Consider the following 55,817-nt stretch of genomic DNA (forward strand, 5'->3'; position numbering starts at 1 on the left):
CGCACCGCGCTGCAGGATGCCGCCTCCGTTGCCGGCCTGCTGGTGACGACGGAAGCGATGATCGCCGAGAAGCCGAAGAAGGAAGCCGCTCCGGCAATGCCGGCCGGCGCCGGCATGGACTTCTAAACGATTGCTCGGCCCGCCCCGCCTTCGGGCGGGCCACCCCACATACTCTCTTATGAACCAAGTTCCATCAGTCGACACAATGGAGCCAAGCCATGAGAAAGGAAAACACAAGCAACTTCTCCCAGCAGCAAGCCGCCGCGGCGATCAGCGCGGCGCACCTGCTGCATCCGGCAAAACACTTCAGTCATCCCCGCGACGTGCTGGCCGCCACCAACATCAGCGTTGAGGAAAAGCGGGCCATTCTCGCCTCCTGGGCATCCGATTGCTTTGCGATCGAATCGGTACCTGCATTGCGACTCTATCCCGGGACAGAAAGAGCCGTTTCCTATGATGAGATCCTTGAGGCCCTCAAGGCGTTGGACAAAGGGGATCGGCAATCCGGCGGGCCAGGCTCATCGGCCCTCTCACATGGCGGGAGGCCCCGTCGCGGCTCCGCCGGTCAACACTTGGGGTTGGGAAGGAGAATATGATGAAGCCCGATATGTTCAGACAGCCTGTCTCCGTTCTTGTTGGTCTTGGGTTTCCAGTTGAGGTCCGCAGCGTGATGGACGCCTATCGGCATCTCACCGAGTGGCCGGCGTCGTTACGGGATAGCGCGCATTCCATCGCGCTCAAGGCGTGCGGTGCCGCGCTCCGCGGCGAGATCGAGCCGGAGACGGCACGCGGTCTGTATGTTGCCTTCGCCGAAAAACACGATCTGCTGGCACCGGAAGACCAAGTTATTGCTGTCTCTCAGATGTCGCGGGACAGGGATCCTCGGCCATACTGAGATACAGCCGGTTACGACAGCACCTCGGGCGCCCGGTCACGAGCGTATGGTCGCTTGGAGGCAGATGCAAATGCGCAAGCTTGCGAGGCAGGCAGCGGCGAGAATGAGCCGCTGCCGATGCGATACCATCGGCTGTTTTGAACCTGATTTTATCTTGGCTTGCCAGCGTTCGCTCCGGTCCTGCGAATTGTCTGGCTACGCGTGCTCCCGCAAAAGTCCCTGGCGTTTCAGCCGGTCTGCTTCGCGTTCATGTCGAAGACTGCCGCATTGTCCTGGACCTCGCGCAGGCCCTTGTAGGATGGGTGACGCAAGCTGCCGTCCTCCGTCCATCCGGTGAACTCTACCTCTGCGATCAATGTCGGCTGAGCAAAGATCAGGTTCTTGCCCTTGAGCGGGACCGCCGGTCGCGCAATTCGGAGTTTGTCGAGCGTGCTGCGCAGATATTCGGCGTCCTTCGCGTTGAACCCGGTTCCAACCGAGCCGACATCGATCCATTGGTGCCCCTTGCGAGCGGCAAGAAGCAGGCTGCCCAAGCCGCTGCGGGCAGATGCCGATCGCTCGTAGCCGACGATCATGAAGCTTTCGCGCTGGACGCATTTGATCTTCAGCCAGTCGCCGGTGCGACCGGAGCGATAGGGCTGATCCTGATGCTTGGCGATGATGCCTTCGAGACCCATCGAGCAGGCATTCGCCAGAAGCTCTGCACCATCGCCGTAGACTTCTTCCGACAGCTGAATTGCGCCGGTGGCGCCGTCGAGAAAATCCTCCAGCAGGGCCCGGCGCACCGAGAGTTCGGTCCTCGTCAGATCATGGCCGTCGAAATACAGAAGGTCGAACGCCAGAAAAACTGACTCCGTCGACGTGCGCTTGCCGCCACGTCCGCCAAGCGATCGCTGCAGCGCACCAAAGTCAGAGCGCCCCTGCTTGTCGAGCACAACGGCCTCGCCATCAAGGATCGCAGTCCCGACGCCGAGCGCCCTAGCGGCCTCGGCGATCGTCGGGAACCGGTGCGTCCAATCGTGGCCGCCGCGGGTGATGATCCTGACTCGTTTGGGCTCGATGTGAATGGCCAGGCGATAGCCGTCCCATTTCACCTCGAATAACCAATCCGGACCTTTCGGCGGGACTTTCTTCAGCAGCGCCAGGCACGGCTCGACACGGTCGGGCATCGGATCGAACGGAAGACGCGGTTGCGCCGGATCGCGTGGGCGGGCCGGCTTCGACTTGGCGATCTGATCATCCTGCAGCAGAGGTTTGGCGCGGCGGCTCATTTGCCGGCCCGCTTTTCGGCCGCGACCGACTTCTTCAAAGCGTCCATAATGTTGACCACGTTGTTCGCCGGAGCCGGCGCGGCGGGTTTGCCCTTGACTTTGGCAGGCTTCTTCAAGGCCTTTTTCTTGGCTGCGATGATATCGAGCAGGCGCGCCTGGACCGGATCGGCGACCATTTTCGGGCCCCAATCATTGGTCTGCTTCTTGATCAGCTGTCGGACCAGCGGCATCATCTCCGAGTCCGCCGTTTCCTCACCGATCGCCTCGAAATAACTGTCTTCATCGCGGACCTCATCTCCATAACGCAGCGTCCAGAGGACGATACCCTTGCCGCGTGGCTCGAGCATGACGGCGCGCTCGCGGCGCGAAATCACCAGCCGGGAAATGCCGACCATATCTTGCGCTTCCATGGCATCGCGAATGACGGAAAACGCCTCCTGTCCGACCGGGTCGTTCGGTGAGAGATAATAGGGCGTGTCGAGCCAGATCCAATCGATGCTGTCGCGCGGCGTGAAGGTGGAAATGTCGATCGTCTTGGTGCTCTCAAGCGCCACGTTCTCGAGCTCGTCCTCCTCCAGCATCACATATTCGTTCTCGCCGCGCTGATAGCCTTTGACCTCGTCTTCTTCCCTGACGGCCTTGCCGGTGACGGAGTCGACATAGTGGCTGACGACGCGGTTCCGGGTCTGGCGATTGAGCGTGTGAAAGCGAACCTTCTCGCTCTCGGAGGTCGCCGGCATCATCTGCACGGGGCAGGTAACGAGCGAGAGTTTGAGATAGCCCCTCCAATAGGGACGCAGGGCCATGGCGCCTTCCTCCTATCAGCTGGCGCGGCGCGTCGGCGCCGTCTCCGGCTTGGATTTTGCGGCGGGCTTGGCTGCTTTTGGACGGCCGCCGGTCCGGTTGGCATTCGCCGCGGTGCGCTTTGGCTTCATCTCCTGCGCGCCGAGACCGGCGCTCTCGCGCAGGGCCTGAAGCAGTTCACTCGGCTTGGACGCCACCGGTGCCTTCTTCTTCGGCAGGGTACGGCCCTCGATCTTGGCTTTGACGAGCTCGGCGACGGCGGCTTCATATCGGTCATCGAAGGTGCTGGCGTCGAAGCTGCCCTTCTTGGTGCCGATGATGTGTTCGGCGAGCTCGAGCATTTCGCCTTCGATCTTCAGGTCCGGCATCTCTTCGAACGCCGTGTCCGACGAGCGGACCTCATAATCGAAGTTCAGCGTCGAGGCGATCAGGCCTTTGCCATGCGGCCGAATGAGCACCGTGCGCAATCGGCGGAAAAGCACCGTCCGTGCTATGCCGGCGACCTTCTCCTGTTTCATGCCGTCACGCAGCAGCAGGAAGGCATCCGTGCCCATCTTGTCGGGCGCCAGATAATAAGGCTTGTCGAAATAAGTGGTGTCGATCTGCGAGCACGGAATGAATGCGTCGATCTTCAGCGTCTTGTCGCTGTCCGGCACGGCGGCTGCGACCTCCTCAGGCTCGAGCACCACATACTGACCGTTCTCGACTTCATAGCCCTTGACCTGGTCCTCGCGCTCGACCGGATCACCGGTTTCGCTGTCGATGAACTCACGCTTGACCCGATTGCCGGTTTTTCGATTGAGGGTATTGAAGGCGATGCGCTCCGACGAGGAGGCCGCTGTATAAAGCGCCACGGGGCAGGAGACTTCCCCGAACTTGATGTAGCCCTTCCAATTGGCTCTTGGACCCGCCATGACTTGGGACCCTCCGCACACAACTCAAGCGATTCAAGTGATTCGGCAGCGAATCGTTCCGAGTCGAAACGAATCATTTTTCAATGACTTAGTTCGAATTGGCTGCGCGTATGACGAGTCCTGTCTAGCCCATGATTCCATGCATCTTTTAGCGGCGGCGAGCGTTTTCTGGGTGGAACAACCCCAGGGGAGTCCTGCCATGAGCAAGCGTGAACTCTACCAGGATCGATAGACTCCCTGTCCGCCATCGGCGTCCGAATTTACTCGCTGTTTTGACTGCGTGCCGCACCCCTCCCTTCGCCCCACATTCTCTTGGGCCGTTGCACCAGCGAGCCATGAGCTTGCGCCCGTCGGCCATGGAAGTTGCCCGAACAAAATGCCCCGCTAGGGGCGGTGCGCGGGGCATTCTGTACTACATGCTCCGCAAACCAAGGAGCGGGGCCCTAGAAGGGTGACACTACTGCAAAATTACTTCAATTAGCCTGTTCTTACACCTAAAGGCTATGTGGGCTGATCGGACTAAAGTCCGTTTTGGGCTGCCTACAGCAAAGCTACAGTGCAACGCGACTGTCTGCTTTGCGATGTATACGTCCGTCGCACTTCCGCTGGGAGGATTGAGGTTTCAGCGCTCGGAAATGCACTCGGTGAATCAACAAGATACTGCCTGATATACATCGTTCTTTGATTAACGCGAGACCCAAAATGCTTTCCTCTTCAGACAAGGATCGGAGGGAAGCTCGACAGTCCATTCGGCCGTTGGTTTCGGTCGTCATACCGGCCTTCAATGCTTATCCCTATATCGAACGCACACTTCGATCCGCTGGGCGCCAAACCTACCAGAATTTGGAGATTATCGTCATCAATGACGGTTCTACCGACGATACAGCCAAGGTCGTCGAACGCGTAGCGCTTGGAGATTCGCGGATTCGTCTGCTGTCCACTTCTAACCGCGGTGTTGCCGCAGCGAGGAACACTGGTCTCCAAGAAGCAGCCGGGCAGTTTGTGGCATTTCTTGACGCAGACGATCTTTGGCATCGAACAAAAATTGAAAAGCAGGTTAACGCTCTCAGTGGTCTATCCCCGGAGTGGGGTGCAGTTTATGTGCTACATTATATCATCAACCATGATGACGAGATCATTCGCTCGGGCGGCCATGCCGTCGCGAGAGGATATATCTACGCGCGGCACCTGACGTTCAAATATATTGGCAACGGGAGCTCCCTCCTTGTCCGCAGGGATGTTGCTCTCCAGATTGGCGGATTTGATAGCTCATACGCCGCATTGGGAATTGGCGGGTGCGAAGACCTCGATTTCGAACTCAAGCTTGCCGCCCGCTGTCGTATCGAAGCTATCCGCGAGCGTCTGGTTGGATACAGGGAGTATCCGGGCAACATGTCGTCCAATCACCTCCAGATGGGCCAAAGCGCCCTTGAAGTTGTCAGGCGCGCGTTGGCCGGAAATCCTCAGCTTCCGAGATACGCCATGCGAAGCGCGATGCTTGCTACTCAGAAATATGCATTCTGGGAATTCCGCCGAGCCAGAAACACATATCTGTCACTTGTGACGCTTTGCTCAATAGCGCGACACGAACCCAGCTTCATTGCCCAGCTTGCCTTCATGAAGGTCCTGCGCGCGATCAAACGCTGCGTTATGGAGTCTACAACAGCCAACGGTGAGGATTCACCGCCAGCGACTGGGTCGAAGTTCGATCAGGGAAATGACCCTCCCTATGTGGAACAGCAGGATGAGACAGCTGAATTTCATCGTCATCTGATGCGGTTGACCGCTGTGGATGCCAAGCTGAGTTCAAACCTTGGGCCCATAACGAACGGGTTCATCCCGACGGCTAATGGTCTTCAGTCTCGAGCGATGGAGAGTGTACGTTGGCAGAAATCACGATAGCTGTTGTGGACGACCACCCTCTTTTCGAGAAGGAGTGGGACGCAGTCTGGCTGAAATTGAAGTTTTTGTCGTCGTAGGCGAAGGGGCAAGCGCCGGTGAAGCGATCAAACTGGCGGCATCCCACAAACCCGATGTCATTCTCCTTGATGTGTTCATGCCCGGAGGAGGCATCGATGCGATTTCCGGTATCCGGGCGAAAAGCCCACGAACAAAAATTCTGATGTTGACTGCCTCAGAGCAAGCCGATGCGCTTGCCGCTGATCGCATCGCAGACGTTCCGCGCCCTGAGCTGCAAATTCTGCTTCGTCGCTCTGCACTGAGACTGCGCAATGCTGCCGGTGTTTCAATGGAAGAAGACGTTGAGGAGGCGTTGCGAGATTTAGCGGGTGAACTGGGCCTGACACGCAATGACACGATCGGGTTTATTCTTCGAGAATGGATGGAGAAGAACACCTATCTGCCTGTCCACATGCTCGATGAGGAGGGCGACGTGGATGGAACTGCTTGATCTTGGCATCAGGAGAAGACCGCGCTCGCCGAGGCGTCGCAATAGCATGTGTCATTGGTTCCAGGCCAAGTAGCCGCCCAGCGCACAGGAGACACATTGCTTGGGGTAAGCAAATAATCGCCGGGCGGCATTAAATGCATAATAGGCGATAATATTTCGCTTTCTAGTCGGCTTCCGATCTTTGGTTCGAAAACGTACAACACCTTACTTTACAGATCGTAGTATAATCTCAAAGAGTAAAATACTACTTATTGCCATCTCATAAGAATGTCTTGAAATGATCGTTCGCTCTTAGGCGCGCTATCTTGACAAAACAACCCCACCTACTGATCCCCGCTAAATGCGGGGCTTTTTCTGGCATCGTACGGGAACTGCGGACGGACAAACAAGTTAGCTCCTTGGATCGGGGGAGAAAGCCAGCACGTTTCACGTCGAAGTGTACTGATGGCAGTTGCCAAGAGGTTAGAATGTTCTGACTAGGCATTCATCAGCTCAGGCGTGCCACGCGCAAAATTTCTTCATCAATCCTTCGGATGCAGCCCTCGTTACATTCCCCCGCTGGATCGTTCATTTCATTCGTCATCTCGATCGGGCGGAAATTCCAGCATTTCCAGCTCGTATTCGAGGCTGCCGATCTTATCGAACAGCGCCTGTTCGTAATTGGAAAGAACGCTGCCAAGATGCGCAAGGGCCTCCGCCTGTGGTCTCGCGCCGTCATTCGGCGTGTAGACGATTTCTCCGCCATAGGCGAGATCGATATAGCTTTGAACAAGCGCCAGTTCATTTCTGGCAAACTCGATGTTCGAGCGGATTGCTGCCAGATTCCGTTCTTCGGCCGTCGTTCCGAAGATCGTACCAGACAGCGTCTCAAGGCGCTTTTCCTCGAACGATACGACGTTTTCCGTCATGGGGTATCCTCCTTGCTGATTGAAAGGCCATTTTCGGTGAGACAGGGGAAGCGGGTCTGGCAGCGGTCGACGCCATCTTCCGAAATCAGACGAGGGCAGCCGAGGCTCAGCCGCCGGCGAAGCTGTTGGAACGTGAAACTCGCGCCGTACTGCTTGACCAGGGTCTTTCGGTCGAGCTCCGTGTTCCGATCACAGGCAATGCACTCGACAAAGACGACCGATCCACGGAAGTCGCGGAGTGTTGCCGGCTCACAGCTATTTTTTCTTATCGATGACATTTTTAGAGCCTGTCGGCCGACCATCGGTAGGCGATTGAATTCACTGGTTCTTCCGGTGGCGCAGCAAATGGGCCGGTTGCAGCCTGGAGACCACTCGCTTGCATATGCACATTGACTCACATGCCACGTCGGAACAAATAGAGAACATACCCGCTTTCGGGCGAGATGAAAACCTATTTTGACGAAGGCTTCCGAATGGCGCAGATCAGCGCGAATCCGATCATCTCCGATCTTCGAGATCGCATCCAGCATCTCGAAGGGGCTGCAGCGCGACGAACATCCGTCCTTCCGTTCGGGGTGGCCGAGATTGACGCGCAGCTGCCGGGTGGCGGCCTTGCCTTTGGTGCGCTGCACGAAGTCGCCGGCGGCGGAAACGGCGCGATCGACGGCGCGGCCGCGGCGCTCTTCATCGGCGGTATCGCGGCCCGCACCACCGGCAAGGTGGTCTGGTGCCTCACCCGCTTCGATCTGTTCTTTCCAGCACTTGCCCAGGTCGGACTTCACCCCGATCGCGTCATCTTCGTCGAATGCGACAAGGAAGAGACGGTGCTCGCAAGCTTCGAAGAGGCTTTGCGCTATGGCGGCCTCGGCGCCGTGGTCGCCGAGCTGGTGCGCCTGCCGATGACGGCCTCGCGCCGGCTGCAGCTTGCGGCGGAAAAGTCCGGCACATTGGGCCTGGTGATCCGCCGATGGCGGCGCCAGACGGAAGCCTCCGATTTCGGAATGCCGACGGCAGCTGTGACCCGCTGGCGGATCTCGGTGCTGCCGTCCGAGCCGCTGCCCGTGCCGGGCGTCGGGCGGGCGCGGTGGCTGGCCGAGCTCATGCGGGTCAGGGCAGGCGAGGGAGGACAATTCATTATCGGAGCATGTGATGGCAAGGGTCGTATCTGTCTTTCTTCCGACGCTGCCGACCGACCGGATCAGGCGCGCCGATCCTTCGCTCAATCCTGACACGCCGCTAGTGGTGATCGCCAGGAGCGGGTCCAAGCGATGGGTGGCGGCGGCCGATCAGGCAGCTGCCAAACTGGGCTTGCGGGTTGGTATGCCGGCCGCCAACGCGCAGGCGCTGGTTCAGGGATTGACGATGGTGGATGCCGACCCAGTGGCCGACTTCGCCACACTTGAACGGCTGACGCTTTGGGTCTTGTCGCAATATTCTCCCGTTGTTGCCATGGATCCCCCTGATGGCATCATCATGGATACCGACGGCGCCGACCATCTGCAGGGGGGCGAGGACCTGATGCTCTCCGGTCTCGTCAACCGCTTCCGCGGCCGGGGTCTTGTGGCGCGCGCGGCAATCGCCGACACCTGGGGTGCGGCACATGCGCTCGCCCGTTCGACGGATCGCGAGACAGTCATCATCCCGCGCGGCGACACCGCCAAGGCGGTCAACCGTCTGCCACTATCCTCACTGCGGCTGCCGGCCGAGATCGTCGGGAGCCTCCGAACCCTCGGCTTCGCTACCGTCGGTGATCTGGCAGTGACGCCGCGGGCGCCGCTGACGCTGCGTTTCGGGCCGGAGGTCGGCCGCCGCCTCGATCAGATGTTCGACCGGCTCGCCGAGCCCATCGACCCGATCCGGCCGGCGGATCTCGTCGAGGTCCAAAAATCCTTTGCCGAACCGATCGGGGCTGCGGAGACCATCGAGAAATATGTGGGCCGCCTGGTGCGGCAGCTCTGTCTGGAGCTCGAGAAGAAAGGACTTGGCGTGCGGCGCGCCGATCTGATCGTCCACCGCGTCGACAACACAATCCAGTCGCTTCGGGCCGGCACGGCCAAGCCGGTTCGTGACATCGGCTGGCTGACGAAACTCTTCCGCGACCGGATCGAGAAGATCGAGCCCGGCTTCGGCATCGAGAAGCTGGGCCTCGCAGCCATCATCGCCGAACCGCTCGTCGAGGCGCAGTCGGCTTCCTCCCTGATCGAAGAGCAGATTACCGATGTGACGCCGCTGATCGACGTGCTGGGAAACCGCGGCGGCCAGCGGATTTTCCGTGTCGCACCGGTGGCGAGCGACGTGCCGGAGCGCAGCGTTCAACGGATCGCACCGACGGCGGGCGAGGTCGGCGCCACCTGGTCGCTCCATTGGCCGAGGCCGTCGCGGCTCTTGCCACACCCGGAAGTGATCGAGGTGATTGCGCTCTTGCCCGATCATCCGCCGGTCTCGTTCACCTGGCGCGGCAAGCGCCGCCGGGTGAAGCGCGCCGACGGCCCCGAGAGAATATTTGGAGAGTGGTGGCAGCGCAGTTCGGAATGGGTTGCTGTGCGCGACTATTTCGTCGTCGAGGATGATGCCGGCGAGCGCTTCTGGATTTTCCGATCCGGCGATGGCGTCGACGCCGACACCGGATCGCGCAAATGGTTCCTGCATGGGGTGTTTGCCTGATGCGCTACGCCGAACTGCAGGTCACCACCCATTTCTCGTTCCTTCGCGGCGCAAGCTCGGCGGAGGAACTCTTTGCCACCGCCAAGCTCATGGGCATCGAGGCGCTCGGTATCGTCGACCGCAACAGCCTGGCGGGCATTGTTCGGGCGCTCGAAGCTTCCCGCGCCACCGGCCTACGGCTCGTCGTCGGTTGCCGGCTCGATCTACAGGACGGCACGTCGATCCTCGTTTATCCCACCGATCGCGCCGCCTATTCCCGCCTGACGCGACTTTTGACCTTGGGCAAGGGCCGGGGCGGCAAAGCCAACTGCATCCTGCATCTCGAGGATGTGATGCTCTATTCCGAAGGCCTGATTGGCATCCTGGTCCCGGATATGCCGGACGATGCCTGCGCCGTGCAGCTCAGGAAGATGGCCAAGATTTTCGGCGACCGCGCCTACGTCTCGCTCTGTCTGCGCCGGCGGCCGAACGATCAGCTGCGGCTGCACGAGCTGGCGAACCTGGCGGCGCAGCACCGGGTGAAGACGGTCGTCACCAATGACGTGCTGTTTCACGAGCCCGGCCGGCGGCAGCTGCAGGATGTCGTCACCTGCATTCGCACTGGCACCACCATCGACGACGTCGGCTTCGAGCGCGAGCGGCATGCCGACCGCTTCATCAAACCGCCGGAAGAAATGGCGCGGCTGTTTCTCCGCTACCCGGAGGCGCTGGCACGCACGGTGGAGATCGTCGAGCGCTGCCGGTTCAGTCTGGAGGAGCTCGTCTATCAATATCCCGAGGAAGCGCTGATCCCCGGCATGACGGCGCAGCAGTCGCTGGAGCACTACACCTGGGAAGGCGTGAAGACGCGTTATCCCGAAGGCCTGCCGGCGCATGTCGAAAAGACGATCCGCCATGAACTCGCTCTCATCGAGACAATGAAATACGCCCCCTATTTTTTGACGGTCTTCTCGATCGTCCGCTATGCCCGATCGCAGGACATTCTCTGCCAGGGCAGGGGATCGGCCGCGAATTCCGCAGTCTGCTATGTGCTCGGCATCACCTCGATCGATCCTGATACCAATGATCTCCTCTTCGAGCGCTTCGTCAGCCAGGAGCGCGACGAGCCGCCCGACATCGACGTCGACTTCGAGCACGAGCGGCGGGAGGAGGTGATCCAGTGGATCTACAAAACCTACGGCCATGACAAGGCGGCCCTCTGCTCCACCGTGACCCGCTATCGCGCCAAGGGCGCCATTCGCGACGTGGGTAAGGCGTTGGGTCTTCCCGAGGATCTGATCAAGGCGCTTTCCTCCGGCATCTGGTCCTGGTCGGAAACGGTCGGCGAGAACCAAGTGCGTGATCTCGGCCTCAATCCCGACGACCGCCGTCTCGCCGTGACCCTGCGGCTCGCCCAGCAGCTGATGGGTGCGCCGCGGCATCTTGGCCAGCATCCGGGTGGTTTTGTCCTGACCCATGACAGGCTCGATCATCTCGTGCCGATCGAGCCGGCGGCGATGGCCGACCGCCAGGTGATCGAATGGGACAAGGATGACGTCGAGGCGCTGAAAATGATGAAGGTCGATGTCTTAGCATTGGGCATGTTGACCTGCATGGCCAAGGCCTTCGCCCTCATCGGCGAGCACAAGCACCAGGATCTCGACCTCGCCACCATCCCGCAGGAAGACCCGGCCACCTATGCGATGATTTGCAAGGCCGACACCCTCGGCACTTTCCAGATCGAGAGCCGGGCACAGATGTCGATGCTCCCACGGATGAAGCCGGAGACCTTCTATGACCTCGTCATCCAGGTGGCAATTGTCCGGCCCGGGCCGATCCAGGGTGACATGGTCCATCCGTATTTGCGCCGCCGCGAGGGCAAGGAAAAGGTGGAATATCCGACGCCCGAACTGGAGGCGGTCTTGCACAGGACGCTGGGCGTGCCTCTGTTTCAGGAGTCGGCGATGAAGATCGCGATGGTCTGTGCCGGTTTCACGGGCGGCGAAGCCGACCAGCTTCGGAAATCCATGGCGACGTTCAAGTTCACCGGCGGCGTCAGCAGGTTTGAGGACAAGCTGGTTGCCGGCATGATCCGCAACGGCTATTCACCAGAGTTTGCCAAGCGCACTTTCGGCCAATTGGAAGGCTTCGGCTCTTATGGTTTCCCCGAAAGTCATGCTGCCAGTTTCGCGCTGATCGCCTATGCCAGCAGCTACATCAAATGCCATTTCCCGGATGTCTTCTGCGCGGCTCTCCTGAACTCGCAGCCGATGGGTTTTTATGCCCCGGCCCAGATCGTCATCGATGCGAGGAGACACGGTGTCGACGTGCGCCCGGTCTGCGTCAACCGGTCGCGCTGGGATTGCACGCTCGAGGAGGTGGAGGGCACAAGCCGGCATGCGGTGCGGCTTGGCATGCGCCTGGTGCGCGGCTTGGCAACGGCCGACGCCGCGCGCATTGTCGCCGCCCGCGCCGATGAACCCTTCGCGTCGGTGGATGACACGTGGCGCCGGTCTGGTGTGCCGGTCGCCTCACTTGTCGAGCTTGCCGAAGCCGACGCCTTCCTGCCGTCATTGCGGCTCGAACGGCGCGATGCGCTCTGGGCGATCAAGGCGCTGCGGGACGAGCCGCTGCCTCTGTTCACAGCCGCGGCCGAACGCGAGGCGCGGGCGATTGCCGAGCAGCAAGAGCCGAACGTCGAACTCAGGCAGATGACCGACGGACATAACGTCGTCGAGGATTACAGTCACGTCGGGTTGACTCTCCGGGAGCACCCCTTGAGGTTCCTGCGGGCCGATCTCAATAAGCGGCGGATCGTCACCTGTGCGCAGGCGATGACGGCGCGCGACGGAAAGTGGCTTATGGCGGCCGGGCTGGTGCTGGTGCGCCAGCGCCCGGGTTCGGCCAAGGGCGTGATGTTCATCACCATCGAGGACGAGACCGGCATTGCCAATGTCGTCGTCTGGCCGAAGCTGTTCGAGCGCTCACGCCGGGTGGTGCTCGGCGCCAGCATGATGGCGATCAATGGCAGGATCCAGCGCGAAGGCGAGGTGGTTCACCTAGTCGCCCAGCAGCTCTTCGAGCTGTCGGCCGATCTGTCAAGGCTTGCCGGGCGCGACGGTGCATTCCGTGCCACCACCGGCCGCGGTGACGAGTTTGCCCACGGGTCGCCGGGCAGCCCGGATTCTCGCGAAAAAGCGCCTCCGGGAGTCCGGGCGAGGGATATGTTCACGCCGGATCTTCATATCGATACGCTGAAGGTGAAGAGCCGGAATTTTCACTAGCCGGGTGGTTACTGCTAAATCGCGGGGCACCGGTTCGTTTCCGCTCAAGTCGCGCAACCTACACGGTCCCAGGCCGGGACGAGCTGCTCTCAATAGGGTTGAGTAGCGAGGCGACGGCAAGTGGCTCGCGTATAGTCGGAGACATAATAGCTGCCATACGCTCATCCATGGTCTAATCTTGGCAGCGTCTCTCGACTGATCCCGTCAATGACGTTATTGACGAGGACAAAGCCACTGTGCCGCTGCTCAGCGTCACCTTCTCCGGTAAGTTCAAGGCTCTGACAATATGAGAAAGCCGCAACGAAATTTCGTTGTTGAATTAAAGTCCAGCCGTCGGCGGCAGACTTCGAAACCGGTCTCAATTTGGGGTAACCTGGATCTCAAAGCTGTTTCGGCTGCGGTACGCGCTCACGGTCGTTGGACTGACGAGACGACATGGCAAGGATAATAAAGCGCTGTCATCGAGGACACGTCCGAGACGCCGGTACCCAAAGAGACGCGCGAGCCGGCGCAGCTACAACCACCGACTGCGCCGGCGTTGCCAGGTGACATTGCGCAGGACGCCGCTGATCAGGTCGATGCAGTTTCGATGGTCTTTGACGATGTTCCCAGTGGTGGGAAGGTCGTCGAAGGACCGGCCGGTCCGGACGAACGCGGCTTGCGGCAGGTCGATGGTTTGGCGACAACGAAGCCGCGCAAGCGGCGCGTGTTTCGAAAGAAAAACGTGCCTGCCGCGATCCAGTCGGCACCATTGGCCGCTCCTGTCGTTTCGAACAATTTCCAGGACCTCGATGACGAGATCCGGCAGCTGCGCAGCCAGTTGGCAAAGAAGCTTCAACTCCAAAACGCCCAGCTGAGAAAGATGCTGGAGCGATTTGACCGATAGACAACGAGGATTTCTCCCTCCCTCTACTGACGGCGGCGATGTGGGAGCTGGCGAGCGCACTTCAGGAGGAGGCTGGGAACAGCGAGACCTTTGCTGGGCGCGGGCGGTGAGGAGGAGAAAAGAGGAAGAGGAGGGAAGGGGGAGGCCGTGACGGATTGAGAGGATTGGAGAGAGGCTCCAGCCGGTCCGTCATGGAGAAATGACATGGCCAAAGCCATTCAGAAAATCACCCTCAACCGATCGGAAGACATTGCTTTCGACAAGCTTGTGCTCTCGCAGAAGAACGTTCGTAACATCAAGACGGGCGTGTCAATCGAAGATCTTGCCGAAGATATCGCCCGTCGCAAACTCCTCCAGAGCCTGAGCGTCCGCCCGGTTCTCGCCGAGGGCGGAGAGGAGACCGGCACCTATGAAGTTCCCGCCGGGGGCCGCCGGTTTCGGGCGCTCGAACTGCTCGTGAAGCAAAAGCGCATGGCGAAGGATGAGCCGATCCCGTGTGTCGTCAAGCGAGGCGACGAAACGTCGGCCGAAGAAGATTCTCTTGCCGAAAACGTCCAGCGCGTCAGCCTGCATCCGCTCGACCAGTTCCGCGCCTTCCAGACGCTACGGGAGCAGGGGCTCGGCGAGGAAGAAATCGCCGCGCGCTTCTTCGTCTCGGTCGCCACGGTGAGGCAGCGCCTGCGGCTTGCATCCGTCTCGCCGCGACTTCTCGATTTCTATGCCGAAGACGAGATGAAGCTCGAGCAGATCATGGCGTTCTCGATCACCAACGATCATGTCCGCCAGGAGCAGGTCTGGGATACGATCTCGCGGTCGCATAGCCGCGAGCCATACTATATCCGCCGCCTACTGACGGAAACCGCCATCCGCGCCAGCGACCGCCGCGCCGTCTATGTCGGCATCGACGTCTACGAGGCCGCCGGTGGCGTGGTGATGCGCGATCTCTTCGAGCAGGATCAGGGCGGATGGCTGCAGGATCCGGCGGTGCTGGAGCAGCTCGCGCTCGAAAAGCTCAAGGTCGACGCCGACGCGATCCAAGAGGCCGAGGGCTGGAAATGGATCGAGGTCGCCTTCGATTTCCCCTATGGCCATACACCAGGGCTGCGTCGCTTCTATGGCGAACAGGCCGAGATGACTGAGGAGGAGCTCGCTCGCTATGATGCCACAAGGGCCGAGTACGATAAGCTCGATGGGGACTATGCCGCGGCGAGCGAACACTCGGAGGCGACGGAACAGAAGCTCGAAGAACTCGGTGCGGAGCTCGACCGGCTCAATGATCGGCCGTATGTCTTCGATGCCGAGGAGGTTGCTCGCGGCGGCGTTTTTGTTTCGCTGGGCGCCGGCGGCGAGCTCAAGATCGAACGGGGTTTCGTACGGCCAGAAGACGAGCAGCAAGCCGAGGTCGATACCCCCGATGCTGACGGCGCGGGAAGCGTCGATTTTGACGGCGGTCCATTGGTCACCGACGGATCGGCCAGCAGCGGCGATCAGCTGGAAGACGAGGACGAGATGATTAAGCCCCTCCCTGATCGCCTGGTTCTCGATCTGACGGCCGTGCGGACCATCGCGCTGCGTAACGCTCTCGCCAATGATCCGGTCATGGCCTTCATTGCCGTGCTGCACGCTTTCGTGCTGAAGACCTTCTATCTCTACGGTTCGGATTCATGCCTGGAGGTGACCCTGCAGAGCGCCAAGTTCAGCCAGACCGACGGACTTGGTGACACGGTATGGGCAAAGGAAATCGACCAGCGGCAGGAAGCCTGGGGTCAGGATCTTCCCAAGGACCCGAACGAGCTCTGGGCGTTCCTGATCGCACTCGATGAGGTCAGCCGCCAGGCATTGTTTGCCCATTGCGCCTCGCTGGCGGTCAATGCGGTGATCGAGCCGTGGAACAAGCGGACCCGCGCAGTCGCACATGCCGATCAACTAGCCCGATCGATCGGCTTCGGGATGGTCGAGGCAGGATGGACGCCGACCGCCAACAACTACCTTGGCCGCGTCACCAAGGCCCGCATCCTGCAGGCGGTCCGCGAGGCGAAGGGCGATCAGTCGGCAGAGCTGATCGGCCATCTCAAGAAGGCCGACATGGCGCGCGAGGCAGAGCGGCTGATGACCGATAGCGATTGGCTGCCGGAACCGCTCCGGCTTGTCACGGACAGCGCGTCGGTCGGGCCGGCGACTGTCGAAGCCGGGGAGATCGCCGATGGCGGGACGGTCGATGCACCGGCCCGCGACCTGCCGGCTTTCCTCACCGACGATATCGATGATGTCTCTACGTCCACCGACGAGATCGGCGAACGCCAGCATCTCGACGCGGCCGAATAATCCCATTCACCAGACTCAACCGACGGCCCGGCTCCGCAAGGAGACTGGGCCGCATCTGTTTTCAGGAGAGTTCAATGCCCGATTTTACGATCGAAACCACCTATCACTTGCCGGTGTTCCGGCATCGCACCTATGCCGCCGAAACGCTGGAGGCGGCTTGCCGTGCTGCAATCGAAGACGACAATTGGGAGATCTCCGAGAAGGACCAGGATTCCTCCCGCGAAGTCCACGTCACCGGCGTCTGGAAGGGAACGCACGCTGCCTATACCGGCGCTTCGATCCCGGTGCCGCCGCAATTCGATGAAGCGGTTCAACGTCGAGCCCGCCATTTCGAAATTTTGCTTGGTCTCTTGAAGATCTTCCTCGACGATGCCCATGCAGCGCGTGAACCATCGCTCGATTGGCTTGCCCGTTCAGCTTGGGAGATCGCGCGGGGAGAAGCCATTCTCGCGGGAAGTCCGGATCCTGACGAACCTGTCGACCCGCCAAAGCCTGTCCACGTTCTCGCCCGGCTGCAGGAAGATCGGGTTCGCGACGCCATTACCGCCGTTCTCGAGGTCGATCACAGTTTCGGTGGGCTTTCGACCGAGGCGGTCAGCGATGACGAAATCCACGAGGCATGTGTATCCATCGCAACGACGACGGACTTTTCTGACGTCGTCGGCAATGCCGAATTCCAGGCCGCGCTGACGGCGATCCGGGCAGCGCACCTGCGCCTCCGCTGACACTGACCCAATCAGCGCTTCATATCCCTCCACCCCAGCCCGGATATTGCGCCGGGCTCTTTGCTTTTCAGGAGATAGTCCAATGAACATCCCCAGCTCCAGCCCTCGGCCCACCACTTCCGGCTTCAAAGTCGATATTTCCCGCGGCGAACGGATCGGCCGCGTTTCGTCGGAATGGTTTACGCGCCCCGACGACGAACGGTTCCTCTCATTGACCGAGCTCTACGATACCGTTCGCTCCCGTGCCGACCGGGCGCAGGCGCGAACGATCGAGAGTGCCGCTATCCGCGTCGAGGCCACGCGCGACAACGCCGAGCGGCTCGAACTCCTTGTTCCCGGCCAGCGCCAGCCGATCGCGCCGACCCATTGGAGCTACGGCCAGCTCTGCGGCCTGGTCGGCGCGCCCGCCACCTATATGCGCCAACTGCCGGCGCCGCTTGCCGCCATCAACCTTCAGCACGGCCTGCTCAATCACCGTGCCGAGCTGGTGAAAACACTGGAGATGGACGATGGCCGGCTCGAACTCCGGGCCGTCACCGGGCCGGAATACGGCCGCATCTGGGATCATGAACTCGTCTCGGCGGTGATGAAGATCGCCGGCAATGGCACAGGCGATACGATGTGGAAGGTGCCCGGCGTGCTCGATTGGGCGACGATGACGCACAATCCCTTCGTCGACATCACCAAGGACACGACGACGCTCTACGCCAGTGACCGCGACGTGTTCCTGTTTCTGGTCGACGACACCCATCCAATCGAAGCCGGACGGTTGCCAAACGGCGAACCGGATCTTTATTTCCGTGGCTTTTATGCCTGGAATAGTGAAGTCGGGTCAAAGACGCTCGGCATCGCTTCCTTCTACCTTCGCGCCGTTTGTGCCAATCGCAACCTCTGGGGCACGGAAAACTTCGAAGAGATTACCATCCGGCATTCGAAGTTCGCCGCCCAGCGTTTCGCGCATGAAGCAGCTCCCGCGTTGACCAGTTTCGCCAATTCCTCACCGGCGCCGTTCGTGGCCGGCATCAAGGCGGCGCGTGAGCGGATCGTCGCGCGTAAGGACGAGGATCGCGAGACCTTCCTGCGCCGTCGCGGCTTCTCGAAGGGGGAAACCGGCAAGGTGATCGAGATGGTGTTATCGGAAGAAGGCCGGCCGCCGGAATCGGTCTTCGATTTCGTGCAGGGGATCACTGCGCTGGCACGCACCAAGACCAATCAGGACACCCGACTTGAGCTTGAAGTCAAGGCGAAGAAGCTGCTTGAAGGCGTCTCCTGAGTGGAATGCGACCGCAAGATCGCGTCTCCGAAACTTGCCCTCCCACCATACGCCCGGCCTTTGTGCCGGGCTTTCTTGTTTCCGGCTATGCAATCCAAGACTTCGACATCAGATGCCGAAGGGATCGCGTCCGATCGCGATGCCTTTCCTCACATCTCGTCTGGAACAGGGCATCATTGCCACAAACAGGAAAGCGGAGCAGCGGCAAACCGGTCGCCAAAGGGAACGACATCAGTGTTGTCATAAAGGACGATGCCAAAGGCGAATTTCTCTCCGCAAGCTTCGGCTAGCGTCTTCAATCCTCCAAAGTCGCTGGCCTTGACGGTGGCACTCGCCTTCACTTCGATCCCCACGATCATGCCATCGTCGCGCTCGAGCACGACGTCCACCTCTCGCATCTGCTGATCCCGGAAATGGTAGGGAGTAAGCCGCAAATCCGAGCCTGTCATGAGTTTCAGGATTTCGGAGAAAACGAAGCTCTCCAGGATTGCGCCAAATGCGCCGCGATCCGCCTTCATCCTGTCGAAAGTCAGCCCCCGGGCGGCGGCGAGCACGCCGGAATCGACAAAATGCAGTTTCGGGGTTTTGGCGATCCGCTTGAGCACATTGGTGTACCAGGGCTGCACAGTGGCAAGCAGGAACACCTGCTCGAGGAGACTGACGTACCGTTGCCCCGTCTTGTGGCTGACATTGATGCTCGCCCCGAACTGCGAGTAGTTGACGAGCTGTCCGGAATGCTCGGCGAGCAACCGCACGAACTTCGGGAGCTCGGTCAGCTTATCGACATCGGCGATGTCCCTAAGGTCGCGCGTCAGAACCGACGTCAGATAGGATCGTGCCCAGTCCTGACGGCGCCGTTCGCTTTCTCTGGCGATCGCTTCCGGAAATCCGCCGAGTAGGACGAGCTTCACGAGATCGTCTGCGACAATCCCGTTCCGGTCGCTCTGCAGCTTTCCTTCGAACAGGCGATCCAGAAACGTTGACGTCGTGCCTTCCACCTCTGCGCGGGCGAGCGGCAACATTTGGATGGTTTCCATGCGGCCTGCCAGACTGTCGGCGACGCGGGGCAGTGTGAGCACGTTGGCTGAACCGGTAAGCAGGAACCGACCGGGACGATAGTCCTCGTCCACCGTCTTTTTGATCGCCAGCAACAGCTCAGGCGCGCGCTGGATCTCGTCGATGATTGCCCGGTCAAGGCCGCGGATAAAGCCGGCGGGATCGGACTGCGCAGCTGCGAGGACAGTCTGATCGTCCAGCGTGATATAGCTGCGGCCCGCCTCGTCCATCTTCCGCACGAGCGTGGTCTTGCCCGCACGGCGCGGTCCGACGATCAGGACCACCGGCGTATCCGAAAGGGCTTCCTCTGCCCGGCGTTCCACGAATCGCTTGTACATGTTCGTTCCAGATTCTCAGAAAATTGGAACTATCGGTCATGATAATTGGAAGTCAACTATTTGTTGATTGGAACTGACTGGCGTGAATTTCGGGAGCTGACGCTTGAACGTGCGTTTCCGGCTGCTGGCCTTCGGCCGGAGCTTATCCTTTCTCGGCGGCGATCGAAGAGGGAGAGAGTGGCCGGAAAGGGCTGGTCTGGCGGGTTTTGAGAGCGCCCCGGCGGGCCGGTCCTTTCCTCGCTCTCGAAAAGGTTCTCCATGACCATCTCGTCTCTAGCCGCCGACGCGGCCACCCCCTCGATTGTTTCCATACCTCACGGCAGCCGAGGCGGCTCTATCCTTGATGCCGCCAATGCGCTGCTTACTCTTCTTGAACAGGGTCGGCCGGTCGGCTCCGCCGACCTGCGCACTGTCATGACCGAAGCTTTCGGTGGCAGCGACGCGGCGGGCTTCTGGCTCTGGAAAGATGCCTATGAAGCGACCGAAGTCGCTCAGGTCCTTTTCCTGCGCAAGTTCGGCACGGCGATCACCGCGCGCTGCAATGCGCCGCAATTGGCGCCCGCGATGCTGACGAAAGTTGCAAAGCTCCTGCCGACCCACAGCCGGCGGTCGGAAGAGAGTCAGGCGCTGCAGCAGCTTTCAACCCCGCTTCCCCTGGCTTTTGTCGCTGCACGGGCCGCAGCGATCAAGGCCGACGACCTTGTTCTCGAGCCCTCGGCCGGGACGGGGATGCTTGCAATCTTCGCCGAGCTTGCGCGCGCCCATCTCGCTCTCAACGAAATCGGCGACCTCCGTGCAGACGTGCTGCAAGACCTGTTCTCCAAGAGGGTGGTCAGCAGGCACGATGCGGCTCACATCGACGACTATCTTGATGACGCGGTACGACCGACCGTAGTGCTGATGAACCCGCCCTTTTCGGCCGGTGTCCATGTCGAAGGCAGAGTCGCTGACGCCGCCTGGCGTCATCTCTCTTCGGCTCTTGCGCGCCTTGCGCCCGGCGGTCGTCTGGTGACGATCACCGGCTCTTCGCTATCTCCTGACGACGGCAGATGGCGCGAGCCCTTCGTCCGGCTTCAGAGCCAAGGAACGATCATCTTCAGTGCCGCTGTCGATGGCCGTGTTTACGCGCGCCATGGCACCACGACTGAAACGCGGCTCATCGTCATCGATAAAATTCCCGCACGCGATCCGGCGTGGATGATTGCTTCTCGCGGCACGGCGCCGGATGTCGAAACACTGCTGGAATGGATCGACGACCTCCCGCCGCGCATGAAAATGTCGTCCTTGCCGGCTATTGCTCAGACCACTACGACCAAAACCCCTCTACTTCTCGATGTTCGGAATCCGGATAGGTCGCCAAAGCGTATTGCTCCGAAGGGCGAGACCAGCGTCGCCACAGCGAATGACATCGTCGAGCTTGCCTACGAGCTGCGTGATACCGACGATCGAACTGAATCGAAAATTGGCGTTGACGGCGTCTATGAGCCTTATCGCTTGCAGTCGATCCATATCCCCAATGCCAAGCCGCATCCGGATCGATTGGTCGAGTCGATGGCAATGGCGTCGGTCGCGCCACCCAGTCCCACCTACCGTCCCCTTCTGCCACGTCCCGTGGTCGAAAGCGGCGCTCTGTCCGAGGCTCAGCTCGAGAGCGTCATCTATGCCGGGGAAGCGCATTGCGGGCATCTCAGCGGTAACTGGACGGTCGATGCGTCCTGGGACAATCTTAAAGCTGCCCAGGACGACGCCCAGGACGCAGTTCGTTTCCGCCGCGGCTGGTTTCTCGGCGACGGTACGGGCGCGGGCAAAGGCCGACAAGTGGCCGGTATCATCCTCGACAATTGGCTGAAGGGACGGCGCCGGCATATCTGGATCTCGAAATCCGACAAGCTGATCGAGGACGCTCAACGCGACTGGAGTGCGCTCGGTCAGGAAAAGCTGCTGATAACGCCGCTCTCGCGCTTCCGTCAGGGACAGCCGATCCAACTGCAGGAGGGAATCCTGTTTGTCACCTTCGCAACATTGCGCAGCGATGAACGCGAAGGAAAGCGCTCGCGGGTTCAGCAGATCATCGACTGGTTAAGCCAAGGGCCAAGGAGCGGCGAAGCCGCGACAGGGAACGAAACGCGCTTCGATGGCGTCATCATTTTCGACGAAGGCCATGCCATGGCCAACGCCGCCGGCGGCAAGACCGAGCGCGGTGACAAGGCCGCCTCGCAGCAGGGAAGGGCAGGGCTGCGGCTGCAGCGCGCGCTTCCCGATGCCCGCGTCGTCTACGTCTCGGCGACCGGCGCCACAAATGTCGAATCTCTCGCCTATGCCGAACGGCTCGGTCTCTGGGGTAGCACCGATTTCCCGTTTCCCACCCGCTCCGAATTCATCGCCGCGATCGAGGATGGCGGCGTTGCCGCCATGGAAGTGCTCGCCCGCGATCTGAAAGCGCTTGGACTCTACGCCTCCCGCTCGCTCTCCTTCGAGGGTGTCGAATACGACATCGTCGAACATCAGCTGACTGACGAGCAGATCCGCATCTACGATGCCTATGCGGAAGCATTCCAGGTCATTCACAATCATCTCGATGCCGCGATGCAGGCGGCTGGGATCACCGGCGCGACCGGCACGTTGAACCGCAACGCCAAGGGGGCGGCCCGCTCGGCCTTCGAGAGCTCGAAGCAGCGCTTCTTCAATCATCTGCTGATCTCGATGAAGACACCGTCGCTGTTGAAATCCGTCGAGGATGATCTGAAGGCGGGACATGCGGCTATCATCCAGATTGTCTCGACCGGCGAGGCGCTCACCGAACGCCGGCTGGCGCAGATCCCGACATCGGAATGGAACGACATTCAGGTCGACGTCACCCCGCGCGAATATGTGGTCGACTATCTCGCGCATTCGTTTCCCGTCCAACTATTCGAGGAATTCTCCGATGGCGCCGGCAATATCAGTTCACGGCCCGTCTATGATGCCAGCGGGCAACCGGTTCTATGCCGCGAGGCCGTCCAGCGCCGTGACGAACTGATCGAGAAACTGGGCAGTCTTGCGGCAGTTCCGACCGCCCTCGACCAGATTGTCCAGCATTTCCGGACGGAGATGGTGGCAGAAATCACCGGCCGCTCACGCCGCATTTTCCGCAAAGATATCGGATCGATCAGCCGCTTTGCCGTCGAAAACCGGCCAGGCTCGGCCAATCTCGACGAAACCCGCGCCTTCATGGACGACGAGAAGCGCATTCTGATCTTCTCGGACGCCGGGGGCACCGGTCGCTCCTACCACGCGGAACTGACAGCCAAAAACCAGCGCCTGCGAGTTCATTATTTGCTCGAGGCCGGCTGGCGCGCCGACGTGGCGATCCAGGGGCTCGGTCGCAGCCATCGCACCAATCAGAAACAACCGCCGCTGTTTCGCCCGGTCACCACCAACGTCAAGGCCGAACGGCGCTTTCTCTCCACCATAGCCCGGCGCCTCGACACACTTGGCGCCATCACCCGCGGCCAGCGCCAGACCGGCGGACAGGGCATGTTTCGCAGCGAGGATAATCTCGAATCCCAATATTCCCGCGATGCGCTCCGGCAGTTCTATGGGCTGCTTTATGCCGGCAAGATCGAGGGATGCCCGCTCAGCCAGTTTGAGGCGGTGACAGGTCTCTCGCTGACGTCGGACGAAGGTGGTTTAAAGGACGAGCTGCCGCCGATCCAGACATTCCTCAATCGCATGCTGGCGCTGACGATCGGTATGCAGAACCTATTGTTCGACGCCTTCGAGCAGCTGTTGACCGCGCGGATTGAGGGCGCCATTGCGGCGGGAAGCTATGATAAGGGCCTGGAGACGATCGCCGCCGACAGCATGAAGCTGACCGATCGGCAGGTGATCTACACCCATGCCAACGGCGCGCAGTCGCATCTGCTGACGATCGAAGAGAAGCGCCGCAACCAGCCGATGTCGTTCGCCGATGTCCAGGCTTTGGTGCAGCAGGATCCACGCGCAACGCTGATGATCAACGGCAAGTCCGGCCGCGCCGCGGTCATGGTGCCGACACGGTCGATCATGCTCGACGATGGCTCGATCCAGCCGCGCGTCTCTTTGCTCCGGCCGCTCGATGAGTTGCGCTTCGAAGTTCGCCAACTGGAAGAGACCCACTGGCAAGAAGCCGACGAGCGGAGCTTCGAGAAGGCCTGGATGACCGAGATTGACAATCTGCCGGAATTCTCCGTCTCGACACTGCACATCGTCAGCGGCTTGCTTCTGCCGATCTGGCGGCTGCTGCCGCAGGATTATTGCCGCGTTTATCGACTGGAGACGGATGACGGCGAGCGCATTGTCGGTCGCGTCATCGCCCCGTCAGCACTTTCCGCGCTTTGCCGCAACCTCGGCGTCAACCGGGCCGAAGCGGTTTCGGCCGAACAGGCCTGGGCCTCGCTCGTCGACGGATCCTCGGTCGCCCTCCTTGCCGGCGATCTCAGCCTGCGTCGCGTCCGGGTGATGAACGACTACCGGATCGAGCTCGCCGGCTTCACCGATGGCATGCGCGACTGGCTGAAAGCTATCGGACTTTTCCCTGAAATCATTGCCTGGAAAACGCGGTTCTTCTTGCCCGTGACGGAGGAGGGACCGTCGATGCTTGCCAGGCTGATCGAGCGTCATCGGCTGCTCGAACTCTCGAGCCGAAGCTGAGGGAGGAGATCATGGCATCCGCCTCCGAACTGGCTGCCGGTCTCGCGCGCGATGCCGAAGCGGTGTGTCGTCACTATCTCTCCGCCGGCCGGCGATATGGCAACTACTGGATCGTCGGCGATACCCGCAACAACAAGGGGCGGTCGCTCTATGTTCATCTGGCCGGCCCACGGGTCGGTCGCTGGACCGATGCTGCCACCGGTCAATACGGCGATCTCCTTGATCTTGTTCGTGAGAGCTGCGGCCTGATCGATTTTCGCGATGTCGCGAGCGAGGCACGGCAATTCCTGCGCCTGCCAAAAACAGAGGGAGCGTCGGCGTATCGACCAATCGGCGTCGCGGGCCGAGCCAACCGCCCGGCAGCAGAGCGGGCACGACGGCTGTTTGCGATGGGCCAGCCGCTCAAGGGCACACTTGCCGATAGCTACCTGCGACAGCGTGGGATTCTGCGCGGATCGGACCACGCCGGTCTCCGCTTCCATCCTTCCTGCTATTACCGCGATCTACTTACGGGCGATACCGCGCGCTATCCCGCCCTGATCGCTGCTGTCACAAGTCCAAGCGGTACGATCGCCGGCGTGCATCGGACCTGGCTCGACCCGACCGGTGACGGCAAGGCGAAGGTCGAGGATCCCAGGCGGGCATTGGGCAGCCTGCTCGGTAACGCGGTGCGTTTCAATATGCCAATCGATGCGCCCGTGTCGGTGATGGCGGCAGGCGAGGGGCTCGAAACAATGCTGTCGCTGTCGCATGTCATCCCAGGAATGCCGATGGCGGCGGCGCTCACTGCCAACCACCTTGCGGCCTTCAAGGTGCCCGCAAGCTGCTTGCGCCTCTATATCGCTGCGGATGCCGATGCGGCCGGCCGGCATGGGATCGAAAGGCTGAGCCAGATGGCTCGATCAATCGGCATGCTGCCGCTTGTGCTCGCCCCGGAACTCGGCGATTTCAACGAGGATCTGCGCAGGCTGGGACCGGATCGACTGACGGCGAACGTTCGTCGGCAACTCGTCCCGGAGGATATCGAGGCATTTCTGCCCGCCGCGTGATATCGCCCAGCCGACGGCGCGAAGTGGCGTTGGGCCGGTTTCCGATGGACGCGGCGTCAAGGACCTCCAGGTTTGCACGCACCCGCTGGCCTGCCGAGAGGCGACCCATACCACGCGGTCCCCGGCCTTCAGCGGGTCGGTCAGGTTTCTTCCCCGCAGCGGCTTTGCCGCGGCTCCTCGCGAGCCAAGAAACCCTCCCTCCGCCGCCCGGCGCTTCGCTGGGCCGCGGCGCGATCCGCCGCGGTTCCGGCCCGCTCCCACGTGGACAGGGATCGCCGTCAGGCCGCGAGAGGCGCGGCGAAAAACCGACGGAGATCGACATGAACCTCTTTCCATCCTTCATCGAGGGCCCCGAGCCGCAGCACACATCCTCCCCGACCGACCGCTTCATCTACGAGATGCAAGTGCACGGGTATCGTCCTTTCCAGGACGAACCCGATCCTCGCCCGCTCCCCGAAGAGCCGGCCGTTCAGGGGTCGCTGACGACGATCTTCGACGCCCTCTTCGAGATGCTGGGTGATACGAGGCTCGAACCCGATCTCGAAGACCTCTTCTGGTCGATCGTCAATCTCTTCCACCGTGCCGGCGAGCGCATTCAGCGTGAGCTCGACCGCAACGAGGAGGCACAGCGCAGCGGTCAACGCGAGCAGGACGGTTCCGAAGTCAAAAGTGTCGAACTCGAGCGCCTGATCGCCGAAGGCATCACGATGCTGGAGCGCCGCAACAGCTTCGAGTTCATGCGCGACTTCGCCGCCGATCTCTTCGAGGCGCAGACCGGGTCTGCCTGGCGCCCCCGCACCGGCTCGAAGGTCAGCCACGCCAACATGACCGCGGCGATGATCGATAGCCGCGACTTCCTGTCTGCCCGGCGGCGTGCCGAGACCAAAGTGTTGATCCCGGCCGGCACCAAGATCGCCTTCGCAGGCGGGATGGACTATAACGACCACGATCGCATCTGGGCGAAGCTCGATCAGGCGCATGCCAAGCATCCCGACATGGTGCTGCTGCACGGCGGCTCGCCGAAGGGCGCCGAGCGCATCGCCGCCTGCTGGGCAGAGGCCCGCAAGGTGACCCAGATCTCCTTCAAGCCGAATTGGACGAAACACGCCAAGGCCGCGCCGTTCCGCCGCAACGACGAGATGCTGTCCGTCATGCCGGCCGGCCTGATCGTCTTCCCTGGTAACGGCATCACCGGCAATCTCGCCGATAAGGCGCGCCGGCTCGGCATCCCCGTCTGGCGGGCAGGCGGCGACTAGGCCGCCCTGTCGCGAAGGTTTTGTCTCATACCGCAGACCGAAAAGCGGTCGGTCGAAGGTGGCAATCGGATGCTTACGTGGATGGCTTGGTCACAAGAAGCGGAATAGGAAGTGCAGCATTCGCATCATCAAGAATTTCGAAGGAATGCCTTCCTTCGTCGCCGATTGACACGGAGTAACTCATTCGATCCAGGATGTGGTTGTTCTCATCAAAGGTTAGGATCTTCGGCTTCAGCGATGTGATCCGGTTCTCGTCGAGATAGATCGAGTTGCAGATGATAATTTGATCCCCGGGCTGGCAGGTACGGGCCGCTGCACCGTTGAGAATGCAGCACCGGGAACCTCGCTTGCCCAGGATGACGTACGTGGAGATTCTGGCTCCCGAATTTTTGTTCCAGATCTCGACAAACTCCATCGGGAGTATGCCCGCTTCTTCACAGTGATCGGGATCCAGAGTAATCGAGCCATGATAGTTGAGATTCGCCTCTGTCACGTAGATGCCGTGCAGTTTGCCAGCCACCAATTTTCGCATGTTCCCTCGCCTCAAATTTTAACGACGGCTTTGTTAGAGGAAACTTGAAATCGACAAAAGAATTTTGCTGCGATGCCCCGGCTCCGTCGAGCGGTATGTGGAAACCGCCACCCACTTCGTGGGCCACGGCTTGCAGGGACTGACGCGCTCGTCCTGATCGATAATTGCGAACAAGCCATCAAAGTCCTGCTGGCGGCGCGCCCTCCGATCGGAAGGCTTTTGTAGTCTGGGTATTGTTTCAGAGGAAGCGTTATCCCGGGCACGAACCGACTCCGGACAATCGCCTTTATGGTGCCTTTTGGTGCTGCTGCGCCGCGGCTGACGTTTTGCCTTTCGCCCATCGCGGCAGACGGGTGTCACGGTTCACCCGCTAAACAATCTCAGGACGGCCAGTGCTATTGAGGCGATCGGGCTTGGGAGCAAGCCGTTTACGCAGGGGAACCGCGCAAGCCGTCGGTTGTCCGGATGCCTCAAGAGACGCCAATGGCTCCCGGTGGCCGCATCAGCGTGCGGTCAAGCCTCAAGGCCTTTCTCCGTCGCTCGCTTCGAAACCATTCCCTTCTCTATGTCGCCTTTCTAAGGGACCGGCCGCAATCAGCGTCAACCCGCAAGGGGTTCCCCTGTGCTGACGCTCCGGTGACGCCTGCGGCTCGCCCCCTTCTCCGGGCGCCATCGGGAATGGTCCCGAGCAACCGAAGGAGAATTACCATGGCTACCACGATCGCAACCCTGACGCAGAAGACCGATGGCAGTCTCGAAGGCGTCTTCGCCACCATCCGGGTCAATGCCCCGATCGCCATCATCCCCAATGCCAACAAGGCCAGCGAAGAAGCTCCGGATTACCGCATCATCCACCGCAAGACCGGCTTCGAAATCGGCGCAGGCTGGAACCGCATCGCCCGCCAGACCGGTGAAGAATATCTCTCCGTCAAGCTCGAAGCACCCGAGATCGGCGTCATCTTCGGCAATCTCGCACCGGCTCCCGGCGGCGAAACCAATCGCAAAGTCATCCTCTGGAATAACCCGGCCTGAGCGAGATGGCCGGTCCCGAAAGGGATCGGCCTCTCCCATCCACATAATCCGAGGAGATGGCGATGAGCCGCTATACGATCACTGTCACCAGAACCGCATCCCGCCATGCCGATCCCGATGCTGTCATCGGATACGACCGGCCGCTGCAGACGTTCTTTCTCCAGGCGTTCGCCGACAGCGAGGGTGAGAACCTGGCGCTCTCGCTCGGTACTAATATCCGGGCGTTCGAAACCCTGTGCGATCTCCGCGCAGCCGCGATCGCTGTGGGTTACGACTTCGTTCCAATCGCATCTGGCACGCTATGCCGGCTGCTCGATGACTATGCCCGAGAGGCGATCTGCCCGGTGCCTGATAGCAATGTCCAGGATTTGCAGCCTCAAACTCACTAATCGGCGCTAGTTGCGCAAAACACGAAAGCCCGACCTCTGCTGGAGGCCGGGCTTCCTCTTATTCGCCCAGTTGGCCTACTTGTTGAGGGCATCCTTCAGGGCCTTGGCCGGCGTGAAGGCCAGCTTCTTCGCCGCGGCGACCTTGATCGTTGCGCCGGTCGCGGGATTGCGCGCTTCCCGCTCCGGCGTGTCCTTGACCTTGAACTTGCCGAAGCCGGGCAGCGAGGTTTCGTTTCCGGCGACGGCAGCCTCGGTGATCGAGGCGATCACAGCCTCGACGATTGCCTTACCTTGCGCCTTGGTCAGGTTGTGCTCAGTAGCGATCTTGTCGGCGATTTCATTGGTGGTGGTCATGTCAGTCTCCGCATTGTGATTGATATGGAATCCGTGACAGGCGATTTTCGTCCTGTCATCGGTGAAGAGTGAGTACAACGTCCAAAGCGCTGGATTTCCACAGCTTCTGCTCGAGAGCAGCACTCGGCTTTCCGAGAGTCGCGACAATGTCTGCCGCACCCGACAATTATCGGTGCCACACGAGAGGTTGGTTGTCTGCTCAGTCCCTCCGAGGGTGTCATGGCGGGATAGAGGCCTCAAGGACGAGCGGTTCCCCCAATTTTGCCTCCGCTCGGTTCCCTCCGCTCCGACAAAATCGGCATCCCCACTCGCCCGGCTCCGCCGGTTGCTCCGCAATCCTTGACCCCTCTATCCCGCCATGACCGAGGCGCGCGTCTTTCACAAACGTCAAGGAGACGACGATGACGAACGAACTCGACCGCACGATCCTCGAACTCGAAGCCGAGCTGCGCAACGCCGATCCTGCCGAGCGTCGGCAGATCGAGGGCGAACTCGAACTCGCGCTGGCCGAGCGCGAGATGCTGGTGGCCGAGCAGGAAGGATGGGCAACGACGGAGCCTCCGTTCTGACGGGGGTTTCTGCCGTTCGCTAGCCTGTCGCGCCGGATCGACCGGCGCACCAGGCGCATAGCTTCGCTTCGCCACCAACGAAATGAAGCTAGACGCTCCTGTTAGATGTGCCCCTTCGGGCGATAGCCGCGAGATCGCTTCTGGCGGAGAAGGTCGAGGAACAACGATACTGCCTCTTCTTCTCTCGCGAAGACGTGGGCTTTTGACTGCCCGCATGTACCGATCCGCCCCCAGCGTCGCGTCAGGCAGGTCTGCCCGAACAGAGTCGGGGATATATTCATGGCGTAGTAGCGCGCCATGTTCTTCGAGGTGTCCGTGCGTTCGATAAAGAGCTGGTAGGGCTGCGCGATCATAGCGGTAGAATCGTCGATCACGCATTCCACGTCCAACGACAGGTTTGAATCGATTGCGGCAGATCGATTCATCGGTGTGATGTTGAGACGAGGGAACATGTGTTCGGGCGAGCCACCTTCGGCGGTCTGGCTCTACTCGTGTCGCTTCGCTCCCGAAGCCCGCTTTGCGGTCTCCGCCTCCGATCACGATCCATCTCGCGGGCCAAGAAGCAAGGTCGACGCCTCGTGTCGAAACGGCATCGGGCGTCTCATCCATATGGCCGGCTGATCGCCGGAGCGGTCGCGGCGCCTGCCGGCACCGCGGTGCTCTTCTTCTCTGACGTCCTATTGTGCACCCGCCACTCCGGCGTCAAGGACTGCGCGGGCTCCTTTCGTCAGAAACGAAAAGGAGAATGCGTCAATCAAAAGTTCAGCAGAATGGTCGATAGATAGTCAGCGGAATGGTCGGCAATGATGAAGCGAAATGGTCGATAGGAAGTCAGCGGAGTGGTCGAAAGCTTGCTAGAGTTAAGCATCGACAAAAATGTCGATCGACCACGGCTCGCAAACCTTCACGTTACTGCGACCGAAGACCTTGATCACAGTTGCAAAATCAGCCTTGTACCTTTCCAAGTCCTTCCTGTCTCGATCTCCTCAATCATGGGTTCGAAATCTTGCGGCAATGCTACATAATTCAGCAAAAATGCCGCCGCGGCGACACTCCACCCGAAGCAAGACAACGGATGGCAGTTCCCGAATGTGTCTCAATCGAGAGACATACATGAACGTAGAGATCAGGAGAAACTGCGATGGCCGCACACACATCCATGCTGCACGTTCGAGTAGACGACAAGCTCAAGGCGGACGCCACCAAAACGCTGGCCAATTTCGGCCTATCCGTCTCGGATGCCGTGCGGATGTTCCTAACCCGCGTCGTCAAGGAGGACGGCCTGCCAGTCGCTCTGACGACCGCCCCCGAAGCGCACGACGAATGGTTCCGTGCCAAGGTGCGCGAGGCGCTGGTCGATACTCGACCAGGTGTGCCGCATCGACAGGTCATGGACGAGGCACAAGCATTGATCGACAGGAAGTGCCGTGCCCTAGCTTGAATGGTTTTGCTGAAGACGAATATTGCCCCGGTCAAACCGAGTCGATAAAATATCCCCGACAATAGAGCGAGCTCGGAGTGTGCCGTGACAGATCAGAGCATCTTGTGGAAACAGGATGGAATCGACTCCGGCTGGTTCTTCGCCAAGGGCATCGGCTCGGTGAGAAGCAGTGTCAGCTACCGCCCAGGTGGGTGGTGGTTCCTCGCGGAATGGCTGCCCGACACTGAAGAGCACGATATCGGCCCGTTCAAAACCAAAGCAGCCGCGATAGCCGAAGCGGAACGCCTTGCAGTTCAGCGGTGACGGGTAAAAGTCAATCATCGATGTGCTCACGACCTACTGTAAATAGGTCGGTTGGAAATGGAACCGATACGAAAATGAATGTTACGGAAATCATCGCCGCAATAAGCGCGTTATTGAAAGCGCGACTCCAGGACCATGGTATGGTCGTGGACCGAAGGGTTCTGAAAGTTATGGCTGTGGATGTGTTGCCACGACAACAACCTATTAGGACTTGAATTTTAAAGCGATCGCCGACGTAAGATCGCACTCGTCGGAAATCAGCTACGATCAAGCTGCTGCAAATCGCGAATTTATCGCTGCTTGCAATCCTGAAATATCGCCGCTCTCATTTCGGCCTACAGGGAATTGGAGAAAAAGCTGGCGGCCGATGGCTTGTCTCTATCGTAATCACAACAGTCTTTCGTTCGGCCCGGCAGCCGGCTCAGAGCCTATGACCCGGGGGTGGCCCCAAACCTTCGGTGAACCTCCGAACTGCAGATGGCGGCTTTCGATCGAGCCACAACGGGCGAGGCTCCAGCCTTGTCAAAATCGTCATTAATGCTGTCATCAGGACGCGTGCTTTTGCGCGGCGTAGATTACCGCGTGCGAATACCTTTGCAGATAAACGGAACGCACGGGCGGGGGCAGTCGGTCCCGCCTCCCTGACGGCCGCTATGCTGAGGCTCCTGCGGCTGCCCTTGTTCCGCCCTTAGCGTGGCGAGAATTCCCGAAATCCGCCTGACGGCGCCGCTATGCTGATTTCTCCGATACTCTTCATTGTTTGATTGTAACCCGCCTGCGGGCGGGTTGCCCCATTATCCCTGATCACTGCCGGCAGCCATACGATCGGGACTGCCAGATGATTCGCATCTCGGCCCATGAAGCATCGAAAATCAGTCAGTTTAACCCGCCTCCTGGCTGGCGCGGAAAGAGCTCAGCTTGCTCAGGAGCTCCCCAGAGATCTCGAATTGCCGCGCCGTTCCCCGGCCCATGGAGTTCCTCCCCATCGTCTCTAAAAGCATTCCCCGCTTTACCAAAAGGTCGACCGTCTCCTTCACGCCGCTTCGCGTCAGATCGGTAATCTCGATGATATTCGAGAGGGTTAGCTTCTGGTGGGCCTGGGTCATCGTATAGAGGATCGTCATCATGCCGATCTGCTTCAGTCTCGCCTGCGGGGTCTCGTCCGCCAGCGGATGATCGAGGATCTCATGGAGAATGAGGCCCGAGAAGGCAAGGTTGTGCCATTGCGTTTTAATCGCGCTTGTCATGTCATTTAACTGTGTTATATAAGACAGTATGAATGCGGGCAGGCAGATTGGCTCTCCCGAAACGCAATAGGGCGCCGTCGTCTCGAAGGATCCTGTTCATGAAAAGCCTTCTCCTGAATTCACTGCTCGCGGTCTGCTTCGTCGCGCCACCCTATCTTATTTCCGGCAGTAAAGCGCGGGCCGAAGATTGGGGATGCCAGGTTATCCTATGCCTTTCCAATCCCGGCGGGCCGACCCAATATGCCGAATGCCGGCCGCCGATCCAAAAACTGTGGCAGGCGCTTACCGAGGGCCACTCGTTCCCGACCTGCAGCGGTGTCGGTTTTCAGAGTTCGCGACCGGGTTATGAACCCTATTATTGCGATGCCGGGTACAGACTGACGAGCGATTATGGTCCGCGCGGGCAGGAAACGACCTGCGTCTCGACAGCGCCGCAGCCGGTGAGCAACAGCCTCTGCTCAAAGGGCGACGACGACTACACCAACGACAATTCGGTTCTGTCGCCACATTGGCAGCGGGTGGACGGGCACCGCCAGTGCATGGGCTATCCGATAACGCGCCCGAATGTGCGATCGCAGCCGCACTATGTCGATGTCACCATCGACGGGGCCGGTAAACAGCGCGTTTGGTACTGACCGATGGGTGCTGCATTCGTCGAAATCGCGCAAACCTGTGCGCCGGTGGTTCAGGTCCAGACGCTGGCCGGCGTTGTCAGCCTTGAGAGCCGGTTTCAGCCCTTCGCCATTCGCATCAATAGCGGCCCGCCGCTGGCCACCCAACCCGCATCGAAGGCTGAGGCGATCGAGGTTGCCACGTCCCTGATTGCCGATCGCCAGGACATCCAGATCGGCCTTGGCGGCATTGGCATTGAGCCGCTTCAGAAACTGAAGCTATCCATCGCCGACGCCTTTGATCCCTGCCTGAACCTCAAGGCCACGGCCACGCTTCTCGACGGATACTACCGCGCCGCGTTACGCAAGGGGGATCCGGCTCAGGCCAAAAGGGTGATGCTCCAGTCTTACTATGGGCGCGACGATCCATCCCTCGGCGCCATGGTCAGATATGACGAGCAGGTGCGCCAGGAAGCAAAGCGGTTATCGCCGATGCTTTCTTCTCTTGTGATTGGCGATCCCGATAGTCGGGCCGGGCCTGGCGTGCCGACGCAAGATGAGGCGGCGCCGGCGCTTGCGAAACAATCCTCCCAAACCGCCGAGGCCGCATCCTGGGATGTTTTCAGCTCAGGGCGGCAATCCTCGGTTCTCGTTTTTCAGAATGATCGATCGGAGCAGAGTGAATGATCTCCCAAGCCAGACTTCGCCCCTTTGCCGCATCCACGCTCATGGCGGCTTCCATTGTCATCTGCTTGGTCGAGCCAGCTTTCGCCCAGGCCGCCGGCATCGAAACCGTGCTGCAGAACATCGTCGATATGCTGACCGGCAACATCGCCCGCCTGCTGGCGGTCATCGCCGTCATCATCATCTGCATCGCCTGGATGTTCGGTTACATGGATTTGAGGCGTGCCGGCTTCTGGATCATCGGCATCGGCGGCATTTTCGGCGCCACCGAGTTGGTCAACACCATCGTCGGGAATTGAGCAATGGCGAGCATTCCGAATCTGGAAGACGACACGCTGTTTCTCGCCTGCACCCGCCCGGCAATGATCGCCGGCGTGACGATGGAGGCGATGGGCGTCAACATCATGCTGACGACCATCCTCTACATCACCGCGGGATCGATTGCCTACGCGCTGGTCGGGATCGTCTTCCATGTCCTGTTTCGCGCGCTCATCAAGCACGACCACAATATGTTCCGCATCCTGATTGCGTGGATCGAAACCAGTGGCCGTTCCCGCAATGCCGCCTATTGGGGCGGCGCCACGCTCTCGCCTCTGACGCTCACCCGGCGTTACAACGAAAGGGATCTCAGCCTTGGCTAACATTGCGACGCTCCGGTCGCGCGAACTCGGGCCGGAGACCTTCATTCCCTATGTCAGGCACGTCGACGAGACGACCATTGCGCTCGAGTCCCGAGCGTTGATGACGATGATCGCTCTCGATGGCGTTTCCTTCGAAACATCGGATGTCAGGGACCTCAACGGCCTGCACCGCAGCCTGAACACGCTCTATCGCAATATCGCCGACGAGCGGCTGGCGCTCTGGACGCATGTCGTGCGCCGCCGCGACAATGCCTATCCCGAGGGACGCTTCGCCAATCACTTCTCCGATGGTCTGAACGCGCGATATCGGGAGCGGATGGTGGGCGAAGACCTGTTCCGCAACGATCTCTACCTCACCCTCGCCTGGCATCCCGGCCGGGATCCTGCCGAAAAGGCAGCCAAACTTCTCTCCCGGCTGCGCAGGGCGCGCCACTCCGATACCGAACTCGACGAACAGGCCTTGAAACATCTGCGTGACCGCGTGGCTGATGTCGTCGCCGGCCTGCAGCGCTTCGAGCCGCGGCTGCTCACGCTTTACGAACATGATGGCATCCTGTTCTCCGAGCCGAGCGAAGTGCTCCACCAGATCGTCGGCGGCCGGCGGGAACCGATCCCTTTGACGGAGGGACGAATTTCCTCGGCGATCTATTCCGATCGGGTGATTTTCGGGCGCGAGACCGTCGAGATCCGTCACGAGGCCGACAGCCGCTATGCCGGCATGTTCGGCTTCAAGGAATATCCGGCGACCACGCGCAGCGGCATGCTCGACGCTATCCTGACCGCACCGTTCGAGTTCATCCTGACGCAGTCCTTCGCCTTTATCTCAAAGGCCGATGCCCGAACGATCATGAGCCGCAAGCAGAACCAGATGGTCAGCGCCGGCGACAAGGCGGCCTCGCAGATCGAGGAACTCGGCGAGGCGATGGACGATCTCGAGTCCAATCGCTTCGTTCTCGGAGAGCATCACCTTGCGCTTGCCGTCTTCGCACCTTCGGTCAAGGAACTGATTGATCACATGGCGAAGGCGCGTGCCTATCTCACCAGCGGCGGCGCGGTCGTCGCCCGCGAGGATCTCGGACTCGAGGCCGCCTGGTGGGCGCAATTGCCGGGCAATTTCCGCTATCGGGCGCGCTCGGGCGCGCTCACGTCGCGCAACTTTGCAGCCCTTGCTCCCTATCATTCCTATCCGGCGGGTAAGAAGGACGGCAACGAGTGGGGACCGGCGGTCGCCATGCTCAAGACCGCGTCGGGTTCGCCCTTTTATTTCAATTTCCATCACGGCGATCTCGGCAACACTTTCGTCTGCGGCCCGTCGGGTACGGGCAAGACGGTGCTGTTGAACTTCATGCTGTCGCAGCTCGAAAAGCACGATCCGCATATGGTCTTCTTCGACAAGGACCGCGGCGCCGATCTCTTCGTACGCGCAGCCGGCGGTACTTATTTGCCGCTGAGGAATGGTGTCGCCACCGGCTGCGCGCCGTTGAAAGCACTGGAATTCACGGCGGAAAACAAGGTATTCCTCACCGGTTGGATCGCCAAGCTGGTCCGATCCGGATCTGGCGAACTATCGATCACCGAGTTGCGCGACATCGCCTCGGCGGTCGACGGGGTGGCGGACCTGCCGGTGGAGCGTCGCTCCATCGGCGCCCTGCGCACCTTCCTCAACAACACCGATCCCGAGGGCATTGCCGCACGTCTCCGGCGGTGGGAGAGGGGCGGTCCGCTTGGTTGGGTCTTCGACAACGAAGCCGACGATATCGGCATCGGCGCCAGGCTCATCGGCTACGACATGACCGATTTCCTCGACAACGAGGAGATCCGCACGCCGTTGATGGCGTACCTGTTCTATCGCATCGAGCAGCTGATCGACGGGCGTCGCATCATCATCGTCATCGACGAATTCTGGAAGGCGCTGCAGGACGAAGGTTTTCGTGATCTCGCCCAGAACAAGCTCAAGACGATCCGCAAGCAGAACGGTCTCATGTTGTTTGCGACCCAGAGCCCGCGCGAGGCCATCGTCTCGCCGATCGCCCACACGATCATCGAGCAGTGCCCGACTCAGATCTTTCTGCCGAACCCGCGCGGCGACCGCGTCGACTATGTCGACGGTTTCAAGCTGACCGAGCGCGAATTCGAGCTCGTCTCGCGCGAGCTCTCCGTCGAGAGCCGCCGGTTCATCGTCAAGCAGGGGCACAACAGCGTCGTCGCCGAGCTGAACCTCAACGGCTTCGACGACGAGCTCGCCATCCTCTCCGGCCGGACCGCCAATGTCGAGCTTGCCGACGCCATCCGACTGGAGATCGGCGAGGGACCGGAGGACTGGCTTGCCGTGTTTCATCAGAGGAGGAAGACAGCATGATCCGAGCAGGAACGATGCGCCCATTGTCTGTATCTGCCGCTCTCTTGGCGTCGGCGATGCTGGCATCGGCCCAGGGCATCCCGGTCATCGATCAGACATCGATCGCCAAGCAGATCGAGAGCATCACGCAGCTGAAGTCCCAGCTCGACGCCTTGAACCAGCAGCTCCAGCAAGCCCAGCAGCTCTACGGCTCGCTGAACAAGATCACCAACATGGCCGACATCGCCAGCCTGCTGAACGATCCGTCGATCCGCAAGGCGCTGCCGCAGGACTTCGACGCGATCGAGGAGCTGTTAAAAGGTTCCGGCGGCGGCGTCTTCGGCAGTTCCGCTTCGAAATTCCTTCAGGACAATTCCATCTACCGCACAGATGCCGACGATTTCTATGCGCAGGAACTCTCGCGCATCCAGAACCAGAACGCCGGGCAGATGAGCCTCGGCCAGCAGATCTACGATGCGGCGACCAAGCGCATCGGCGGCATCGATGAGCTTCGCCAGAAAATCTCCGGTGCGGCCGACGCCAAGGACATCGCCGATCTGCAGGCCCGTCTCCAGGCCGAGACCGCCTTCCTGCAAACCGACGTCCTGCGCATGCAGGGCCTGCAGATGGTCCAGCAGGCCCAGGTGCAGGTCGATGACCAACGCAAGGCTGAGGACTGGCGCAAGCGCATGGACACGATGGGAGCGGCGCTCAAATGAAGTGGCTTCTTTCCAGCGCGGCCTTGCTTTTTCTGGTGGCCTGCTCCCCACAGGTGGATAAGATTTACACCGTCGATGAGCTCATGGCGGACGATGGTCTGCTCGCCAGGATTATCGGCGAGTGCCGTAACAATCCCGGAGAACTCCGCGATACGCCCAATTGCCGCAACGCCGAGGCAGCCGACGGCAAGCTGCGGCTGGAGCGGATGGGCAAATCGTTGGGAGGCTGACGTTGTATCAGGTCTTCAGCTTCGTCGACGGACAGTTCAAGACACCGCTGGAAAACTTCATTTCCTCCGGCACCTCCAATATCGCCAGCTGGGTCAGCGGCCCGCTGACGGCGGCCCTCACGCTCTATGTCGTGCTCTATGGCTACCTGGTTCTGCGCGGCTCCGTGCAGGAGCCGATCCTCGAATTCGCCTTCCGCGCGATGAAGCTCGCCATCATTGTGATGCTGGTTAGGAATGCCGGCGACTACCAGACTTATGTCACAAACATCTTCTTCGATGCGTTGCCAAAGGAGATCTCGCAGGCGCTGAACTCCGGCACGGCGCCCAGCGCCTCCACATTCGACAGCCTGCTGGATAAGGGCCAGAGGTGCGCCAAAGAGATATGGTCGCGGGGCTCCTGGCCTATCGATATCGTCACCGGCGTGGGCGGCCTGCTGGTTATCGGCGCAAGTTTTCTTGTCGCGGCGATCGGTTATATCGTGTCGCTCTACGCGAGATTGGCGCTCGCTATCGTGCTGGCGATCGGTCCGATCTTCATCGCGCTCGCGATGTTCCAGTCGACCCGCCGGTTCACGGAATCCTGGATCGGCCAGCTCGTCAATTTCGTCATCCTTCAGGTCCTGGTCGTTGCCATCGGCTCGCTGCTGATCACCTGCATCGACACGACGTTTACGGCGATCGAAGGCTACAGCGATGTCCTCATGCGGCCGATCGCGCTCTGCGCCATTTGCGTTGCCGCACTCTACGTCTTCTACCAACTGCCCGGCATTGCTTCGGCTCTTGCGGCGGGCGGGGCGTCGCTCACCTATGGCTATGGCGCTGCCCGCGATGCGCACGAAAGCACGCTCGCCTGGGCGACATCCCACACAGTAAGAGCGGTCGGCCGCGGCGCGCGTTCCGTCGGCCGCCGCCTGACGCCAGGCCGGACCGAATGACGGTCCAACGCTTCAGACAATTGAACAGGTTTTTTCAATGCTCCGTATCGTTTTGTCGCTTCTTCTGACCGTCGGCCTGGTAGGCTGCGGTTCGATTTCCCACCCTCTGCCCAAATGTGATGGTTATTCCCGCCGGCCGCTGAACCGCTCGATGTGGCAGTGGCAAGACCGGGATAGTGGGGCAACAAAGAAGCCGACGACCGGCGCTGTTGCCACTGAGCCGACCAGTCACGCCGCCGCCTATGGGCAGGAGCCGTCCTCAGTTACGCCGGCCGCTTTCGCGCATTTCGATGTCGCGGGCTCCTACCGTCCGTGCGAGGGCGAATGATATGGTGACCACGGATAACCTCAAAAGTTACTTTGAAAAGGCCCGCCGGTTCGATCAGGACCGGATGATCCAGGTCGAGCGTTCCGCCCGCATTGCCTGGTTCGTCGCTGCTTGCGCCAGCATCCTGGCCGGCGTCTCGGTATTTGCCGTTGCCGGCCTCACCCCTTTGAAAACCGTCGAGCCCTTCGTCGTGCGGGTCGATAATTCCACAGGCATCGTAGACGTGGTCTCGGCGCTGACCTCGACCGCCGGCACCTACGACGAGGCCGTCACCAAATATTTCGCGGCCAAATATGTCCGCGCCCGCGAGGGCTACGTTTGGAGCGAGGGCGAGGAGAATTTCCGTACCGTCGCCTTGCTGTCGACGCAGCCGGAACAGACTCGATTTGCCGCAGTCTACCGCGGAAGCAATCCCGATTCCCCGCAGAACATTTATGGCCGCAGCGCCACGTCGCGGATCAACATTGTTTCCATCTCGCTGATCAACGCCAATGTGGCATCCGTCCGCTATATGAGGAGCGTGACCCGCGGTGACGAGGTGCGCACCACGCACTGGGTTGCGACCCTGACCTTCTCCTATGCCAACGCTCCGATGTCCTCGACCGACCGGCTGACCAATCCCCTCGGCTTCGTCGTCAGCGAATATCGCGCCGATCCGGAGGCGATCAATTGAAACCACGGTTCCTTCTCCCGCTCATCCTGGCCGCCGGGATTTCGTCTGCAGCGCTCGCCCTCGAAACGCCACGCGGCGCCACGCAGGACAGCCGCATCCGTTTCGTCGACTACCAGCCCTATAACATCACTAAAGTCGTCGGCACGCTCCGGTCTTCGGTACAGATCGAATTCGCCGCCGACGAGGAAATCGCTCATGTCGCGCTTGGCAACAGCGTTGCTTGGGAAGTGGCGCCGGCCGGCAACATTCTGTTCCTGAAGCCCCGGGAAAACCAGCCGGTGACCAATATCTCGGTCGTGACGACACGACGGGACGGCTCGACCCGCAGCTATCAGATGGAACTTACCGTCCGTGACGGCAGCGTCGAAGCCGGGCAGAACACCTACTTCTATCTGAAATATCGCTATCCTGCTGATGATGCGGAGCGGCGCCGGCAGGAAGCGGCCGCCCGGGCGCAGGCGGCACAAGCCGGCGAGGCCGATCGCGTGCTTGCCCTCCACGAAGCCTATGGGCCGCGCAACTGGCGTTATTCCGCTCAAGGATCCCAGGCGCTCGAACCGCAAGCGGTCTATGACAACGGCAAGGTCACCACCTTCGCCTTTGCCGGCAACCAGGAAATGCCGGCGATCTATATGGAAAATTCCGACGGCAGCGAAAGCCTGGTTCCGAAATCCGTCGACGGTGATCTCGTCCTGGTGCACGCGATCAGCCGGAAGTTCATTCTGCGCCGGGGCGGCGACGTCCTCTGCGTCTTCAACGAAGCCTACGATCGCGTCGGCATCAATCCCGAGACCAACACGACGTCACCATCGGTCGAGCGCGTCGTCAAGGCGCCGCCCGGCGCGGCGCAATAGGAGGTGACATGGCCGAGGAAGAGATGACCCAGATCCCGGGCGAGCGCGCCGAGACGTCGGCCGGCGGCCGGCTCGAAAACAATCCGATCCTCAAACGCGGCGCAGTCGCTCTGGCGATCGTCGTCTTTGTCGCCTTTGCCCTCTGGTCGATGCGCGGCCAGGATAAACCGTCAGACGGTGCCCAGCCCGAGCGGGTGGTTATTCGCCAGACATCGGATTTCGAACCGGCGAAGGAGCCGGTCCAGCCTGTAGCGCCTCTTCCGCAGGTCCAGCTCCCGACGCCAGTCGCCGCCGAGCAGGCGCCGACCGACGATGACAAGCTGCTCGACGCTGCCCGCCGTGCACCGGTCATCGCCTATGGCGGCGAGAAATCGCCGGCGACGCGGCGGCAGGATCAGGATGCGGTGCCGGATCAGGCCTCGAACTATGTGCCGCTAGGCACCAATCCCGGTGGCTTCGGCTCGCAGGGCGAAAACGAAGACCAGCGCTTCAACCGCTTGCTGACGCCGACGCAATTGCAGGGATCGCGCGCCGGCACGCTGGGCAACCGCGATTTCATCGTTGCCATGGGAACATCCATTCCTTGCGTTCTCGAGACCGCGCTCTCCTCCGATCAGCCGGGGTTCACCAGCTGCGTCATCAACCGGGACATTCTCTCGGATAATGGCCGCGTGGTGTTGATGGAAAAAGGCACACAGGTCGTCGGTGAATATCGCGGCGGTCTTGGCCGTGGACAGAAGCGCCTGTTCGTTCTCTGGAACCGGGCGAAGACGCCGAAAGGCGTGATCATCACGCTCGCGTCGCCGGCAACCGATGCGCTTGGCCGGGCCGGCATCGATGGTTATGTGGACACCCATTGGTGGGAGCGGTTCGGAAGCGCAATGCTCCTGTCGATCGTCGGAGACGCCAGTTCCTATGCCAGCAGCCGGCTGCAGGACAGCGATGTCGACGCGCAAAATACCACCAGCGCCGGTCAGCAAGCTGCGGCGATCGCCGTCGAGCAGTCGATCAACATTCCGCCGACCCTCATGAAACATCAGGGCGAACTGGTCTCGATCTACGTCGCCCGCGACCTCGATTTCTCGAGCGTTTACCGGCTTCGCGTGACCGAGCCACGCAATCGTGTCTACGACCGCGCCGTGCTTGGTGATTTCAGCCCCTCCTCGAAGCTCGTGACAAAATAGGTTCGGCAATGACTGAAGCTGCCGACTCCGGCGTCGTGCGCGAACTGCTTTCGCCACTATCACGCTTCCTACGCGACAAGACGCTCTATGAGGTCATCGTCAACCGGCCGGGACAGGTCGTCACCGAGGGCAGGGAGGGATGGCAAACCCATGACGTGCCGGAGCTGTCCTACGACAGGCTGATGCGTCTCGCCCGCGCGGTCGCGAGCTTCTCCAATCAATCGATCGACGAGACGCGGCCGATCCTGTCGGCGACCTTGCCGGATGACGAGCGGATCCAGATCGTCATCCCGCCGGCAACGACGAAGGGAACGGTCAGCATTACCATCCGCAAGCCATCCTCCGTGTCGCTGACCCTCGAGGATCTCGATCATGGCGGGCTGTTTGCCGATGTTGCGCCGGCCGAGGGCGGTGGGAAACGATCAGACCGAAGGCTGTTGGAATACTATCGAATCGGCGCCTACAAGGCATTCCTCCGGGAGGCGGTGTTCGCCAGAAAGAACATCATCATCTCCGGCGCCACCGGCTCGGGAAAGACCACGCTATCGAAAGCCCTGATCCGCCACATTCCGCAAAGCGAGCGGATTATTTCCATCGAGGACACGCCCGAGCTGGTGGTCCCGCAACCCAACCACGTTCGGCTCTTCTATTCCAAAGGCGGGCAGGGGCTCGCCAAAGTCGGTGCCAAGGACCTGCTCGAATCCTGCCTGCGCATGCGGCCGGATCGCATTCTCTTGCAGGAGCTGCGAGACGGCACGGCTTTCTACTACATCCGCAACGTCAACTCCGGCCATCCCGGCTCGATCACCACCGTCCACGCCGATTCCGCCCCCCTCGCTTTCGAGCAGCTGACGTTGCTGGTCAAGGAGTCGGAGGGTGGCGGAGACCTCGAACGCCACGACATCCGCGAGATGCTGACGATCGCGATCGACATTATCGTCCAATGCAAGCGGATCGACGGCCGGTTTCGGGTGAGTGAGATCTACTTTCGCGACGCTGCGACGGACCTCGACCGCTCTTCGTCGGATCGAGCCTAAGGCCGGATCGCGTCGTGGCCTATGCAGCAGAGGTGGCAGTTCTGCACAGCTAATAAGATTAGTATAGTTTGCAATTCAAATGTGATCGCACGCTGGATCATATGAAGGTCGAGGTCTTTGAATTTCTCACGAACGAGCCGATACCGAGAAGGGAGTGGGCCGAGCATAGTCTTCCCACCGAAGATAAGCCGCTTGATTAGGGGCGGTAGGTATGGGCCGATCGCGTACTGTGTCGCGATGCCAAGGAGTGGAGTTTTAGAAGTATGCGCTTGTTTTCGTGCGTTCTCGTTCTGGCAGGCATGTTCGTCGATACTCATGCCGCATCCCGGCAGCAATTCACCGTGCCGACCGCGGCCGGCCGTGTTCTGGTCGAGAGCTTCGGGAACTGCGCAAACGCGACATGTCCGGCCGTTGTGATCCTAATTGGCAGCAAAGGCTTCGGGGCCTCTATTTATGATGAGATCGGCCACACGTTTCGGGCGGCGGGTTTGAATGCTCACTTCGTTCATGTCCTCTCCGCGGCCGACCTCGACACTGTCGCCACAGCGAGCGGAGCGCAGACGCGCATCGCCTATTATGCGCAGCGGTTGTCGGACTGGACTTCCGCCGTTCAAAGCGTGGCCGCTTATCTTGGGAGCCAGCCTCGCCACGGCGGCAAGGTTGGCATTCTCGGAATCTCCCTTGGCGCACAAATCGCCTCGGCCGCTTCGGCCGGTCGATCCGACATTGACGCCTTGGTGCTGATCGATGGTGGTTTCCCGAACGGCTATTCGCAGCCTATCCGTTCCTTGCCGCCGCTGCTTTTGATTTGGGGGAGCGCCGACCAGACGTTTCCCTTATCGGTCGGCCGGGAGCTGCGACGGACAGCGCAACGGCTCGGCGGACCTGTCACTCTGGATGTTTACGAAAACGGCGCGCATGACTTTTTCCTGAGTTCGGGAACCCGAAACGCCGACGCAGCTCGCCAGAGGGTGGCCGATTTTCTGATGTCGCATCTATCGCGATAGTTCTGGAAGTTTAGCGTAGGACTTCGCCCCTCCCGCAAACGCCCGCTTAAGGACAGGGATTGTGTCCGGAAACTCGGAGAATCCTACTGGTCTCGACCGTCAGTCCAATTGTCTGGCCCGCTCACGTAGGACCGCTGAAAACGCGCGGAGCCCCTGATGGTCCAGTGCATCAACGAATTCGTGAACCGCCGGCACCGTCTTGCGTAAATTCAACCGAGCGCGCCTGATACTGTCGATCAATGCGTTCGAAAAGGTGGAATGGAGGCCCAGGAGAAAATTGTCCGGCGATACGCAGGTCACCCCATGAGGCCGAAGGTCCGCGGCTGGGAAATCCTTGAGATTCCACGTGACGATCACGGAAGCCTTTCCGGCGATGGCTGCAGCTAAAACATGACGATCATCGGGATCCGGTAGCGAGAGGTCGGGGATGAGAATTTCGTGGTTGCCGACATCTGCATCGGGCAAAACTTCTTTCATCCGATCACGGGTCGCTTCCAGACGTGAGATTGGTATCTCGGGTGAGCCGATGGCCAGATTGCGAATCCACTCGGCGTGGATGTCGTCGGTCCAGCGAGCGTCGACGAGACCGTCGAAAGCACACTGGACCAAGACATTGCGCAAATGGAAAGGGTAGAGGACGCAGGCATCATAGACCGCGACGGGCGGCTTAGAGGCCATGATTGACGATGAGATCCTCTGTATCCTCGGCCAGCGCGTTGAGGCTTTTCTGGCGAGCGTCGAGCTTGGCCTTGAGCGCAAGAACATCCTTCAACTTGGCTCGGCGGTGCTTGCCGACATAGCGGAAGGGCAGATCGCCGCGATCCATGCGCAGCACCACGAGAGGTCGTGAGATGCCGAGGATGGTGGAAGCGTCGGTCGGGCTCAATTCCTGATCTTCTGTTAGCACGGCAACACGCTCGCCGCGCAACAGATGATCGAGGAGTGCCTCAACTGGCGCGAGAGCCGAGGCTGGGAGAGGAAGGGTTTGAAGCTGTCCACCTTCGCGACGAATCCGCAGCTCCAGGTGGTCGCCCTGTGCCAGCTTTGGCATAGGCGCGACGGCCTGGCGGTCGCGATCCGACAATTCGGTAAATTGAAGAACATGGCTGGTCATGGTGGACACCTCCTGACCATGTATATAGGGCAAGCCGCCCATAACTGCAATAAGTGAAATATCTTCCGCCTTTTATCTCCGATTTCTGGGTGCCATAGGAGCGCGCGGCGAACGAGCTCGACCCGCCAATTTGAAGCTTGGGTTACCACCAACGGCAGACGCTGCTTCCGACGTGATCGTGCAATGCAAGGCGGCCGCCTCACCAACGTCTATGCAGAAAAATAGGGCCGCTGGAAACCAGGGCCCTTTAAGGTGTGAAGGTCAATAACCTCCAGAGGGGAACAGCTGACACGATGGCACTGGGAGGAAAACCATCAACTGCATCAGCTGGAGGCAATATGCTCATATTTTGACCGCTTGGTAAAATATTTTTTGTGCAGTGCAGCTATGCAGAAATGGCAGAGAGCTCACTGAGCCAATTTGAACGGGCGAAAGCGGGCTTCATGCGGGAGAAATCGTCCGTGCGATGGCCTTCCTTTTGGGGGCGTCTACGTCGCTGACCGAGGAGGCTGGTGTGGATCATGGTAGCCGCGGCATTTCGCCGTCGGCCACACGCCAGATCCAGGGAGTCATCTCGGCTCTCGCGGCGATCATCTCATCGAGGGCAATCTCGTAGTCTTCGTCGGCTTTCGTCGGAACGATGAACATAGCGACCGGCGCCGGCTTTGCCTCCGGTAACGTCACGGCGGCAATCGGCCGGTCGCGAGAAAGATCGAACCGCAACCCCTTCACGCTTCTGCGCTTGAGGCCGGAGAGCCGCTCCAGGAGACGCTGTTCATGGACATTTTCGAACGGGATCCAGTTCTCGTTGACCACCATCATCGCCACTTCGTCGACCGAGGCGATCCCCGCGCCCGAAATACCGAACGTGGCGATGAGGATGAGATGAAACTCCTCGTTGGATCGCCAGAGTTCCAGCTCGGTTTCATAACGGACGTTCAACCGCTTCCACGCGCCCTCGTCGATCATAAAAGGGAAAGGCAGGTGACGCACTACTATCTTCTGGCCATCGCGTGCCGAGGAAAATTCCTTCACCTCCGCGACCGTCATCATCAGTTTGCGTGGACCGGGGCCAGTTGCCTGGGCGCCGGCCAATATCGCCGCGCGCCTGGCGGAGATCATATCCTTGTCCTCCTGGTGGAAAACCTCCGGGACGAACAGGATGTCGCTGAGCGGGCCGCCGCGGACGATCATCTGCCTCGCTGCGTTCAACAGGCTGCTGCGGACGCGACCCCAGCCGCGTCTTCCAGCCCATAGCGCCGTCCATTCCGTCAGTTCCCCTGTCTCCCAGAGATAGTGGAGCGTCGCCTTGAGCGACAGTTTTTTCGGATCGCTTCGCACCGTTTCCGACGGTGCCGAAGATGAGGCCGAAGCCGATCGGTTCCCTCGTTTCGACAGCGAGAAATCGAGTTTGAGCACAGCCGCGCCCGTCGCCGCGTCGATCTGGATGGCATTGCCGATCAACGGCCCGAGGCCGGATAGCTCATAGGGCGGTTCGTAGGATGGGCAGCCGGGATCGTGATCTCGTCCTGAAAGCGGCATCCGTTTGATCAGGAACTGGCCGTCCATCCGGGCGATGTACATCGGCACCGGTGCTTCCCTACACCGACAAAGTGGTCTGAGCTTCTGTTCGTAGGCGCGTTCGAGATGCAGCTGAAAGTCTGGGAAACTTTCATCGAACGTCTGGCTACCGATCAAAAACTGTCGCACATTTCCCTCGTTTGCCCGCAAAGACTGATCAAGCCGCACAGGAAGACGTAACATAGGTGCGGGGGATTATACTAGGGTAAATTCGTTAGTATAAGGGTGACTAAAATGCCCGACACGCTATAGAGAAACGCGAAAAATCCGGCGATCTGTCTTCGATGGTCCGACGGGCCATACCAAGGATCATGAGAATGAGCGCCAACGCCGCAAGCCTGATCATCGAACCCTCTGATGTTCGAGTGCCTGACGTCCGGATGACATAAAAGAGAGTGGCGCAGGCAGAATGAACCATCAGCGGGAAGGCAAGAAAATTATCTGGCTTGCCATCAACGAGCTTCACGACAGAAGGCCAAGCTGTCCAAGCGCCAATGCGCTTATGACGATCCCGGTCAGCAGCAAAGGCCTCCGGCGAAAATGCTGATCTTGCAATGTAAGCCCCGACGACGCACGCGTGCGAAGGCAAATTCCTCCCTCCCAAATCCTGAAATTTCGGCGCCGGCGATCATGATAATTAGAAGTCAGTAGAATGATGATTAGAAGTCATCAGGCCGGTAAAGTGGAGTGGTCTTTGTATATCCGGCTTTCTTAGGCCGACTGCAACTGGGCATAGCGAAAAGGGCGAGAAGCCGGAAAGGCTTGGTCCAGGCGGGTTTGCCGTCCCGGCGTCTGGTTTTTAAGCAAGTGAAGGCGACGGACACGTCTGGCGATCCAAGATGCCAGCTGCCGCGCAGCCGCGAACGGCTTGATCTCTTGAAGGGCAGTATTGTTTGGCGACATCGAATGTACTATGTACACACATATGATGTACGTGAAAGAAGGAGCATGCCGTGCACACGACCAAGGTATTCAAAAACGGCAACTCCCAAGCTGTGCGGATCCCTGCGGATTTGGCTTACAGCCAGACCGAGGTGGATCTTGAAATCGAGCGGATCGGTGACGAGCTTCGCATCCGTCCGCTAAAGCCGTCCTTGGAAGGCGTGCTTTCGCGTTTCGCGAGGTTTGACCGTTCGTTCATGGCGGAGGGACGCGGTGATCATGAGCAGGCCGAGCGGGATGCGCTTTGATGCCGCTTTATATGCTAGACACCAACATGTGCATCTACCTGACGAAGGAGCAGCCGCCGCAAGTCGCGCGCCGCTTTGCTCAATGCCGTGCCGGGGACGTTGTCATGTCAGCCGTTACATTTGCGGAGCTTGAATATGGTGTCTCTGCCTCGACGAACGTGGAAAAGGAGCGGGCAAACCTGGAATTTCTGATAGAAGCGATCCCAGTTGCGCCTTTCGACGCCAATGCGGCGCGGGCCTATGGACCTGTCAGATTTGCCACGCGCGAACGCAAAAAAGATCATCTGGACAAATTGATAGCCGCTCATGCACTCTCGATCGACGCGATCCTCGTGACCAATAATGTGCGGGACTTTTCATTCTACGACGGTTTGCCGATTGAGAACTGGTTGTTGTTGTGAGCGCGAAAGCGCGACCAAGCGACGTGCTGCGTTCTCGTGGCGATAGCCGGGGCCCAGTTTGCGACTGGCCACACGTTCCCGGGCAACCGCAGCTTGCCCGAGCGTTTCGAACAGTTCCACCTTTAGCCGACCTTCGGTTCCGATCCGGCCCCAGTTGCGCACGAGCGAGCTGCCTCCAAACAGTGTCGGCTGGATCGACAGGCGATAGAAACGCGCCATATTCCGAGAAGAATCGATCCGGTAGAGGAGCGTAATGTCGGCTTGTGCATCAATGATCGGATCATGCGCGCTCCCCGTTTAGCCGTCCAACGAGTTTCCTGAATCGGTCATCGCGGACCGATTCATATCGGTGATGCATCTTGGCACCGGATGGTTACCGTAACCGTGCTCATTGACGATCATCGCCGAGATGAGACGAGCAGGGGCGTCGGTGGAGGTTTCGCCCAAATCGGCGAGCACTGATGTCGCGCCGGGGTGCTCATACCTATGACGCCAAGGCTGCTGTTTTCGCCGTTCAACGTCGCGGATGAAACCGAGCCATGATGTCTCCCTTCCCGTCTGAGGTGCGGGCGCACCCACGCAGGCCTCGATGGATCTGGTGTGACCGAAGGGCGCCTTTCGTCTCGATCGCCATCCCGCAACGGCCGTCCGCGACTTTCTTCCCCTGCGAACTGTGTTCGCATTCCTCGCGATCCAAGAAAGCCGCTCCCACCCGTCCTCCACTTCGTTCCGGCCCGAAGGGTGCGGCGTCGATCGCCCCCGGTCCATACACCGCCATCGAGGCCGCGATGGGCGCGGCCCGAACAAACCGGAGGAACAAGATCATGGCAGTCATCGGCGAATTCACCACCAACGGCAACAACTCCATCGTCGGCAACGTCCGCACCCTCACCGTCAGCATGAAGGCCCGCCTGAATCCCATTGAGCGCGTCTCGCGCGACGCCCCGGACTTCCGCGTCACCGCCGGCAACGGCGTCGAGGTCGGCGCAGGCTGGAAGGCAATCTCCAACGACGGCGAGGAATACATCTCCGTCAAGCTGGATGACCCGAGCTTCAACGCTCCGATCACCGCAGCACTTTGGCCGGGCGAGAAGGAAGGAGAATACGCGCTCATCTGGAACCGCCCGAAGCGTGAAGTCTGATCCCAGCCCAAGGAGCTCCGCTAGCGAAGCGGGGCTCTCATTCTTCCGTATGGACAGCCGGCAACGGGCTTCGAGCCCGCTGCCGGCTTTTCCGATGCCACACGAGAGGGGAAATCTGCTCAGTCCGTCCGAGGGTGCCATGGCGAAATGAAGGCCTCAAGGACGAGCGGTTCCCCCAATTTTGCCTCCGCTCCGGTTCCCTCCGCTCCGACAAAATCGGCTCCCCCACTCGCCGGCTCCGCCGGTTGCTCCGCAATCCTTGACCCCTCCATCCGCCATGACCGCGGGCGTCGCCTTTCACAACGTCAAGGAGACGACAATGACCACTTGCATCGACGAAATCATCGAACTGCTGGGCGCCGAGCTGCGGAATGCCGATCCGGCCGAGCGTCAGCAGATCGAGAACGAGCTCGAGCTGGCGCTGGCCGAACGCGAGGTGATCTGGGCGGAGCAGGATGGCCGCATCGACGCCGAGCCTCCGTTCTGACGGAGGCTTCTTGCCGCATTCCCGAGCCTGGCCAGCCGGATCGACCGGCCGCCCAGGCTGTCAGAGATTTCATCCCTCGACACTCCCGCCGGCTCGCGCCGGAAATGGTCGCGACCCCTCCGGGCCCGCGGGTCTCTTCTCTTTCTTCCGTCCTATTTTACTCCAGCAAATCCGGCGTCAAGGACGGCGCGGTCTCCCCCAATTTTTCCGCCGCTGCGCTTCTCAGAAAAATCGGTTCCCCCGCTTGCGAGCCGCGTTCCGCGTTCCTTGACCCCTCTTTGCAACAGAGTGGCCGATCTCCGTCATCAACGAAGGAGATCACATCATGACAACCGATCAGAACCTCATGCTCTACACCAAGCTTGCCGGCTTCCGGCTCGTCGCCCTCGCAGATCGCTTCGGCTGCGACAGCGAATTCTCGCGCGCCGTCCACGATCGCCTGATTGAAGGACTGGAGTCAGCGATTGGCCGTGTGCGGATCATCATGGCGTTGGAACGGAACGTTCTCGCCGGAGACGACGAGTTCGCCGCCTATCGGCTTGAGGGTGAGACCGAGATTTTCGGGGGCTTCAGCATCAATCTGTTGGACGAGCTCGAAATCGATCTCGGTACGCATGAATACCGCATCAATGGAGGCAGCTGGATCAACGCCTTGACGGCGGATTGCTGTGGCGTCGATATCGCTTATCCGAAACTGGTTGATTTAACCGAGGCGGAACTTGGCGCACTGGCGCCGATCGATCGTAGGGGACATCACGATGGAGACTGGAATTCCGGTTCGTGCTTCCCGTGCTGTTTATGCTCCCTAGCGCAGGTCAACTTTTGGACCAAAGTCGCTCGAGGCGCGCTCTTCGCCTCGGCTTTCTATCTTGCCGGTGCGCCAAAAAACGCAGTGAATCGTCGGGTCCGATTTACACCAATGATGGAATTTCTGTATTCTGCAGCAAGATAAAATGGGAGATGGCGATGCCCCGATTTCGTGGATCCTATTCCACCAGCGACCTCTCCCGGAAATCCGGCAAGATCATCGCCGAGGCACTTCGCCATCCCGTCATAATTACCCAGCGCAAAAAGCCCCGCCTCGTCCTCCTGAATATCGAAGACTACCAGCGGCTGATGAAGCAGTCGGATCGACGCGCCGTCAGCACCATCGAAACGATGTCCGATGAACTGTTTGCCGAATTCGAAAGCGCTGTTGGGACCTATGCCGGCGACGACGAGACGCCGCATCGCTCGTCATAGCGTTGGTTTGACGAAACGGTTCGCCTTGGCGACCGCGTCCATCTCCTTGCGTCGGAAATAGATCGCGCGCCCACAGCGGATCGGACTCTGACCCTGCACGATGATAATCTGCTCGTCCTTGCGCATCGACTGGGTGATTTCATGCGGCATGATCAGCGGCCGGCGCTGGAAACTGATGCTCTCGGATTTCCGCGTGCCGCCGTTCCGGCTGTCCCAGCCGAGATTGCGTGAACTGCCTTTGACCTCGACGGTCATCTCGCCGCATTGCGCCGAGACGGTGCGGGCGGTGTCGAGCGCCTTGATCGCGGCATAGCTCGCGAAGGCGCAGCCCTCGATCCATGAGGTCGCGCCATCCTTTCCGAAATGCCGTTCCAGTTGGCCGACCGATTGGTACATCAGCATCATCGATATTCCATACTTGCGGCCGCGGTCTCGCGCTTCCTCCAGCACGCGCATGTAGCCAAGAAGATCCACCTCATCCAGCATGAAGAGCGCCCGGCGCCGGAACGCGCCGTCGGCCTGCATCATGGCATTGATCAGCGAACCGATGATGACGCGGCCGATTCCGGGATAGGAGCGCAGGATGGGTGCGGGGATGTTCAGGAAGACGTCTTTCCTGCCATTGACGATGTCGCCCGACTTGAAGGTTTTGCCGCAAACCAGGGCAGCGTAATTCTCGAGCGAGAGCCACTGCGTATCTTTCGATGCCGTAGAATAGACGCCGCTGAAGGTCTGCTCGGTCATATTGGTGAAGACGCCAAGCGTTTCGCGGATGAAGTCCGATTGCGAGTTTTCCTGGATGTCGCGCAGCATGGCAAGTACCGAGGGTTCGGGCTCGGAAACGATTTCCCGTAAGCTTCGTAGATTCCGCCGCCCGGCATATTCCGGTGACAGCATGACGTGCGCCAGCAGCCCGGTCAGGAGATTGTGCGCCTGGCTCTGGAAATAGGAGCCTGTCGAGGATTCGAAGCGCACGCTTTCCGACAGCAGCATATGCGCGATGCCGACAATATCCTCCTCCTTTTGGCTCGACCTCTCGATTCCGTCGAGCACGTTGAAGCCCATGGTTGGGTTTGTGGGATCGAGCACCATGACCTCCCGCCCGAGCACGTCGGCGCGGTGCTCTACGACCATGGGCGCGACCTCGGTGGAGGGATCGAGGCAGATCAGTGGCCCGCTATATCTAAGTGCCGTCGGCACCACATTGCTGGTGGTCTTGTATCCGCCCGATCCCGCGAAGAACAGCATATGGGTGGAATCGAAGTCCTGTCTGTAGGTGAGCAATGGCGCCTTCCCGCCCTGTCCCCATGTGTTGCGATCGTTTGCATTGAAGGGAAGCGCATGGATAATTTCCTTGTCGACCCGATAGCGCTCGCCGACGACGATTTCCCCATCCGGCGGAAACAACTTTCCTGCCGCCGCCATCGGCAGCCAATCCGCATCTCCGAATATTCCACGCCGGGCACGCCTTATTTTATCTGGGACGACGACGGAGATTCGGGCGGACACCGCCACTGCCATGAAGCCGGCGACGGCGGCGATGACTGCGACCATATCAAGATAGGACAGCGCTCGATCCCACGGAACGACCCGGGCCTGCACAGCAGGTGCAAGCCGGCCGAATTCGCGCAACGCATAGAAGGCAGCAACACCCAGAAAACACAAAAGACTTGCCATGGCGACCGGCCTTCGCCGATGCAGCGGCAAGGCCCACACGGTCAGAAGTCCGGCAAGAGGTCCGAACAGCAGAGGCGGTACGGGTGCTGCCCGCAGGAGCGAATATTCCATCTTTCCCGACCTGCCGGCGGCGAGCTCAGGCCACCGCCAGCCAACAATGTAGATTGTGATCGTGGTGACGGCGATCGGCACCAAAACCAGTAACAGGCTCGGATGCGGTTTCCCTCTCACGCCCATCTTACCTTCTCCTCGACATGCGGACCGTTTCTCAGCGAGGTAGCCTTGAAAGCCTCTTCGCCGATATCGCGCAGCTGCTGATGCTCGGCGGAGCCTGGGGCCAGCCTTGCCATTTCCATGAGACCGCCGAGCAGGAACGCCCGATCCGCCTTCGATAGCCCTGCTTTGACGACGATCCCGCCGAGCACGATCTTTTCGCGCGTGTCGCGCCTGCGCTCAGCTGTCATTTGAAACCTGCCCCTGCGCTCCAGCGCCGCTATCTGCTGGTCGACGCGCTTGAGAAGCTGTGGCAGCGGCGCTTTTCTTTTCCCCCTTCCGAAATCGCGCGGCGATTTCCTCGATGATTCGGTCGACGTCCTCGTCGGCGATCTCCATCTCAGCAAGCCCGGTTCTGGTCGCGGCCCTGGCAAACCGCTCGGCCGATTTAACGATCAACAGACGTTTGCGTTCGCGCAACTTTTCGATCTGGGCGTCGAGATCGGAAATCGATGATTTTGCAGCCACTGCCAGTTCCTCTCCGTTTTCAGGTAATCGAGATGATGCGATTATACTAACTAGAATAAGATAGTAAAATAGACTAACGTGCAACTGGAAAAACGGCATCGGCCCTTCGGTCCGATTGGTTCGAGGGCGCAATATACGTCGCTGACGCGACGTGCGTGGAAGGTCTGGAGACGTCAGTGGCGATCATGTTCGTCAGAGCGCAGGTGATCAGCAGAGGAGCGGGACGCAGTATCGTTTCGGCCGCTGCCTATCGCCACCGCGCCCAGATGATGGACGAACAGGCCGGCACCTCGTTTAGCTATCGGGGTGGGACTGGCGAGCTGATGCATGAGGAGCTGGCCCTTCCCGATGACATCCCGGATTGGCTGCGGTCGGCGATATCAGGTCAGTCCGTCAGCAAGGCCAGCGAAGTGTTTTGGAATGCCGTTGACGCCTTCGAGAGGCGGGCGGATGCGCAGCTCGCCCGTGAGCTGATCGTCGCACTGCCGGAAGAGCTGACGCGGGCGGAGAACATTGCGCTGGTACGCGAGTTCGTCAGCGACAATCTCACCTCGAAAGGAATGATCGCCGACTGGGTCTATCACGATAAGGACGGCAATCCCCACATCCACCTGATGACGACGCTCCGACCGCTAACGGAGGAAGGGTTCGGGCCGAAGAAAGTTGCCGTTTCGGGAGAGGATGGCAAGCCGCTGCGGGTGGTGACAACCGATCGGCCGAACGGCAGGATCGTCTACAAGCTCTGGGCGGGCGACAAGGAAACGATGAAAGCCTGGAAGATTTCCTGGGCGGAAGCTGCCAATCGACACCTGGCGCTTGCCGGCCATGACATCCGGCTCGACGGTCGCTCCTATGCCGAACAGGGCCTCGACGGTATCGCGCAGAAGCATCTCGGACCGGAGAAGGCGGCGCTCGCGCGAAAGGGCAGGGAGCTCCACTTCGCGCCCGCCGATCTCGCCCGGCGCCAGGAGATGGCCGACCGGCTGCTGGCGGAGCCGGAGCTTTTGCTGAAGCAGCTCGGCAATGAACGCTCCACCTTCGACGAGAGGGATATCGCCAGGGCGCTGCATCGTTATGTCGACGACCCGGTCGATTTTGCCAACATCCGCGCACGCCTCATGGCGTCGGACCAATTGGTCATTCTGAAGCCGCAGGAGATCGGGGCAGAGACGGGAAAGGTGTCGGAGCCCGCCGTGTTCACCACACGGGAGATGCTGCGTATCGAATACGACATGGCACAGTCGGCGCGGGGTTTGTCGGAGCGCCACGGTTTCGGTGTTTCCGAGCGGAATGTGAAAATGGCGATCGAACGCGTCGAGAGTGGCGATCCCAAAAATCCGTTTCGGCTCGATGCAGAGCAGGTCGATGCTGTCCGTCATGTCACCGGTGACGATGGCATTGCCGCCGTCGTCGGGCTCGCCGGCGCCGGCAAGTCGACGCTGCTTGCCGCGGCACGTATTGCCTGGGAAAGCGAGAACCGCCGGGTGATCGGCGCCGCCCTTGCCGGCAAGGCGGCGGAAGGGCTGGAAGATAGTTCCGGCATCAAATCGCGCACGATCGCCGCCTGGGAGCTCACCTGGGCCAATGGGCGCGACACGCTGCATCGCGGCGATGTGCTTGTCATCGATGAAGCGGGCATGGTGTCGTCGCAGCAGATGGCTCGCGTGCTGAAGATTGCCGAGGAGGCTGAAGTAAAGGTCGTTCTCGTCGGCGATGCGATGCAGCTGCAGCCGATCCAGGCGGGGGCAGCCTTCCGGGCGATCAGTGAACGGATCGGTTTTGCCGAGCTTGCCGGCGTGCGCCGCCAGCGTGAGGCCTGGGCGCGGGATGCCTCGCGTCTGTTTGCCCGCGGCGAAATCGACAACGGCCTCGACGCCTATGCTGGGCAAGGCCATCTGGTCGAGGCGGAGACGCGGCAGGAGATCGTCGATCGCATCGTTACCGATTGGCGCGATGCGCGCAGAGAGGCGATCAGTCGATCTGTTTCCGAGGGTAGGGATGGTAATCTTCGCGGCGACGAGCTGCTCGTGCTCGCCCACACCAACGCTGACGTCAAGCGTCTGAACGAGGCGCTGCGATCGGTGATGACGGGTGAGGGGGCGCTCGGCGAAAGCCGCAGCTTCCGGAGCGAGCGGGGCGCACGGGAATTCGCTGCTGGCGACCGCATCATTTTCCTGGAGAACGCCCGCTTCATCGAGCCGCGTGCCCAGCGGCTCGGCCCGCAATATGTCAAGAACGGTATGCTCGGCACAGTCGTCTCCACCGGCGATGCGAAAGGCGAGGTCCTGCTGTCGGTGCGTCTGGACAATGGCAGCAAGGTGGTCTTCAGCGAGGACAGCTATCGCAATGTCGATCACGGCTATGCCGCGACCATTCACAAGTCGCAGGGCGCCACCGTCGACCGCACCTTCGTGCTCGCGACCGGG

At 60.4% G+C, this 55,817-nt stretch carries 55 protein-coding genes and 2 pseudogenes (1 of these 57 running past the window's edge); 41 read left to right on the forward strand and 16 right to left on the reverse strand.

All coding sequences use genetic code 11. The features are described 5' to 3' along the window. Positions 1 to 218: 218 nt before the first annotated feature. Positions 219 to 596 (forward strand): hypothetical protein, encoded by a 378-nt coding sequence (locus tag ATY76_RS18285; RefSeq protein WP_245310001.1) that lies wholly within the window; start codon positions 219 to 221, stop codon positions 594 to 596. Further along, complete coding sequence (locus ATY76_RS18290) at positions 596 to 895, forward strand: DUF982 domain-containing protein (protein ID WP_088676171.1); 300 nt, start codon at positions 596 to 598, stop codon at positions 893 to 895. Before ATY76_RS18285 ends, ATY76_RS18290 begins: the two co-directional genes overlap by 1 nt. Positions 896 to 1,122: 227 nt before the next feature. On the opposite strand, the gene ligD is transcribed toward ATY76_RS18290, so the two are convergent. Genes ligD through ATY76_RS18305 form a run of 3 tightly spaced genes read right to left on the reverse strand, consistent with a single transcriptional unit; the run spans position 1,123 to position 3,884 of the window. Next, positions 1,123 to 2,166 (reverse strand): non-homologous end-joining DNA ligase, encoded by a 1,044-nt coding sequence (gene ligD / locus ATY76_RS18295; protein WP_088676172.1) that lies wholly within the window; start codon positions 2,164 to 2,166, stop codon positions 1,123 to 1,125. Then, positions 2,163 to 2,972, reverse strand: coding sequence for a Ku protein (locus ATY76_RS18300; protein ID WP_088676173.1), 810 nt, complete (start codon positions 2,970 to 2,972; stop codon positions 2,163 to 2,165). The genes ligD and ATY76_RS18300 overlap by 4 nt, the downstream gene beginning before the upstream one ends. A gap of 15 nt (positions 2,973 to 2,987) precedes the next feature. After that, on the reverse strand, positions 2,988 to 3,884 hold the full coding sequence (locus ATY76_RS18305; protein ID WP_088676174.1) for a Ku protein: 897 nt from the start codon (positions 3,882 to 3,884) through the stop codon (positions 2,988 to 2,990). Positions 3,885 to 4,586: 702 nt separating this feature from the next. Here ATY76_RS18305 and ATY76_RS18310 point away from each other — a divergent pair. From ATY76_RS18310 to ATY76_RS18315, 3 genes and pseudogenes are all read left to right on the forward strand, one after another. Beyond that, positions 4,587 to 5,786, forward strand: coding sequence for a glycosyltransferase family A protein (locus ATY76_RS18310; protein WP_088676175.1), 1,200 nt, complete (start codon positions 4,587 to 4,589; stop codon positions 5,784 to 5,786). Continuing rightward, a pseudogene (locus tag ATY76_RS34265) lies at positions 5,734 to 5,976 on the forward strand (hypothetical protein); the annotation flags it as partial. The gene ATY76_RS18310 and the pseudogene ATY76_RS34265, both read left to right, overlap by 53 nt. A 33-nt stretch (positions 5,977 to 6,009) precedes the next feature. Beyond that, positions 6,010 to 6,294, forward strand: coding sequence for a CopG family transcriptional regulator (locus tag ATY76_RS18315; protein WP_245310009.1), 285 nt, complete (start codon positions 6,010 to 6,012; stop codon positions 6,292 to 6,294). 572 nt (positions 6,295 to 6,866) lie between these two features. On the opposite strand, the gene ATY76_RS18320 is transcribed toward ATY76_RS18315, so the two are convergent. Next, positions 6,867 to 7,202 carry a hypothetical protein gene (locus ATY76_RS18320; protein ID WP_088676176.1) on the reverse strand — a complete coding sequence of 112 codons (336 nt, stop codon included), beginning with the start codon at positions 7,200 to 7,202 and terminating at the stop codon, positions 6,867 to 6,869. 473 nt (positions 7,203 to 7,675) lie between these two features. Between ATY76_RS18320 and ATY76_RS18330 the strand changes: the two genes are divergently transcribed. From ATY76_RS18330 to ATY76_RS18360, 7 genes are all read left to right on the forward strand, one after another. Next, a complete protein-coding gene (locus ATY76_RS18330; protein ID WP_088676230.1) occupies positions 7,676 to 8,431 on the forward strand; it encodes an ImuA family protein in 756 nt (251 codons plus the stop codon). After that, positions 8,352 to 9,866 (forward strand): DNA polymerase Y family protein, encoded by a 1,515-nt coding sequence (locus ATY76_RS18335; RefSeq protein WP_190233686.1) that lies wholly within the window; start codon positions 8,352 to 8,354, stop codon positions 9,864 to 9,866. Before ATY76_RS18330 ends, ATY76_RS18335 begins: the two co-directional genes overlap by 80 nt. Next, on the forward strand, positions 9,866 to 13,129 hold the full coding sequence (locus tag ATY76_RS18340) for an error-prone DNA polymerase (protein WP_088676177.1): 3,264 nt from the start codon (positions 9,866 to 9,868) through the stop codon (positions 13,127 to 13,129). Before ATY76_RS18335 ends, ATY76_RS18340 begins: the two co-directional genes overlap by 1 nt. A 658-nt stretch (positions 13,130 to 13,787) precedes the next feature. After that, positions 13,788 to 14,015: a hypothetical protein gene (locus ATY76_RS18345; RefSeq protein ID WP_210199521.1), complete on the forward strand. Its 228-nt coding sequence runs from the start codon at positions 13,788 to 13,790 to the stop codon at positions 14,013 to 14,015. A 204-nt stretch (positions 14,016 to 14,219) separates the two neighbouring features. Next, positions 14,220 to 16,340, forward strand: a complete 2,121-nt coding sequence (locus tag ATY76_RS18350) for a ParB/RepB/Spo0J family partition protein (RefSeq protein ID WP_088676179.1) — start codon at positions 14,220 to 14,222, stop codon at positions 16,338 to 16,340. Between the two features lie 74 nt (positions 16,341 to 16,414). Beyond that, a complete protein-coding gene (locus tag ATY76_RS18355; RefSeq protein WP_088676180.1) occupies positions 16,415 to 17,065 on the forward strand; it encodes a hypothetical protein in 651 nt (216 codons plus the stop codon). An 82-nt stretch (positions 17,066 to 17,147) separates the two neighbouring features. Then, positions 17,148 to 18,338 (forward strand): DUF932 domain-containing protein, encoded by a 1,191-nt coding sequence (locus tag ATY76_RS18360; protein ID WP_088676181.1) that lies wholly within the window; start codon positions 17,148 to 17,150, stop codon positions 18,336 to 18,338. A gap of 173 nt (positions 18,339 to 18,511) precedes the next feature. Here ATY76_RS18360 and ATY76_RS18365 read toward each other — a convergent pair whose 3' ends face one another. Next, positions 18,512 to 19,732, reverse strand: coding sequence for an ATP-binding protein (locus ATY76_RS18365; RefSeq protein ID WP_088676182.1), 1,221 nt, complete (start codon positions 19,730 to 19,732; stop codon positions 18,512 to 18,514). Between the two features lie 258 nt (positions 19,733 to 19,990). Here ATY76_RS18365 and ATY76_RS18370 point away from each other — a divergent pair, with 258 nt between their 5' ends. The 3 genes from ATY76_RS18370 (at position 19,991) to ATY76_RS18380 (ending at position 26,708) form a co-directional block, all read left to right on the forward strand. Then, positions 19,991 to 24,403 (forward strand): strawberry notch family protein, encoded by a 4,413-nt coding sequence (locus tag ATY76_RS18370; RefSeq protein ID WP_088676183.1) that lies wholly within the window; start codon positions 19,991 to 19,993, stop codon positions 24,401 to 24,403. Positions 24,404 to 24,414: 11 nt separating this feature from the next. Then, positions 24,415 to 25,452 (forward strand): toprim domain-containing protein, encoded by a 1,038-nt coding sequence (locus ATY76_RS18375; RefSeq protein ID WP_088676184.1) that lies wholly within the window; start codon positions 24,415 to 24,417, stop codon positions 25,450 to 25,452. Between the two features lie 320 nt (positions 25,453 to 25,772). Next, on the forward strand, positions 25,773 to 26,708 hold the full coding sequence (locus ATY76_RS18380) for a DUF2493 domain-containing protein (protein ID WP_088676185.1): 936 nt from the start codon (positions 25,773 to 25,775) through the stop codon (positions 26,706 to 26,708). 73 nt (positions 26,709 to 26,781) lie between these two features. Here ATY76_RS18380 and panD read toward each other — a convergent pair whose 3' ends face one another. Further along, on the reverse strand, positions 26,782 to 27,240 hold the full coding sequence (gene panD / locus ATY76_RS18385) for an aspartate 1-decarboxylase (protein WP_088676186.1): 459 nt from the start codon (positions 27,238 to 27,240) through the stop codon (positions 26,782 to 26,784). A 708-nt stretch (positions 27,241 to 27,948) separates the two neighbouring features. Between panD and ATY76_RS18390 the strand changes: the two genes are divergently transcribed. Continuing rightward, positions 27,949 to 28,272 carry a DUF736 family protein gene (locus ATY76_RS18390; RefSeq protein WP_088676187.1) on the forward strand — a complete coding sequence of 108 codons (324 nt, stop codon included), beginning with the start codon at positions 27,949 to 27,951 and terminating at the stop codon, positions 28,270 to 28,272. 62 nt (positions 28,273 to 28,334) lie between these two features. After that, a complete protein-coding gene (locus ATY76_RS18395; protein WP_088676188.1) occupies positions 28,335 to 28,661 on the forward strand; it encodes a hypothetical protein in 327 nt (108 codons plus the stop codon). 75 nt (positions 28,662 to 28,736) lie between these two features. Here ATY76_RS18395 and ATY76_RS18400 read toward each other — a convergent pair whose 3' ends face one another. Then, positions 28,737 to 29,015, reverse strand: a complete 279-nt coding sequence (locus ATY76_RS18400) for an HU family DNA-binding protein (protein ID WP_088676189.1) — start codon at positions 29,013 to 29,015, stop codon at positions 28,737 to 28,739. Between the two features lie 401 nt (positions 29,016 to 29,416). Here ATY76_RS18400 and ATY76_RS33760 point away from each other — a divergent pair, with 401 nt between their 5' ends. Continuing rightward, on the forward strand, positions 29,417 to 29,584 hold the full coding sequence (locus ATY76_RS33760; protein WP_190233687.1) for a hypothetical protein: 168 nt from the start codon (positions 29,417 to 29,419) through the stop codon (positions 29,582 to 29,584). Between the two features lie 101 nt (positions 29,585 to 29,685). Here the strand turns inward: ATY76_RS33760 and ATY76_RS18405 are convergent, their stop codons facing one another. Continuing rightward, complete coding sequence (locus tag ATY76_RS18405; protein ID WP_245310003.1) at positions 29,686 to 30,036, reverse strand: WGR domain-containing protein; 351 nt, start codon at positions 30,034 to 30,036, stop codon at positions 29,686 to 29,688. 689 nt (positions 30,037 to 30,725) lie between these two features. Here ATY76_RS18405 and ATY76_RS18410 point away from each other — a divergent pair. Both ATY76_RS18410 and ATY76_RS18415 read left to right on the forward strand, forming a co-directional pair. Beyond that, the gene (locus ATY76_RS18410) at positions 30,726 to 31,025 is read left to right on the forward strand and encodes a type II toxin-antitoxin system RelB/DinJ family antitoxin (protein WP_088676190.1); all 300 of its coding nucleotides are present in this window, start codon (positions 30,726 to 30,728) and stop codon (positions 31,023 to 31,025) included. 84 nt (positions 31,026 to 31,109) lie between these two features. Next, complete coding sequence (locus ATY76_RS18415) at positions 31,110 to 31,328, forward strand: hypothetical protein (protein WP_088676191.1); 219 nt, start codon at positions 31,110 to 31,112, stop codon at positions 31,326 to 31,328. Between the two features lie 881 nt (positions 31,329 to 32,209). Here ATY76_RS18415 and ATY76_RS18420 read toward each other — a convergent pair. Next, the gene (locus tag ATY76_RS18420; protein WP_088676192.1) at positions 32,210 to 32,575 is read right to left on the reverse strand and encodes a MarR family transcriptional regulator; all 366 of its coding nucleotides are present in this window, start codon (positions 32,573 to 32,575) and stop codon (positions 32,210 to 32,212) included. A 98-nt stretch (positions 32,576 to 32,673) separates the two neighbouring features. Here ATY76_RS18420 and ATY76_RS18425 point away from each other — a divergent pair, with 98 nt between their 5' ends. The 14 genes from ATY76_RS18425 to ATY76_RS18490 all read left to right on the forward strand — a co-directional run bounded on the left by ATY76_RS18425 (position 32,674) and on the right by ATY76_RS18490 (position 43,816). Continuing rightward, positions 32,674 to 33,210 carry a hypothetical protein gene (locus tag ATY76_RS18425; protein WP_088676193.1) on the forward strand — a complete coding sequence of 179 codons (537 nt, stop codon included), beginning with the start codon at positions 32,674 to 32,676 and terminating at the stop codon, positions 33,208 to 33,210. 3 nt (positions 33,211 to 33,213) lie between these two features. Further along, complete coding sequence (locus ATY76_RS18430; protein ID WP_088676194.1) at positions 33,214 to 33,873, forward strand: transglycosylase SLT domain-containing protein; 660 nt, start codon at positions 33,214 to 33,216, stop codon at positions 33,871 to 33,873. Next, positions 33,870 to 34,169: a TrbC/VirB2 family protein gene (locus ATY76_RS18435; protein ID WP_088676195.1), complete on the forward strand. Its 300-nt coding sequence runs from the start codon at positions 33,870 to 33,872 to the stop codon at positions 34,167 to 34,169. The genes ATY76_RS18430 and ATY76_RS18435 overlap by 4 nt, the downstream gene beginning before the upstream one ends. 3 nt (positions 34,170 to 34,172) lie before the next feature. Next, the gene (locus tag ATY76_RS18440; protein WP_088676196.1) at positions 34,173 to 34,511 is read left to right on the forward strand and encodes a type IV secretion system protein VirB3; all 339 of its coding nucleotides are present in this window, start codon (positions 34,173 to 34,175) and stop codon (positions 34,509 to 34,511) included. Further along, a complete protein-coding gene (locus ATY76_RS18445; protein WP_088676197.1) occupies positions 34,504 to 36,870 on the forward strand; it encodes a VirB4 family type IV secretion system protein in 2,367 nt (788 codons plus the stop codon). Before ATY76_RS18440 ends, ATY76_RS18445 begins: the two co-directional genes overlap by 8 nt. Then, the gene (gene virB5 / locus ATY76_RS18450; RefSeq protein WP_088676198.1) at positions 36,867 to 37,568 is read left to right on the forward strand and encodes a P-type DNA transfer protein VirB5; all 702 of its coding nucleotides are present in this window, start codon (positions 36,867 to 36,869) and stop codon (positions 37,566 to 37,568) included. Before ATY76_RS18445 ends, virB5 begins: the two co-directional genes overlap by 4 nt. Beyond that, positions 37,565 to 37,798 (forward strand): EexN family lipoprotein, encoded by a 234-nt coding sequence (locus ATY76_RS18455; RefSeq protein ID WP_088676199.1) that lies wholly within the window; start codon positions 37,565 to 37,567, stop codon positions 37,796 to 37,798. Before virB5 ends, ATY76_RS18455 begins: the two co-directional genes overlap by 4 nt. 2 nt (positions 37,799 to 37,800) lie before the next feature. Further along, positions 37,801 to 38,733 carry a type IV secretion system protein gene (locus ATY76_RS18460; protein WP_190233688.1) on the forward strand — a complete coding sequence of 311 codons (933 nt, stop codon included), beginning with the start codon at positions 37,801 to 37,803 and terminating at the stop codon, positions 38,731 to 38,733. A 37-nt stretch (positions 38,734 to 38,770) separates the two neighbouring features. Then, positions 38,771 to 39,061 carry a hypothetical protein gene (locus ATY76_RS34270; RefSeq protein ID WP_088676200.1) on the forward strand — a complete coding sequence of 97 codons (291 nt, stop codon included), beginning with the start codon at positions 38,771 to 38,773 and terminating at the stop codon, positions 39,059 to 39,061. Between the two features lies 1 nt (position 39,062). Continuing rightward, positions 39,063 to 39,734, forward strand: coding sequence for a virB8 family protein (locus ATY76_RS18470; protein ID WP_088676201.1), 672 nt, complete (start codon positions 39,063 to 39,065; stop codon positions 39,732 to 39,734). Continuing rightward, complete coding sequence (virB9, locus tag ATY76_RS18475; protein WP_088676202.1) at positions 39,731 to 40,588, forward strand: P-type conjugative transfer protein VirB9; 858 nt, start codon at positions 39,731 to 39,733, stop codon at positions 40,586 to 40,588. The genes ATY76_RS18470 and virB9 overlap by 4 nt, the downstream gene beginning before the upstream one ends. Positions 40,589 to 40,596: 8 nt before the next feature. Continuing rightward, positions 40,597 to 41,772 carry a type IV secretion system protein VirB10 gene (gene virB10 / locus ATY76_RS18480; protein WP_088676203.1) on the forward strand — a complete coding sequence of 392 codons (1,176 nt, stop codon included), beginning with the start codon at positions 40,597 to 40,599 and terminating at the stop codon, positions 41,770 to 41,772. A gap of 8 nt (positions 41,773 to 41,780) precedes the next feature. Then, complete coding sequence (gene virB11 / locus ATY76_RS18485) at positions 41,781 to 42,809, forward strand: P-type DNA transfer ATPase VirB11 (protein ID WP_088676204.1); 1,029 nt, start codon at positions 41,781 to 41,783, stop codon at positions 42,807 to 42,809. A gap of 263 nt (positions 42,810 to 43,072) precedes the next feature. Next, positions 43,073 to 43,816, forward strand: a complete 744-nt coding sequence (locus ATY76_RS18490; RefSeq protein WP_088676205.1) for a dienelactone hydrolase family protein — start codon at positions 43,073 to 43,075, stop codon at positions 43,814 to 43,816. 99 nt (positions 43,817 to 43,915) lie between these two features. Here ATY76_RS18490 and ATY76_RS18495 read toward each other — a convergent pair whose 3' ends face one another. From ATY76_RS18495 to ATY76_RS18505, 3 genes are all read right to left on the reverse strand, one after another. Further along, a complete protein-coding gene (locus ATY76_RS18495) occupies positions 43,916 to 44,494 on the reverse strand; it encodes a PIN domain-containing protein (RefSeq protein ID WP_088676206.1) in 579 nt (192 codons plus the stop codon). Continuing rightward, positions 44,484 to 44,930, reverse strand: coding sequence for an excisionase (locus ATY76_RS18500; protein ID WP_088676233.1), 447 nt, complete (start codon positions 44,928 to 44,930; stop codon positions 44,484 to 44,486). Before ATY76_RS18500 ends, ATY76_RS18495 begins: the two co-directional genes overlap by 11 nt. Positions 44,931 to 45,449: 519 nt before the next feature. Next, positions 45,450 to 46,640, reverse strand: coding sequence for a DUF1173 domain-containing protein (locus tag ATY76_RS18505; RefSeq protein ID WP_088676207.1), 1,191 nt, complete (start codon positions 46,638 to 46,640; stop codon positions 45,450 to 45,452). Positions 46,641 to 47,464: 824 nt separating this feature from the next. On the opposite strand from ATY76_RS18505, the gene vapB reads away from it, so the two are divergent. Both vapB and ATY76_RS18515 read left to right on the forward strand, forming a co-directional pair. Next, complete coding sequence (gene vapB / locus ATY76_RS18510) at positions 47,465 to 47,701, forward strand: type II toxin-antitoxin system VapB family antitoxin (protein ID WP_088676208.1); 237 nt, start codon at positions 47,465 to 47,467, stop codon at positions 47,699 to 47,701. Next, complete coding sequence (locus ATY76_RS18515; RefSeq protein WP_088676209.1) at positions 47,701 to 48,102, forward strand: type II toxin-antitoxin system VapC family toxin; 402 nt, start codon at positions 47,701 to 47,703, stop codon at positions 48,100 to 48,102. The genes vapB and ATY76_RS18515 overlap by 1 nt, the downstream gene beginning before the upstream one ends. Here the strand turns inward: ATY76_RS18515 and ATY76_RS18520 are convergent. Further along, positions 48,058 to 48,378 (reverse strand): WGR domain-containing protein, encoded by a 321-nt coding sequence (locus tag ATY76_RS18520; RefSeq protein ID WP_348627525.1) that lies wholly within the window; start codon positions 48,376 to 48,378, stop codon positions 48,058 to 48,060. The genes ATY76_RS18515 and ATY76_RS18520 overlap by 45 nt on opposite strands. A 548-nt stretch (positions 48,379 to 48,926) precedes the next feature. Here ATY76_RS18520 and ATY76_RS18530 point away from each other — a divergent pair. The 4 genes and pseudogenes from ATY76_RS18530 (at position 48,927) to ATY76_RS18550 (ending at position 50,973) form a co-directional block, all read left to right on the forward strand. Then, positions 48,927 to 49,244: a DUF736 domain-containing protein gene (locus ATY76_RS18530; protein WP_190233689.1), complete on the forward strand. Its 318-nt coding sequence runs from the start codon at positions 48,927 to 48,929 to the stop codon at positions 49,242 to 49,244. 319 nt (positions 49,245 to 49,563) lie between these two features. Beyond that, positions 49,564 to 49,731 (forward strand): hypothetical protein, encoded by a 168-nt coding sequence (locus tag ATY76_RS33765; protein WP_172601358.1) that lies wholly within the window; start codon positions 49,564 to 49,566, stop codon positions 49,729 to 49,731. A 325-nt stretch (positions 49,732 to 50,056) separates the two neighbouring features. Beyond that, positions 50,057 to 50,540: pseudogene (locus ATY76_RS18545) on the forward strand (hypothetical protein). A 157-nt stretch (positions 50,541 to 50,697) separates the two neighbouring features. After that, complete coding sequence (locus ATY76_RS18550; RefSeq protein ID WP_088676212.1) at positions 50,698 to 50,973, forward strand: type II toxin-antitoxin system prevent-host-death family antitoxin; 276 nt, start codon at positions 50,698 to 50,700, stop codon at positions 50,971 to 50,973. Here ATY76_RS18550 and traG read toward each other — a convergent pair. From traG to ATY76_RS18565, 3 genes are read right to left on the reverse strand one after another with little or no spacing between them, the layout of a single operon-like run. Next, positions 50,968 to 52,887: a Ti-type conjugative transfer system protein TraG gene (traG, locus tag ATY76_RS18555; protein ID WP_088676213.1), complete on the reverse strand. Its 1,920-nt coding sequence runs from the start codon at positions 52,885 to 52,887 to the stop codon at positions 50,968 to 50,970. The genes ATY76_RS18550 and traG overlap by 6 nt on opposite strands. Further along, positions 52,878 to 53,114 (reverse strand): conjugal transfer protein TraD, encoded by a 237-nt coding sequence (locus ATY76_RS18560; RefSeq protein WP_088676214.1) that lies wholly within the window; start codon positions 53,112 to 53,114, stop codon positions 52,878 to 52,880. The genes traG and ATY76_RS18560 overlap by 10 nt, the downstream gene beginning before the upstream one ends. Then, positions 53,104 to 53,391, reverse strand: a complete 288-nt coding sequence (locus ATY76_RS18565; RefSeq protein WP_088676234.1) for a TraC family protein — start codon at positions 53,389 to 53,391, stop codon at positions 53,104 to 53,106. The genes ATY76_RS18560 and ATY76_RS18565 overlap by 11 nt, the downstream gene beginning before the upstream one ends. Before the next feature lie 176 nt (positions 53,392 to 53,567). Between ATY76_RS18565 and traA the strand changes: the two genes are divergently transcribed. Further along, positions 53,568 to 55,817 carry the beginning of a Ti-type conjugative transfer relaxase TraA gene (gene traA / locus ATY76_RS18570; RefSeq protein ID WP_088676215.1) on the forward strand. 2,379 nt of this gene lie beyond the right edge of the window, so the window shows 2,250 of its 4,629 coding nt (coding positions 1–2,250); the start codon lies at positions 53,568 to 53,570; its stop codon lies beyond the right edge, outside the window.

The sequence above is a fragment of the Rhizobium sp. R339 genome (assembly GCF_002211395.1).
GTDB lineage: Bacteria > Pseudomonadota > Alphaproteobacteria > Rhizobiales > Rhizobiaceae > Rhizobium.

What these genes read in the sequence shown, in the direction of transcription:
- ATY76_RS18330 (WP_088676230.1), top strand. Translation starts at nt 7,676, where the DNA reads ATGGCGCAGATCAGCGCGAATCCGATCATCTCCGATCTTCGAGATCGC.
- panD (WP_088676186.1), bottom strand. Translation starts at nt 27,240, where the DNA reads ATGCGAAAATTGGTGGCTGGCAAACTGCACGGCATCTACGTGACAGAG.
- ATY76_RS18500 (WP_088676233.1), bottom strand. Translation starts at nt 44,930, where the DNA reads ATGACCAGCCATGTTCTTCAATTTACCGAATTGTCGGATCGCGACCGC.
- ATY76_RS18310 (WP_088676175.1), top strand. Translation starts at nt 4,587, where the DNA reads ATGCTTTCCTCTTCAGACAAGGATCGGAGGGAAGCTCGACAGTCCATT.
- ATY76_RS33760 (WP_190233687.1), top strand. Translation starts at nt 29,417, where the DNA reads ATGACGAACGAACTCGACCGCACGATCCTCGAACTCGAAGCCGAGCTG.
- ATY76_RS18435 (WP_088676195.1), top strand. Translation starts at nt 33,870, where the DNA reads ATGATCTCCCAAGCCAGACTTCGCCCCTTTGCCGCATCCACGCTCATG.
- ATY76_RS18355 (WP_088676180.1), top strand. Translation starts at nt 16,415, where the DNA reads ATGCCCGATTTTACGATCGAAACCACCTATCACTTGCCGGTGTTCCGG.
- ATY76_RS18425 (WP_088676193.1), top strand. Translation starts at nt 32,674, where the DNA reads ATGAAAAGCCTTCTCCTGAATTCACTGCTCGCGGTCTGCTTCGTCGCG.
- ATY76_RS18550 (WP_088676212.1), top strand. Translation starts at nt 50,698, where the DNA reads ATGCCCCGATTTCGTGGATCCTATTCCACCAGCGACCTCTCCCGGAAA.
- ATY76_RS18370 (WP_088676183.1), top strand. Translation starts at nt 19,991, where the DNA reads ATGACCATCTCGTCTCTAGCCGCCGACGCGGCCACCCCCTCGATTGTT.
- ATY76_RS18405 (WP_245310003.1), bottom strand. Translation starts at nt 30,036, where the DNA reads ATGTTCCCTCGTCTCAACATCACACCGATGAATCGATCTGCCGCAATC.
- ATY76_RS18430 (WP_088676194.1), top strand. Translation starts at nt 33,214, where the DNA reads ATGGGTGCTGCATTCGTCGAAATCGCGCAAACCTGTGCGCCGGTGGTT.
- ATY76_RS18360 (WP_088676181.1), top strand. Translation starts at nt 17,148, where the DNA reads ATGAACATCCCCAGCTCCAGCCCTCGGCCCACCACTTCCGGCTTCAAA.
- ATY76_RS18365 (WP_088676182.1), bottom strand. Translation starts at nt 19,732, where the DNA reads ATGTACAAGCGATTCGTGGAACGCCGGGCAGAGGAAGCCCTTTCGGAT.
- ATY76_RS18470 (WP_088676201.1), top strand. Translation starts at nt 39,063, where the DNA reads ATGGTGACCACGGATAACCTCAAAAGTTACTTTGAAAAGGCCCGCCGG.
- ATY76_RS18340 (WP_088676177.1), top strand. Translation starts at nt 9,866, where the DNA reads ATGCGCTACGCCGAACTGCAGGTCACCACCCATTTCTCGTTCCTTCGC.
- ATY76_RS18320 (WP_088676176.1), bottom strand. Translation starts at nt 7,202, where the DNA reads ATGACGGAAAACGTCGTATCGTTCGAGGAAAAGCGCCTTGAGACGCTG.
- ATY76_RS18410 (WP_088676190.1), top strand. Translation starts at nt 30,726, where the DNA reads ATGGCCGCACACACATCCATGCTGCACGTTCGAGTAGACGACAAGCTC.
- ATY76_RS18375 (WP_088676184.1), top strand. Translation starts at nt 24,415, where the DNA reads ATGGCATCCGCCTCCGAACTGGCTGCCGGTCTCGCGCGCGATGCCGAA.
- traG (WP_088676213.1), bottom strand. Translation starts at nt 52,887, where the DNA reads ATGGGCGTGAGAGGGAAACCGCATCCGAGCCTGTTACTGGTTTTGGTG.
- ATY76_RS18305 (WP_088676174.1), bottom strand. Translation starts at nt 3,884, where the DNA reads ATGGCGGGTCCAAGAGCCAATTGGAAGGGCTACATCAAGTTCGGGGAA.
- ATY76_RS18285 (WP_245310001.1), top strand. Translation starts at nt 219, where the DNA reads ATGAGAAAGGAAAACACAAGCAACTTCTCCCAGCAGCAAGCCGCCGCG.
- ATY76_RS18440 (WP_088676196.1), top strand. Translation starts at nt 34,173, where the DNA reads ATGGCGAGCATTCCGAATCTGGAAGACGACACGCTGTTTCTCGCCTGC.
- ATY76_RS18380 (WP_088676185.1), top strand. Translation starts at nt 25,773, where the DNA reads ATGAACCTCTTTCCATCCTTCATCGAGGGCCCCGAGCCGCAGCACACA.
- ATY76_RS18490 (WP_088676205.1), top strand. Translation starts at nt 43,073, where the DNA reads ATGCGCTTGTTTTCGTGCGTTCTCGTTCTGGCAGGCATGTTCGTCGAT.
- ATY76_RS18335 (WP_190233686.1), top strand. Translation starts at nt 8,352, where the DNA reads ATGGCAAGGGTCGTATCTGTCTTTCTTCCGACGCTGCCGACCGACCGG.
- ATY76_RS18390 (WP_088676187.1), top strand. Translation starts at nt 27,949, where the DNA reads ATGGCTACCACGATCGCAACCCTGACGCAGAAGACCGATGGCAGTCTC.
- virB11 (WP_088676204.1), top strand. Translation starts at nt 41,781, where the DNA reads ATGACTGAAGCTGCCGACTCCGGCGTCGTGCGCGAACTGCTTTCGCCA.
- ATY76_RS18420 (WP_088676192.1), bottom strand. Translation starts at nt 32,575, where the DNA reads ATGACAAGCGCGATTAAAACGCAATGGCACAACCTTGCCTTCTCGGGC.
- ATY76_RS18530 (WP_190233689.1), top strand. Translation starts at nt 48,927, where the DNA reads ATGGCAGTCATCGGCGAATTCACCACCAACGGCAACAACTCCATCGTC.
- ATY76_RS18300 (WP_088676173.1), bottom strand. Translation starts at nt 2,972, where the DNA reads ATGGCCCTGCGTCCCTATTGGAGGGGCTATCTCAAACTCTCGCTCGTT.
- ATY76_RS18290 (WP_088676171.1), top strand. Translation starts at nt 596, where the DNA reads ATGAAGCCCGATATGTTCAGACAGCCTGTCTCCGTTCTTGTTGGTCTT.
- ATY76_RS18495 (WP_088676206.1), bottom strand. Translation starts at nt 44,494, where the DNA reads ATGGCCTCTAAGCCGCCCGTCGCGGTCTATGATGCCTGCGTCCTCTAC.
- ligD (WP_088676172.1), bottom strand. Translation starts at nt 2,166, where the DNA reads ATGAGCCGCCGCGCCAAACCTCTGCTGCAGGATGATCAGATCGCCAAG.
- ATY76_RS18560 (WP_088676214.1), bottom strand. Translation starts at nt 53,114, where the DNA reads ATGACAGCTGAGCGCAGGCGCGACACGCGCGAAAAGATCGTGCTCGGC.
- ATY76_RS18350 (WP_088676179.1), top strand. Translation starts at nt 14,220, where the DNA reads ATGGCCAAAGCCATTCAGAAAATCACCCTCAACCGATCGGAAGACATT.
- ATY76_RS18455 (WP_088676199.1), top strand. Translation starts at nt 37,565, where the DNA reads ATGAAGTGGCTTCTTTCCAGCGCGGCCTTGCTTTTTCTGGTGGCCTGC.
- virB5 (WP_088676198.1), top strand. Translation starts at nt 36,867, where the DNA reads ATGATCCGAGCAGGAACGATGCGCCCATTGTCTGTATCTGCCGCTCTC.
- ATY76_RS18400 (WP_088676189.1), bottom strand. Translation starts at nt 29,015, where the DNA reads ATGACCACCACCAATGAAATCGCCGACAAGATCGCTACTGAGCACAAC.
- ATY76_RS18515 (WP_088676209.1), top strand. Translation starts at nt 47,701, where the DNA reads ATGCCGCTTTATATGCTAGACACCAACATGTGCATCTACCTGACGAAG.
- ATY76_RS18395 (WP_088676188.1), top strand. Translation starts at nt 28,335, where the DNA reads ATGAGCCGCTATACGATCACTGTCACCAGAACCGCATCCCGCCATGCC.
- virB10 (WP_088676203.1), top strand. Translation starts at nt 40,597, where the DNA reads ATGGCCGAGGAAGAGATGACCCAGATCCCGGGCGAGCGCGCCGAGACG.
- ATY76_RS34270 (WP_088676200.1), top strand. Translation starts at nt 38,771, where the DNA reads ATGCTCCGTATCGTTTTGTCGCTTCTTCTGACCGTCGGCCTGGTAGGC.
- ATY76_RS33765 (WP_172601358.1), top strand. Translation starts at nt 49,564, where the DNA reads ATGACCACTTGCATCGACGAAATCATCGAACTGCTGGGCGCCGAGCTG.